This window comes from Candidatus Eisenbacteria bacterium, from assembly GCA_016867495.1.
Classification (GTDB): domain Bacteria; phylum Eisenbacteria; class RBG-16-71-46; order CAIMUX01; family VGJL01; genus VGJL01.
The window spans coordinates 1-43,993 of record VGJL01000009.1 but is presented as its reverse complement, the minus strand read 5'-3'; the positions used below and the strand labels follow the sequence as shown (position 1 = coordinate 43,993).

Annotated in this window: 37 protein-coding genes and 1 pseudogene; 24 read left to right on the top strand and 14 right to left on the bottom strand. The window is 66.9% G+C overall.

The genetic code is table 11. The features are described 5' to 3' along the window. Positions 1–739 (top strand): amidohydrolase (locus tag FJY88_02800; GenBank protein MBM3286268.1); only part of this gene is annotated, 739 nt, incomplete at its 5' end. Between the two features lie 22 nt (positions 740–761). Beyond that, positions 762–1,187, top strand: coding sequence for a hypothetical protein (locus FJY88_02795; protein ID MBM3286267.1), 426 nt, complete (start codon positions 762–764; stop codon positions 1,185–1,187). Here the strand turns inward: FJY88_02795 and FJY88_02790 are convergent. Genes FJY88_02790 through FJY88_02780 form a run of 3 tightly spaced genes read right to left on the bottom strand, consistent with a single transcriptional unit; the run spans position 1,158 to position 4,661 of the window. After that, the gene (locus FJY88_02790) at positions 1,158–2,333 is read right to left on the bottom strand and encodes a glycosyltransferase family 4 protein (GenBank protein ID MBM3286266.1); all 1,176 of its coding nucleotides are present in this window, start codon (positions 2,331–2,333) and stop codon (positions 1,158–1,160) included. The two genes, FJY88_02795 and FJY88_02790, sit on opposite strands and share 30 nt — an antisense overlap. Continuing rightward, positions 2,303–3,610, bottom strand: coding sequence for a flippase (locus tag FJY88_02785; protein MBM3286265.1), 1,308 nt, complete (start codon positions 3,608–3,610; stop codon positions 2,303–2,305). The genes FJY88_02790 and FJY88_02785 overlap by 31 nt, the downstream gene beginning before the upstream one ends. Positions 3,611–3,614: 4 nt before the next feature. Continuing rightward, a complete protein-coding gene (locus FJY88_02780; protein MBM3286264.1) occupies positions 3,615–4,661 on the bottom strand; it encodes a hypothetical protein in 1,047 nt (348 codons plus the stop codon). A gap of 342 nt (positions 4,662–5,003) precedes the next feature. Here FJY88_02780 and FJY88_02775 point away from each other — a divergent pair, with 342 nt between their 5' ends. Further along, positions 5,004–6,545: a hypothetical protein gene (locus FJY88_02775; GenBank protein ID MBM3286263.1), complete on the top strand. Its 1,542-nt coding sequence runs from the start codon at positions 5,004–5,006 to the stop codon at positions 6,543–6,545. Positions 6,546–6,635: 90 nt separating this feature from the next. Here FJY88_02775 and FJY88_02770 read toward each other — a convergent pair whose 3' ends face one another. Together FJY88_02770 and FJY88_02765 are read right to left on the bottom strand one after the other, a co-directional pair. Further along, a complete protein-coding gene (locus FJY88_02770; protein MBM3286262.1) occupies positions 6,636–8,249 on the bottom strand; it encodes a WD40 repeat domain-containing protein in 1,614 nt (537 codons plus the stop codon). A gap of 13 nt (positions 8,250–8,262) precedes the next feature. Beyond that, complete coding sequence (locus FJY88_02765; protein MBM3286261.1) at positions 8,263–11,517, bottom strand: hypothetical protein; 3,255 nt, start codon at positions 11,515–11,517, stop codon at positions 8,263–8,265. A 304-nt stretch (positions 11,518–11,821) separates the two neighbouring features. Between FJY88_02765 and FJY88_02760 the strand changes: the two genes are divergently transcribed. The 8 genes from FJY88_02760 (at position 11,822) to FJY88_02725 (ending at position 22,946) form a co-directional block, all read left to right on the top strand. Next, complete coding sequence (locus tag FJY88_02760; protein MBM3286260.1) at positions 11,822–14,116, top strand: hypothetical protein; 2,295 nt, start codon at positions 11,822–11,824, stop codon at positions 14,114–14,116. A 219-nt stretch (positions 14,117–14,335) separates the two neighbouring features. After that, a complete protein-coding gene (locus FJY88_02755) occupies positions 14,336–16,102 on the top strand; it encodes a hypothetical protein (GenBank protein MBM3286259.1) in 1,767 nt (588 codons plus the stop codon). Between the two features lie 10 nt (positions 16,103–16,112). Next, positions 16,113–16,763: a hypothetical protein gene (locus FJY88_02750; GenBank protein ID MBM3286258.1), complete on the top strand. Its 651-nt coding sequence runs from the start codon at positions 16,113–16,115 to the stop codon at positions 16,761–16,763. 119 nt (positions 16,764–16,882) lie between these two features. Then, entirely contained in the window at positions 16,883–17,758 is an 876-nt protein-coding gene (locus FJY88_02745) for a DMT family transporter (GenBank protein MBM3286257.1), read from the top strand. A gap of 190 nt (positions 17,759–17,948) precedes the next feature. Beyond that, positions 17,949–19,070 carry a DUF362 domain-containing protein gene (locus FJY88_02740; GenBank protein MBM3286256.1) on the top strand — a complete coding sequence of 374 codons (1,122 nt, stop codon included), beginning with the start codon at positions 17,949–17,951 and terminating at the stop codon, positions 19,068–19,070. A 30-nt stretch (positions 19,071–19,100) separates the two neighbouring features. After that, positions 19,101–20,648 (top strand): hypothetical protein, encoded by a 1,548-nt coding sequence (locus FJY88_02735; GenBank protein MBM3286255.1) that lies wholly within the window; start codon positions 19,101–19,103, stop codon positions 20,646–20,648. A 112-nt stretch (positions 20,649–20,760) separates the two neighbouring features. Further along, positions 20,761–21,792 (top strand): LD-carboxypeptidase, encoded by a 1,032-nt coding sequence (locus FJY88_02730; protein ID MBM3286254.1) that lies wholly within the window; start codon positions 20,761–20,763, stop codon positions 21,790–21,792. Further along, positions 21,789–22,946 (top strand): ATP-dependent 6-phosphofructokinase, encoded by a 1,158-nt coding sequence (locus tag FJY88_02725; protein MBM3286253.1) that lies wholly within the window; start codon positions 21,789–21,791, stop codon positions 22,944–22,946. The genes FJY88_02730 and FJY88_02725 overlap by 4 nt, the downstream gene beginning before the upstream one ends. Before the next feature lie 5 nt (positions 22,947–22,951). Here the strand turns inward: FJY88_02725 and FJY88_02720 are convergent, their stop codons facing one another. After that, complete coding sequence (locus tag FJY88_02720; protein ID MBM3286252.1) at positions 22,952–23,533, bottom strand: hypothetical protein; 582 nt, start codon at positions 23,531–23,533, stop codon at positions 22,952–22,954. Between the two features lie 128 nt (positions 23,534–23,661). On the opposite strand from FJY88_02720, the gene FJY88_02715 reads away from it, so the two are divergent. Next, positions 23,662–26,013 (top strand): T9SS type A sorting domain-containing protein, encoded by a 2,352-nt coding sequence (locus FJY88_02715; protein ID MBM3286251.1) that lies wholly within the window; start codon positions 23,662–23,664, stop codon positions 26,011–26,013. A gap of 57 nt (positions 26,014–26,070) precedes the next feature. On the opposite strand, the gene FJY88_02710 is transcribed toward FJY88_02715, so the two are convergent. Together FJY88_02710 and FJY88_02705 are read right to left on the bottom strand one after the other, a co-directional pair. Next, entirely contained in the window at positions 26,071–26,928 is an 858-nt protein-coding gene (locus FJY88_02710) for a deoxyribonuclease IV (GenBank protein ID MBM3286250.1), read from the bottom strand. 68 nt (positions 26,929–26,996) lie between these two features. Then, complete coding sequence (locus tag FJY88_02705; GenBank protein MBM3286249.1) at positions 26,997–27,659, bottom strand: 3'-5' exonuclease; 663 nt, start codon at positions 27,657–27,659, stop codon at positions 26,997–26,999. A gap of 102 nt (positions 27,660–27,761) precedes the next feature. Here FJY88_02705 and FJY88_02700 point away from each other — a divergent pair, with 102 nt between their 5' ends. Next, a complete protein-coding gene (locus tag FJY88_02700) occupies positions 27,762–28,211 on the top strand; it encodes a hypothetical protein (GenBank protein MBM3286248.1) in 450 nt (149 codons plus the stop codon). A 19-nt stretch (positions 28,212–28,230) separates the two neighbouring features. Here FJY88_02700 and FJY88_02695 read toward each other — a convergent pair whose 3' ends face one another. The 3 genes and pseudogenes from FJY88_02695 to FJY88_02685 form a co-directional block, all read right to left on the bottom strand. Continuing rightward, on the bottom strand, positions 28,231–29,628 hold the full coding sequence (locus FJY88_02695; GenBank protein ID MBM3286247.1) for an AI-2E family transporter: 1,398 nt from the start codon (positions 29,626–29,628) through the stop codon (positions 28,231–28,233). Then, positions 29,540–30,460, bottom strand: a pseudogene (locus FJY88_02690) (radical SAM protein). Before FJY88_02690 ends, FJY88_02695 begins: the two are co-directional and overlap by 89 nt. After that, entirely contained in the window at positions 30,457–31,476 is a 1,020-nt protein-coding gene (locus FJY88_02685) for an NAD(P)/FAD-dependent oxidoreductase (protein ID MBM3286246.1), read from the bottom strand. Before FJY88_02685 ends, FJY88_02690 begins: the two are co-directional and overlap by 4 nt. 62 nt (positions 31,477–31,538) lie before the next feature. Between FJY88_02685 and FJY88_02680 the strand changes: the two genes are divergently transcribed. Further along, positions 31,539–32,879, top strand: coding sequence for an MFS transporter (locus FJY88_02680; GenBank protein MBM3286245.1), 1,341 nt, complete (start codon positions 31,539–31,541; stop codon positions 32,877–32,879). Here the strand turns inward: FJY88_02680 and FJY88_02675 are convergent. Beyond that, positions 32,864–33,268 (bottom strand): 6-carboxytetrahydropterin synthase, encoded by a 405-nt coding sequence (locus FJY88_02675; protein ID MBM3286244.1) that lies wholly within the window; start codon positions 33,266–33,268, stop codon positions 32,864–32,866. The genes FJY88_02680 and FJY88_02675 overlap by 16 nt on opposite strands. A gap of 272 nt (positions 33,269–33,540) precedes the next feature. Here FJY88_02675 and FJY88_02670 point away from each other — a divergent pair, with 272 nt between their 5' ends. From FJY88_02670 to FJY88_02640, 7 genes are all read left to right on the top strand, one after another. Beyond that, positions 33,541–33,960 (top strand): hypothetical protein, encoded by a 420-nt coding sequence (locus FJY88_02670; protein ID MBM3286243.1) that lies wholly within the window; start codon positions 33,541–33,543, stop codon positions 33,958–33,960. Between the two features lie 873 nt (positions 33,961–34,833). After that, positions 34,834–35,049 (top strand): redoxin domain-containing protein, encoded by a 216-nt coding sequence (locus FJY88_02665; protein ID MBM3286242.1) that lies wholly within the window; start codon positions 34,834–34,836, stop codon positions 35,047–35,049. Positions 35,050–35,061: 12 nt separating this feature from the next. Continuing rightward, the gene (locus tag FJY88_02660) at positions 35,062–35,394 is read left to right on the top strand and encodes a TlpA family protein disulfide reductase (protein ID MBM3286241.1); all 333 of its coding nucleotides are present in this window, start codon (positions 35,062–35,064) and stop codon (positions 35,392–35,394) included. Further along, positions 35,294–36,157, top strand: a complete 864-nt coding sequence (locus FJY88_02655) for a class I SAM-dependent methyltransferase (protein MBM3286240.1) — start codon at positions 35,294–35,296, stop codon at positions 36,155–36,157. Before FJY88_02660 ends, FJY88_02655 begins: the two co-directional genes overlap by 101 nt. 45 nt (positions 36,158–36,202) lie before the next feature. Further along, entirely contained in the window at positions 36,203–36,826 is a 624-nt protein-coding gene (locus tag FJY88_02650) for a GNAT family N-acetyltransferase (protein ID MBM3286239.1), read from the top strand. A gap of 170 nt (positions 36,827–36,996) precedes the next feature. Next, positions 36,997–37,944, top strand: coding sequence for a branched-chain amino acid transaminase (locus tag FJY88_02645; protein ID MBM3286238.1), 948 nt, complete (start codon positions 36,997–36,999; stop codon positions 37,942–37,944). 4 nt (positions 37,945–37,948) lie between these two features. Continuing rightward, positions 37,949–38,788: a 5'-methylthioadenosine/adenosylhomocysteine nucleosidase gene (locus tag FJY88_02640; GenBank protein MBM3286237.1), complete on the top strand. Its 840-nt coding sequence runs from the start codon at positions 37,949–37,951 to the stop codon at positions 38,786–38,788. A 21-nt stretch (positions 38,789–38,809) separates the two neighbouring features. Here FJY88_02640 and FJY88_02635 read toward each other — a convergent pair whose 3' ends face one another. Beyond that, complete coding sequence (locus FJY88_02635) at positions 38,810–39,514, bottom strand: HAD family hydrolase (protein ID MBM3286236.1); 705 nt, start codon at positions 39,512–39,514, stop codon at positions 38,810–38,812. After that, the gene (locus FJY88_02630; GenBank protein ID MBM3286235.1) at positions 39,511–40,155 is read right to left on the bottom strand and encodes a DNA-3-methyladenine glycosylase I; all 645 of its coding nucleotides are present in this window, start codon (positions 40,153–40,155) and stop codon (positions 39,511–39,513) included. Before FJY88_02630 ends, FJY88_02635 begins: the two co-directional genes overlap by 4 nt. Before the next feature lie 68 nt (positions 40,156–40,223). On the opposite strand from FJY88_02630, the gene FJY88_02625 reads away from it, so the two are divergent. The 3 genes from FJY88_02625 (at position 40,224) to FJY88_02615 (ending at position 43,894) form a co-directional block, all read left to right on the top strand. Then, positions 40,224–40,478, top strand: a complete 255-nt coding sequence (locus FJY88_02625) for a TonB family protein (GenBank protein ID MBM3286234.1) — start codon at positions 40,224–40,226, stop codon at positions 40,476–40,478. A gap of 537 nt (positions 40,479–41,015) precedes the next feature. Next, positions 41,016–42,410 (top strand): sigma-54-dependent Fis family transcriptional regulator, encoded by a 1,395-nt coding sequence (locus tag FJY88_02620; GenBank protein MBM3286233.1) that lies wholly within the window; start codon positions 41,016–41,018, stop codon positions 42,408–42,410. Next, positions 42,293–43,894, top strand: a complete 1,602-nt coding sequence (locus tag FJY88_02615; GenBank protein ID MBM3286232.1) for a HAMP domain-containing protein — start codon at positions 42,293–42,295, stop codon at positions 43,892–43,894. Before FJY88_02620 ends, FJY88_02615 begins: the two co-directional genes overlap by 118 nt. The last annotated feature ends 99 nt before the right edge of the window (positions 43,895–43,993 follow it).

Here is a 43,993-nt window from a genome sequence, read left to right as displayed (position 1 = left end):
CGGGATCTTCGACGGCGACCGCCGGCCCGACGCGATCTTCGCCCTTCACGACCAGCCCGCCGTCCTCTGCGGCCAGGTCGGCTACCGGCCGGGCCGCTCCTCGGCGAACGTTGACGACTTCAAGATCCGGGTCCTCGGGAGAGGGGGCCACGGCGCCTACCCGCACCGGGCGATCGATCCCGTCGTGATCGCCGCCGAGATCATCCTCGCCCTGCAGACCGTCGTGAGCCGCGAGATCGATGCCGCCCGGCAGGCGGTCGTCACCGTCGCGGCCGTTCATGGGGGGACATCGAGCAACGTGATCCCGGAGGAGGTCGAGCTGCGCGGCACTGCGCGAAGCCTCGAGCCGGATGTGCGCGAGCAGATCAAGACGGCCGTGATCAGGACCGTCAGGGGGATCGCCGCGGCGCACGGGGCCCCGGAGCCAGAGGTCCTCTACTCGTTCGGCACGCCCTCGGGATACAACGATCCCGCGCTGGTGGACGAGACGCTTCCGACGATCATCCGCGTCATGGGGCAGGAGAACGTCATCCTGGCCGAGTCGGGAATGGGAGGGGAGGATTTCGCCTACTTCCAGGCGGAGATCCCGGGATTCATGTTCCGCCTGGGAGTGGGCCGTCCCGACAGGACGATGGCCGTCCACAACCCGGCATTCGATCCGGATGAAAGCGCGATACCGATCGGGATCCGGCTAGTGTCCGAGATCCTCTGGGACTACATGGCGCGGCATGCAGAGTAGGCGATCCGATCAGCCATCTTTCATGACCCGCGTCCGCTCGCTGCAGATCCTATGGTCGATCTTGCCCGCCTGCGTCTGGAGCCTCGACTATGCCCCGGGGTGGATCCTTGACGATGGGAGCCGCGGTGATGTCGGAATCGCCGTCCTGTGCTTGATTCTCGCGTGGGCGGTCGCGACGGCGATCTCGCTCCTCCGGCGGGGAACCGTTGCGGCGGCCGGAGAGCCATCCGCTCTCCTCTTCACCACGGCCGCAGTCTATCTGCTGGCTGGAGCGGCCTTCCTGGCGGCACTCGGGCCGGGAATCGCGGGAAGCGCCCGAGGGTTCGCGAGGGCGGCCCTCGGTGCCTTGATGATCACGCCCGCCTGGCTCGGCCTGACGATCCTGCATCCCGCCGCCCGAACCGCGGCCGTCGGAATCCTACGAGCGATCGGCCGACGTCGTTCCTGACCCCCCGCACCCGAGGACCGATCGATAGGCGTCGAGCGCGAGCCTCGCGGCGCGATCCCACGTGTAGAGAGCGGCTCGCTCGAGTCCGCGCCGGCGAAGATCGGAAGCGACGCCGGAGTCGCTCAAGATCTGGAGCATCCCCTCGGCAATCGCTTCGTCCGACGCCGGGTCGACATAGCGGGATGCGTCGCCCAGGACCTCGCGGGTAACCGGGAGATCCGAGACGAGCGTGGGCGTCGCGCAACGCATCGCCTCGACCGGCGGCACGCCGAACCCCTCATAGAAGGAAGGGAAGACGAGAAGATCGGCCGCAGAGTAGATGGCCGGAAGCTCCGCGAGAGGCACGTAGTCGAGGAACAGAACTTCGCTCTTGTTCCGCATCGCATCGACCGTCTCGAAGATCGGCGAGTACTTCCATCCCCTGCCGCCGACGACCGCGAGTCTGTGGGGAATTCGTCCCTCCTGCTTCAGGAGGTCGAAGGCGCGCAGCAGGCCCGCCAGGTTCTTGCGCGGCTCGAGCGTTCCGACGAAGAGGATGTAAGGACCGGCGAGGTTGCGTCCCCGGAGGATGGCGCTGCGCTCCGGAGAGTCCTCGACCGGCGCATAGAGGTCGGCGGGGGCCGGCGGAACGACGAAGATCCGCTCCCTCTCGAATCCGAGAAGCGCCACGATCTCCTCGCGCACCGTCTCGCTCACCGTCAGGATCGCGCGCGCCCTTCGCCCCACGACCGGCATCAGAGGTCTCGTCAGGAGCCTCTTCTTCCAGGTGAAGTACTCGGGGTGGAGGAAGACCGACATGTCGTGAAAGGTGACGACGAACGGATGGGAAGAGAAGACAGGCGCGTTGAAGTTCACGTAATGGACGAGGTCGGGTTTCTCCTCGCGGATCAGCGAGGGAAGCAGAAACTGAAGCCACGGAGCCCGCATCGGGAAGAGGCGCCTGTCCACCCAGCGGGCGCGGGCGGGTCGATCCCCGTCGAAGACCGGCTCGCGGTTGCTGAAGAGGATGATCTCCTCGATCCCTCCCGTCTTCGCAAGCGCCCGCACGAGGAACTCGACGTGATAGCCGATCCCGCTCTTCGCGCGGGCCAGGGGCGTCGCGTCGATGCCGAGCCTCACGCCATCCCCCCGGCCGCGGCGCTCCATCCCTCCTCGTGGCGCGCCAGGCGCTTCCGGACCGTGGCGAAACAGAGCGCGAAGAGGATTCCCTCCGTCGCGACGGTCGCGATGGCCGCGCCGATCCCCCCCAGGGACGGAATCAGTGCTAGGTTCAGGCAGACATTGACGAGAACGCACGCGCCCGCGAAGATCGCGTTCCACTTCTGCCCGCCCAGGGCCACGAGGAAATGTGTAAGTGCATAGTTGAGGAAGATGAAGAGGATGGCCGGTGAGAGGGTCCGCAGGACCGGCACCGCGCCGGCGTAGGCCGATCCATAGAGCAGCCGCAGGCCCGGCTGAGCCAGCAGGAGCGAACCGGCGACGATCCCAGTCGCGAGGAGGAGCATCCAGCGCAGGCTGTTGCGATAGACTCGGCGCATCTGATCAAGGTTCCTGCGAGTCGCTTCCGCGAAGGCCGGAAAGAGGGCCGCCAGGAAGACCGCCGGCAAGAACATGAAGCTCTCGAGGATCTTGTAGGCGGCGCTGTAGGCTCCGACCACTTCATCCCCCTTCATCCTCTCCAGGAAGAGAACGTTGATCCTGAAGTAGAGGATCGAGAGGAGGATCGCGATGCCGATCGGCGCCGCCTCCCTGATCGCCTTCCCTGCCGGCGCCTCGATCGCGCGCTCCGCGAAACCGGCGTGGCGCCTGAGAAGTCCGAGCGCAACCATGCAGGTGAGGGCCTCGGCGGCGAGCAGTCCGATGCCGAGCCCCGTGATCCCCTTCCCGCCGACGAGCAGGAGAATTCCCAGGCCGGTTCCGACGACCATGTTGAGGATGTTGAGCCAGGCCTCCTCCCGCAGGGACTGGATCCCCCTGAAGAAGTAGTTCCACAGCTCGTTCCAGGAGTGGAGCAGCGCGACGAGCGTCAAGAGGACGACGAACGCCCGATCCTCGATCGGACGCGGGTAGAAGAAGAACGCCGCCGCGAGGAGAAGCAGGACGCAGCCGGTGAGGCCGAGCTTCGCGCGAATCGCCTGTCCGAGGACCGCGGCGCGCGGCGACTCGGCCCTGGCCACCTCGCGGGACAGGAACATCTGCAGGCCGAAGTCCGACGCGTTGGCGAGGATGCTCCCGAAGGCGAAGGCGAAGGCGTAGAGCCCGAATCCCTCGGGGCCGAGGACGCGCGCGGCGACGATCACGAGGAGGACGCGCCCCGCCTTGACGATCAGCTCGGAGACCGCCTTGACGCGTATGTTCGTCGCGACCAAGCGGCTGAATCCGAAGGTCTCGAGGAAGCGCTCGCGCAACGTCGGGCGGAGCATCCCGTCACGCGCCCGTCCGCCCCTGCCCCGATTGCGCCGCCAGCCGCCTTTGGGCAAGCACCCCGGGAAGGCTGAGGAAGAGGATCGCGAGTATGACGAGCGCCGCCCCGGCGAGCTGATGCGCGCTCGGCACGCGCATCCTGAAGAGCAGGGCGAGCGTGAAGGAGGCGAAGACCCCCGCGAGGACGCTCGAGGAGCGGTTCACCGGGATGCAGAATGTGTTCTCGCGGCGATCGAGGAAGATCAGCGTGCCGAAGATGCCGGTGCCCTGCGAGAAGATGCCCGCCAGCACGATGTAGAAGATCGCCGCCCCTCCAGGCAGCCCGACGAAGCCGGCACGCACCAGCTCGGCCATCTCCCCGCGGCCCAGCAACGCAAAGAGCGCCAGCACGGCCATGAGGAAGGGCGTCGCCACCATCTGCTCCTCGACGAAGTAGCGGACGTTGCGCGTCGCGTCGGCGGACTTCGCGATCCGGCTCATGAACTGGAAGCGGACGAAGTAGGCGAGCAGATAGGCCGCCACGTCGATCGCGCAGATGACCGAGATCGCATACCCCCCCTTCTCGGCGAAGGCGACGATCAGCGCGGCGAGGCTCAAGAACATCCCGGTCGCCGAGAACCAGCGCACCTTCCGGCGATTCAGGGCATCGACGATCGGCCCGAGGATGAGCACGCCGCCGCGCATGAGGAGCATCACGAAGACGATCGAAACGCCGGTGAAGGTGTAGGCGAGATTCGTCGTCACGATGACGAGCGCCGTGCAGACGCCCGAGAGCGCGGTCCAGAGGGACGGGAAGGGGATCTGGGCCCCGAGCACGCGCCGGCGCCCCGGGTACTTCCACCACCCGATGAAGGTGATGAAGAGGAACATGGAGACGAGGGACGAGGCGACCTGGAGCGGTTGCATCGTCATGCCGTCGAGCTTGCCCGTAAGCCCCGGGAGGATCCCGTCGGCGGTTGCGCGCACGAGTCCACTGTAGGGCCAGTAGCAGGCGAAGTATCCGAAGGCCATCCACCAGATTGGGATACGGGGCGCGGGGTCGCGGTCCATGTCTCCTCCCGTGCGGGTCGCTTCGTGCCGTCCGACGGAAGGGCGAGCCTACACGATCGAGATGTGGGGCGAAAGCGGATCCGATCGCGCATCCAGGAGCAGATCCTTGGGATCCCGCCCGGGGATCGGCATACGCTGCCCGGCGCTCGGTTCGCGGGGCCCGGGGGCGCGACCACCACGCGACCACAAGCGACTTGAGCGTCGCTTCGGGGATCCTTAGGATCAACCGCGCGGGACCCGAAGCGAGGCCATCGGGCGATGAAGCCGCCTCCCTGCTGATCGCGCGGATCCTTGAACCGGTGCGGCCGCGGAGAGAGGCCGCCCATTGACAGCGAGGAACAGATGACCGAGACCGAGACCGCCGCGCCCCGCCGGGGGTTTCTCGCGTGGGTCGAACGGGCCGGGAACGCGCTCCCGGACCCTGTCTTCCTCTTCTTCGCCCTGACTGCCATCCTGGCCGTGCTGAGCGAGATCGCCGCGCGGGCCGGGCTGTCATCGAGGCACCCCGCGAACGGAGAGGCCGTGGCGGCGGTGAGCGTCTTCTCGGCCGCCAACCTCCAGCGGCTGCTCGTCGACATGCCGACGACCTTCACGCACTTCCACCCTCTCGGGTACGTCCTCGTTGTGATGCTCGGGGCGGGCGTCGCCGAGCGCTCCGGCCTCTTCGGAGCGGCGATGCGGGCCGCGGTGCGCCGGGCGCCATCGGCGCTGCTCACCCCTGCAGTCGCCGCGGCGGGGATGATGGGGAATCTCGCCGCGGACGCCGCCTACGTGGTCTTGATCCCGCTCGCCGGGCTCATCTACGCGGCGGCGGGGCGACACCCGCTGGCCGGCATCGTCGCCGCCTTTGCGGGAGTCTCCGGCGGCTTCTCCGCAAACCTGCTCGTCGGACAGCTCGACGCGCTCCTCTTCGGCATCACCGAGACGGCGGCCGAGCTCTTGAATCCGGCCTGGGACGCGAACATCGCGGGGAACTGGTGGTTCATCGCCGCTATGTTCGCGTTATTCCTCCCGGTGATCTGGATCGTCACCGACCGCGTGGTGGAGCCTCGACTGGGCGCTTGGACCGGAGGCGCGACGCCCGACGGGCACGAAGGGCAGTCCGGCCCCTTGACCCGCGAGGAGCGCCGGGGGCTTTGGCGGGCCGGCGCGGCGGCCCTCGCCGTGACCGCCCTCTGGGTCCTTCTGCTCGTGGGCCCTGGAACGCCTCTCGTGGACGAGGACGCGGCGGTGGCCCAGGGGCGCCTCTCTCCGCTTTACCGTTCCCTCGTCGCCGGGTTCTTCCTCCTCTTCCTGGTGTGCGGCTGGGCCTACGGCGCGGCTGTCGGCGCGATCCGCGGACATCGGGACGTCGTCAAGATGATGGCCTCGTCGATGTCTCTGCTTGGCTACTACCTGGTGCTCGCGTTCGCCGCCGCGCACTTCATCGCCTTGTTCAACTGGACGAATCTCGGCTTGATCCTCGCGATCGAAGGCGCGGAGGCGCTGCGGTCGACCGGCGCGCCGGCCCCGGTGCTGCTGGCCGGGATCGTGCTCCTCTCCGCGACGGTGAACCTGCTCATCGGTTCGGCGTCGGCCAAGTGGGCGCTCCTCGCTCCGATTCTGGTCCCGATGCTCATGCTGCTCAACGTGAGCCCGGAGATGACGACGGCCGCCTACAGGATGGGTGACTCCACGACGAACATCGCCACGCCTCTCATGGTCTACTTCCCGCTCATCCTGAGCTTCTGCCAGCGCTGGCAGCCGGGATACGGGCTCGGCTCATTGCTCGCGAACATGCTTCCCTACTCGCTTTGGCTCCTGATCGTGGGCCTGGCAATGACCGTCGCCTGGGTGGCGCTCGGCATTCCACTCGGCCCGGGCGCGGGGATCGCGTATCCCTGATCCACTGAGGAGATCGCCGGCCACTCGAGCAGGCGACGCGGCCTGCGGCGGACTGGCGCAGGGCGGCTCTGCCCCGGACGAGACTAACGCCTACCGAATCCGGGCGACACGAATCGGGGCGGCGCCCGAGGCCGCGCCCCAAATGAAGTAGACTCCCGCGGGCGCTTCCCGTCCCGCTTCGTCGCGACCGTCCCAGAGCGCGGGCGCGCTCCATCCCCCGTCGGCGCGCTCGCCGCGTCTGGGTCCGCGAACCGTGCGGATCAGGCGCCCATCCGCGCTCCAGATGGACACGAGCGATCCCGCTCCCGCGATCCGCAGGGACTCTCGGAACGGATTCGGCGCCGCCCGGAAGCTCTGCGTTCCGCCGAGATCGTCGACCGCCGCGGGACTCGAGACATCGATCGCCATGACGAATCCGCCGCCCCCAAATTCGCGGGCGTGGACCTCCTTCCCCCCCGCCAGAAGGAAGCACCCGTTCTCGCTCAGATCGACGCTCATGCATGAGCCGACACCGGCGATCGCGTCATCCCCGATGGTCCAGAGGGGAATCGAGGAGCCGCGCTCGTACACGCTGACCACGTTCCCGACCGTCCCGCCCGAACGACCCCACGAGGCCGCGGCGATCTTCGCGCCGTCCGGCGTCACGGCCACCGAATGGACCTCGTCGCCGAAGGAAGCGTCCGTCCAGAGAGGGGTCGAGCTGGATCTGTCGTAGACGACCACGCGGCCGCCGGTCGGGTTCGTCCATGTCCCGGCGACGATCGTCGTCCCATCGCGCGAGATCGTGAGGGCGGTCACCCAGGTCGTGCTGGGAATCGAGTGGGACCAGTCCTGCACGTAGTCCGCTCCGTTCCAGCGATAGAGGCGGACCGTCCTGCTGAAGCCTCCGGTGACGAGATAGAAGCCGTTATCCGAAAGCGCCGCCGAGGTCTGGGTTCCCCCCGGGATCGCGACGGAGTCGCGCAGGGCGCCCGTCGCGGCGACCCAGACCTTTGCGAATCCGCGGATGTTGGCCGCGACGAGGAGTCCGTCGCCCGAGACAGAGACGCCCTCGGGCGGAGCGGGCAGCGGCCGCGCGAAGCGCAGCGCGCCGGTCGCGCCGTCAAGGACGCGGATCTCCCCCCCAAGGCCGGATGGATCTCCCCCGCCGAAAGCGAGGGTCGCATCATCGTCCGAGACGGCGCACTTCATCCCGACGTAGGGCGGCGCGAACCAATCCGTGAAGATCGGATCGGAGGAGCCGGCGCCGAACACGAGCAGCGACTCGTTCCTCGCGGCGGTGGCGAGTCGATCCCCCGAGAAGTCGGCGTCGCACGCGATCTGGAACTCCGCGAAGGGCAGAGGATGCTCCCACTCGGGATCGCCGGCGCCGCCGGGCACGCGGTAGGCCGAGACCCTCATGCCGTTGAGCCACCATCCCGCGATCCCGTGCGCGCCCAGGCCCGTGATCGCGACATGTTCGGCGATCGCGCTCCGGTGATTCCGGTCGATCCAGATGTACTGATTCACGCCGCGCGTGCCCGCGGCCGCGGGCGGGATGTCCGCATCCGCTGGGGGGATATCGCACAGGGTGATCGTCCGCGCCCATCGAGCGCCGTCCGGACCGACAAGCGTCTCCTGCCGGATCTCGGGGGCCGCCGGCGCCGCGGCCACGAGGACGAGATGCAGAAGGCAGAAGGTCGATGCGATTGTCGTGCCGTCCACAGGCTCCTCCAGATCAGTGAAGCAGGACGATCCGGAAGACGCGGCTCGTGCCGCCGTGCCGGAGCCGAAGCAGGTAGATGCCTGATCCCACCTGCGTGCCGAAGTCGTTCCGCCCGTCCCAAAGGATTCCGTGCGAGCCCCGCCTCACGGGCTCATCAAGCAATCTCCTGACCAGCCGGCCCTGGACATCGAAGATGTCGAGCCTCACGGGGCCGGCCATCGGCAGATGACAGAGGATCATGGCCTCGCGCCGGATCGGGTTGGTGACCGTGATCTCGGGAGCGGCGGGGGGTGGACGGTGATACCCCGGCAGGCCGTGGGCCTGCAGCCACGCGTAATCGTCCCAGGTGATCAGGTCATCCCGGTTGAGATCGCCGATGTAGAGGGGCTCCTCGAGCTCGAAGGCCTCGTTCCAGATCAGGAAGTCATTCTCGTCCACATCCCCGTCGGCGTCCTCATCGGGGCTCGTAACCGAGTCGTAGGCGCGCAGTCGCCCCACGCCATCGGCTCCGTAGTCGAGGTTCAGGACCACGACCTCTCCCCCGGCGACGCGGTGCGATCCGCCCACGTTCAGTCCGTCCGTCCAGAACAGATTCCCCTGCTCGTCGCTGGGCCCCTCGGGAGCGAGGCCAAGACGCGGATTCGGGCAGTTCCGGATATCCATGGAGATCCTCTCGGCAGGCCAGCCGGCCACCGGGTCCCCTTCCGCCGTCCGCAGGCTCACCTCCACCGTGTATCGCCAGTCGGGCGGAGCGGTCTCGTTGTTGGGGCTCCTGCACACGCGGACGGGGAACGCGCATCGCAGGGGATGCGGCAAGTCGATCATGTCGGTCGCCTGCTCCACTCCGCCGACATACGCGCGGGATGGGATGACCGGTCCGACGTAGTACTCGGGAGAGGCCGACCCCCCGCTGTCGAAGCCGACGGACACCTCGTCGGCGTCGAATGTCAGGTCTCCCGGAACGGAGTCGTTGTAGATCCCCATGACGAGTTGGCCGTCGTACCAGACCCGCGTGCCGCCCGCCATCAGTCCCGCGCCGATGTCGGACCAGGATCGCGCGCTCGAGCCGAAGCGCAGGACGGTGTGCGTCGCGTCGGTCGAAAGCGTCGTTCCGTCGACGCTCAGCGTCGCCACGCCGACGGCGTCGGCTTGACGGAGGACGACGATGTAGGAGTCCGTGCCGTCATCGATCGCGTAGGCATAGGTCCCCGGATTGGCATGGGAAATCGAGGCAACCTCGAGCGTCGGCCCGTCCGACACGAGGTAGGGATCGAGGATCGCGATGACATTCGGGTTGAGCGCGGCGGCGAAGTTGACCGAGAGCCGGGGATGGGGCGGCCAGCTCTCGTGCACGGGATCGATCGACTCGACCGTGAGGGGCGAGGCGGGGACCGGCCGAAGGAAAGTCATGTCGGCGGCCGTCTCGGCCATGACGCTCCTCGCGCGATCGCGACTGACGACCGACATCGTCGCCTCCTCCGCGCCGTGCCAGTAGAAACGGGACTCCCAAGCGTTGCTCCCCGCGAAGTCCAGGTCGTCGTAGATCAGGACGAACGGCGGCCGCCCTTCGGTGCGCGGGATCACGAGGAACGACCTCCGCGCCCGGTCCACCAGGGGAGAGGACCAGTTCCAGCCCGCCACATCGTCTCCGATCACGAAGCTCGGCGCGCTCGCCGCGCCGACCAGATGCCGGATCAGCGCTCCGCGGGCCTCGAGGGTCGGCTCCCGCCACGCTTGCCCGGGCGCGCGGATCATGCGGGCGTTGTGGTATCCCGCGCCGAAGGAGCGGAACCCGCTCTCGTAGGCGATCGCGTGCTTGTTCCAGTAGTAGAGGTAGTGATTGGTGTCGTTCTGCCGGTGCCCCTGATGGCCGCCAATCGTCCATCCCGGCGGAAGCTGGCACTCGAAGGTCAAAAGCCAGCCGTTCGGGTCGCTCACCAGCCTCCCGTCCTCGATCGTGAGCGCCTCCTCGCGGAAGTAGACGATCCCCCGTCCGGTGAAAGCGCGGCTCGGGCGCAGGGACTCGTAGAAGGCGCCGGGCGGGATCGAATCCTCTGGCCATCCGAGCAGCGCGTCCACCGCGCTGCGATTGACGTCGATCGTCCAGTCTCCCGTCGGACGGAGGACCTTCGAGAAGAGGCACGCGTTCCCGTTCGGAGAGTCGGGATCGAACGGCTGAGCCAGGTAGCTTCCCCACTCCACGGGAGGATACTGCGTCAGGAAGAGGAGCTTCGCGCCGCTGGGGCGATCCGGAGTCCCGAAGGCCATGAGCCAGGGATAGGGCCTGAACGGCGTGTTGTTAAGGTCCCACCCGGGACGGTCGGTGTCGTTGATCGGTGTGCCGGCCGCCGGGTCGAAGGGAAGCTGCTCATAGCAGAGCCAGGTCCCCGCCTGCTGGACATTGCGCTGCCGGACGTTGACCCGCTGGTTCGCGGGAAGGTGGACGAGGCGGTCGGTCGCGAGGCCGAACGGAAGCGAGGTGTTGAGCCCGTACATGCTGTAGAAGACCCCCTCGAACCCCGCGCCGCAGTCGCCGAACCCCCAGTCGAAGTAGTCGATGACGCGACCCGTCGCCTGCGTCAGCCAGCTTCGGCGGTACGATTCCTGCTGCGGCTGGCAGTGCGTTTCGAGGGCGAGGCAGGCCAGTCCCCTGCCTCCGAAGCAGACGGCTATGTGATTGTTGTCCTTCAAGCCCGTCGCGATGTGGTCGTAACTCTGACTGTCCAGGAGATAGAGAAGATCCTGGATGCTGCCGGATCTCTGGGCGGCGGTCATGTCCTGGTAGAGCCAGTCGAAGGCGAGGGCCCAGCCGGCGAGCAGCTCGCCGGTGTTGAGGTCGGTGTTGTATGGATCGACGGAAGTGAACCACATCGGATAGCCGGTGGCCCGCAGGTGATCGAGGGTCTTGCATGCATGATCGAGGTAGGCGTTGTCGTACGGCTCCGCCCTGCGGAGGAGATGGGCCATCGCGAGCGTCTTGATGTTGTGGTAGAAGGCCGTCTGATGATCGACGAAGCGCAGTCTCCAATCGTAGCTGCCGATCGGGAATCGGCAGAGACGCTCCGCGGCGACGACGATGGAGCGATAGGCCAGGACGGACGCGCGCTCGCGCTCGGACCATGTCTCCCAGGATCCGGAAGGATGGGTCAGAGCGTGCAGGTCCTGATTCAGAACGATCAGGCGGGGATGGTCCGGCACCTGGGCATGGCAGGCGAGCGGACGGATCGCGGCGAGGAGCCCGATGAGCAGAATGGCATGCGTTGTCACCGCTCGGACCTCATCTTGAGCGCCCCGGGACCCAGTCGGACCGGGGGCTCGATCGGCCAGGTGCATGTCGGTCTCGGCGAGGCCGACCACCTTTGATTTTACCACCGGACGGCGAAGGTCGGCTACGGGACGCCTCCCCGCCTCGTGACGGCCGTTTCGCCCCTGCGCTATGGATGCGCGTTTACTTCCTGTAGAATTGTGATCGGCTGGCCCCATCGGGGTCAGTGGTCGGGGCCACGGGTCAGAGGCCGGACACCAGCGGTCAGAAACCGGGAACCACCGGTCGGCCGATCGGAGATGCGTCATGATCAGCACTCCTGCCTCGCATCGCGCAGGCTCCACTCCCGTGGTCTTCTTGTGGTGCGCGCCGCTTGCCTGGCTCGTTTGCTTCGCGGCCGCCGCGCCCGCAGGGGCCGTGCCTCAGTGCGTAGACTATGAGGACACGTTCCGATTCCTCGGCGCTGTGGACCTTCCGGACTACGGCAAGGACGTGACGGTCGCCGGCGATCTGGCCTATGTGATCTCCAGCGTCCCCTGCGAGAGCTGCGTGGGAAGGCTCGATCTCTTCGACGTGTCGACGGCGGGCCAGCCGGGTGCCGGGCCGAGGATCCAGGGCGGAATCGAGATCCCGGGTGGACCGGTCGCTGTCGCAGTCGTCGGGGAGAGAGCCTATGTCGGGTCTTCGGGCGGCCAGATCCACGTCATCGATGTCTCGGATCCCCTCGCTCCCAGCCTCCTGACCTCCCTGCCGGCCGGGAAGGTCCGCGACCTCGCGGCGACATCGGATCTCTTGCTCGGGGCGTTGGAGTCGGGGCTCCAGATCTATGACCTCGCCGATCCCGATTCCGCCGCCGGCGTGGGAAGCCTGGCGTTCGCGGGCGGCGCCAGATCCGTCGCGGTCTCCGGGACGCTGGCCTTCGTCGTGTGGGGGGGATTCGGCAGCGGCGGATCGGGTCTCTCAATTGTAGATGTCGCGGAGCCTGCCCAACCTCGATTGCTGAGTTCGATATGGTCCAGCGGAGTCGCGTCTGTTGTCGCGGTCTCGGATGGACGGGCCTATCTCGGCGGGGGCTTTCGCTATGGGAGCCTGGACGGATTCCTCGATGTGATCGATGCGCGCGATCCGGCGCATCCGGCGCTCGAGGCTTCGCTCGACGGCCTGACTCTTCCGATCAGCGGCATCGCGGTCGCAGGGGACGCGGTCTATGCCACCGCGGCGGACCCGTGGTACTTCACCGGCAGCTTCTACGTCGTCGACATGAGCGACTCCTCCGGGCCGATCCTCGTCCATGACAGGCCCCTCGAGTTCCCGTCGTTCGCTCCGTTTGTCGCGGATGGGATCGTCTTCTTCTGCGAACATCGATTGACGGGCGGCCTGCGATTCGCGGCCGCGCCTGGCGATGTCAGTCCAAGGGCGCTCAGCATCGTCCCTTGGTCCGTTCCGATCTACTCGGTCGACGCGCAGGCGAACCTGGCCTATCTGACCGACTCATCCCCCGCCCTCAAGGTCATGAACCTCTCCAACCCGGCCAATCCGTTGCAGATCGGTACGCTGGCGACGCCCGCGCGGGGCGAAGTCGTCGAAGTCCATGGGAGCTACGCATACGTCGGCTATCTGATGCGCGCCATGAGCGTGATCGACGTGTCGGTCCCGCAGCTTCCTCGCATTGTCGCGACAGTGTCGGCCGCAAGCGGCGTCATGGACATGGCGGCCGGCGGATCGTGGCTCTACACCGTGGGCTGGAACGGCACGCGGACAATCGACATCGCGAATCCCCTCGCTCCCGTGGCCCGCGGCTACCTGCCGATCGCCGGCCACAAGATCGCCGTGGATGGGAGTCACGCCTACGTGCTGGACGGCTACAGCATGAGCGTCGTGGATGTGGCCAACCCGGCCGCTCCGACGCTTGTGGGCGCTCTTCAGACGGACGCCGCGAGATCGCTGGCGATCGCGGGCACGCACGCCCTTGTTGTCGATTGGCGCGGAGTTCAGATCATCGACGTGGCCGACGCCGCTAATCCGGTCGAAGTGGGACGGATCGATGGGATCGAGGATCTGGATGCCGTGGAGATCTGCGTCCGCGACGACCATGTCTATCTCGCTCGCGACAGGCTGGCGGTCGTTGACATCGTCGATCCGCTCCAGCCGGCGCTCCTCGGCGAGAGCGAGACGCAGGTCAACGCCTGGCCGCGCGATGTCGCCGTGGGCGACCAGTTTGTCCTGATCGCTGGGGAGAATCTCAGGGTCTTCCCGCTGCAGTGCTCGACCCGTGAAGGGAAGGGACATCCCTCACGCGACTGGTCCCCCATTGCGCGGGTGGCCCCGAATCCGATGCGGGACGAAGCGGGGCTCGAGCTGCGCCTCGATCGGGCGGGCTCGGGTGCCGCCCCCGCCTCGATCCACGCCCGAGTGCTCGATGTGGCCGGCCGTCAGGTGGCCCGCCTGGCCGATGGACAGATCGAGGCCGGCGCCCATCTGCTGCGCTGGGACGGCAGGCGGGATTGCGATGGCCGGCCCGCGCCGGCCGGCGTCTACTGGATCAGGGTCGATGCGGCCGGGATGCCGCCCACGACCGCACGGGTTGTGAAGCTGCCGTAGAGACGAGCGGGCGCGGCCCCGTCCTGCCCGGCGAGCTGCTCTTGGCTGACTTCCGGCACAGTACGAGATGCCCTAGTGCGTCGCTCTCTCCTGGCTGCTATGCTGACAAGCGTTGGGGCCAAGACCGACATGTAGGGACCCTGAAAAGGAGATGCTCGATGGGAGACAAGGGCGGGAAGAAGGACAAGGAGAAGGGCCAGAAGCAGAAGACACGCAAGCATGACGAAGAGGCGAAGAGGAAGTTGGACAAGCAATCGAAGCGTGTCAAAGCATAGAGCGAGAGGGATTGCGCACATACTGTATGAGAGGTCGCTGGCACTGATCAAGATTGCACAGTCATCAGCGAGGGGCAGAATCCCACGCGCTCCAGCGCTCGTCTCATTCGATCCTGTGGTTCCTGCAGAATCCGTCCGTGTTGCCATGGATGCAGCCACAAGGAGGCTGCCCGCCATGACACTGCGCCGCCCTTCGGCTCAAACACCCCGGCCAGCCGCGGCTCTCCGTTTGACTCTGCTCGCCGTGGCCATGGGGACGTTCCTTATCGCCTCCACGGGCCGCGCGCAGGAGCCGGTGCAGGGGAGAATCCTGGACCAGGATCTTGCTCAGGGTCAGGGAATCAGCGTGCTTCACGTATGGGGCTCGCACTACGACATGGGCTACGCCCACGGCTATCTGCTGGCCGACTGGATCGAACTGGCCGGCACGGAGATGAAAACGACCTTCAGCGCCTATTGGCCCTCCATTCGCGGGCGGGTGTCGGGTTGGACCTTCCTGCCCGTTGAGGCCGAGGAGGAATTCCAAGGGATCCTCGACGGCCTCCGCGCGCTTCATCCGTCGACGACCCTGGATCTCCTGGACCTGAAGGCTTGCTGCACTTTCGGCGATTGGTCGTACAGCTTCGCCTGTCGCTCGACCGCCTGCTGGGGCGGCTATGTCGAGCCGCCCTACACGACGCTGTCGGCCCGCAAGCTGCAGTTCTACACCCTGCCCAGCGGGATCACCCAGCAGTGGCATCATGTGATCTGCGCCTGGGAGCCTGACGACGGGACGCCCGCCTGGGTCAACTTCGGATTCCCCGGCTACGCCAGTAGCGTGACCGCGGTCAACGAGTACGGGACGGTGGCCTCGCTACACGACTGGAACTCCTCCTCGGGGACGAACTGGGCCAATGCGCTTCCCCGGACCATGGCCTGCCGCTGGGTTCTGACGATGGACCTGGGGAGCGACCCGATGACGCATCTGCAGACGGCCTTCGCATCCCTTCAGCCTTTCCGCGCGGCCACCGGAGGGTTCCTCAACTATTACGTGCCCGAGGGAGGCGCGGGGGTCATCAAGACCTCGAAGAACCAGGGGTTCTACGCCGTGCGCCTGCCCATGCCCGAGTACATGAACGGCCAGTCGATCAGCACGAACAACAGCGACATCTCAGGCGCCTTCGGCATCGAGCCCTGGGACGCCTATTACCAGACGCTGGATCCAGGCGTGGGGATACGCGCGACCATGGAGGGACTCTGGGCGACCGCCTGGCAGAGCACCGACATGCACATTGTCGAGATCGGTTTCCGCGAGCGAGGGGACATGACCATCTGGTTCACGGGGCGACTGCAATCCTCGAACCTGGACAAGGTGATCTGGGAGTGGAGCGACCTGTTCCGAGATCCTGCGACCGCTGACGAGAGGCCGGACGCGGAGCGGTCACAGATCCGGCGCCACCCGTTTCCGAATCCCGCGGGCCACGCCGAGGTCACGATGGCCTTCGAGGCCCCGAGCATCGATCTAGGGAAGATCCCGACTCTGGAGATCTTCGACTCCTCGGGCAGGCGCGTCCGTGCCCTGAGTCGCTGCGCGCGAGGAGAGGAGCCCGGCGTGGTCGTCTTCCGCTGGGACGGGCGCGATGACCACGGGCGACAGGTCGCCGCCGGCGTCTATTCCTGCCGCGTGCTCGGGTCGGACGAACCGGCGCGCGTCATCTGGATCGAGAGGTGATCCTCGAAGCTTGGAGTCTTTGAATCACTCCGCTCGGCGATGCCTGACTCACGGCGTCGGTGCGCTCCTCGTCTTCCTCTACGTCGGCGCCGCGCAGGCTCAGACCACGGGATCGAGTCCGTCGCGGCTGCGGATCCGCCCGTTCTTCGAGAGCGGCGGTTTCGTTGGAGCTGAGACCTCGGTGAAGTACTACCAAGAGTCGACCTACCGGCTCCACGGGGAGATCGGAGTGGACGTGACAAGGAAGACCGCCGCGGGTGCCACCGGTCCCACTGTCGGCTTCGGAGTCACCGCGACCTTGGGCAGGGACGACGGACGACTGGGATTGGGTCCGAGGTTGACCTGGCCCGTACATCCGCGCTGGGCTCTTCAGGCCACGGCGGGGCCCGCCTGGAGCAGCAAGGAGGAGTCATCGGGGAGCACGGACCTGGGGTGGCAGATCCGAACCGGTCTCCTCTACAAGAACACGGTCTCTCTCTCCGTTCTTGGGCAGACGTTTCCGTACAGGGAGCCGTTCTCCGGCGACACGTCGAAGCGCTTGTCCTCCATCTACGCAGGCGCCATGCTCCACGGCCGCGTCGGGGCGACCACATCGGTCGTCGTCTGGGGAGCGCTGGCGGCGCTGATAGTCGTGATTCTGACAAGCGGAGCCGCCTACTGACCCGGACCCGCCGATCCAGGTAGCGCCCGCAGAACCGACGCGCCCTCGGCCTTCCCTCCACCTATCGTCACGGCCGCCATGCCTCTATGATCCCTTGACGGGAACGGGGAGGGATCGCGGTGGGGGAAGCCTTCGCTCTGGGGTGCGCGGTATTCTGGGCCTTCGCGGTGATTCTGCTGAAGCGCTCGGGCGAGACGGTCTCCCCCGTTGCCCTGAACCTCTTCCGCGTGACTTTCAGCCTGCCCCTGCTCCTGGCCACGACTCTGATCGTGCGGGGGCCCGACCTGCCGCCGGTTCCCCCCCGCGACTACCTGGTTCTCGTGGCGAGCGGCATTCTGGGGATCGTGATCGCCGACACGCTCTTTCACAAGAGTCTGAACATGGTCGGCGCCGGAGTCACCGCGATCATCGATACCTTCTATTCGCCGATCACGGTTCTCCTGGCATTCCTGACGCTCGGCGAGCGGATCGGCGCGCGCGACCTTGTCGGGATGTGCCTGATCATGGGCGCGGTCCTCTTATCGGCCACTCTCACACCCCCGCCGGATCGCTCGCGCAAGCATCTGATCGAGGGAGTCGCGCTGGGCATCCTCGGTCTCTGCTTTCTCGCCCTGGGAATCGTGGTCGCCAAACCGGTGCTCGGGCGCTGGCCGGTTCTCTGGGTCGCGACCGTGAGACAGGCGGGCAGCGCCGCCGTCCTCCTCGCGTTCGCGATCGCCTCCGCGCGCAGAAGGGAGTACCTGGGGGTGTGGCGGCCGACGCATGTCTGGCGGCGCATGGTCCCGGCGACCGTCCTCGGCTCGTATCTGTCGCTGATGCTATGGATCGGGGGCATGAAGTACACGCTGGCGAGCATCGCGGCCATCCTGAACCAGTCCTCGACAGTCTTCATCCTGATCCTGTCGGTCATCTTGCTCCACGAGCGGCTCACGAAGCGGAAGATCGCCGCGACCCTTCTGGCCCTTGTCGGAGTGCTCCTTGTCAGCCTCCGCTAGATCCGTTTGATCGCATCTGAGACGCTCGCCTTGCGCCTCCGCTCTTCGGGTTGCAATCGCGCGGCCCACAGGCCGATAATCAATCAACAGTGGCGCGCCGGGCAGGATCCCGCACCGCCCCCCGCCCGGCGTGTGGGAGCGGGCAACACGCGGAATCGTCACAACGAGAGAGGAGATCGCAGAGATCGCAATGGCCAAGCCCATCGTCGCCGCGTTGAAAGCGCGCCCCGAGACGATCCTCGACGACATCCGGCGTCTGATGGACCTCGCGCGCGTGCGTGAGGTTCTGGACCCATCGAAGACCACCATCCTGAAGGACAACATCTCCTGGCACTTCCCCTTTCCGGGCGCCAACACGACCCCGTGGCAGCTCGAGGGGACGATCCTCGCGCTCCGCGCGGCGGGATTCGAGGATCAGGTCTGCGTCCAGAACAAGACGGTCGTCACCAACGCGTTCAAGGGAGAGGATCTCAACCACTACGTTCCCCTCTTCCACGAGTACAAGGTCCCCGTCCTCTACAACTTCAAGCCCGAGGACATGAAGTGGGTCGTCTATAGGCCGAAGGCGCCGATGCTCGTCCTGGACCGCATCTATCCCGAGGGGATCACGGTTCCGGACTACTTCTTCGGCAAGAACATCGTTCATCTGCCGACGGTAAAGTGCCACATCTACACGACGACGACAGGCGCAATGAAGAACGCCTTCGGCGGACTCCTCAACACCAAGCGCCACTACACCCACTCCTGGATCCATCAGACTCTCGTCGATCTTCTCGCCATCCAGAAAGAGATCCACTCGGGCATCTTCGCCGTCATGGATGGAACCACGGCGGGAAACGGGCCGGGGCCGCGCACCATGTTCCCGGAGATCAAGAATTGGATGCTCGCTTCCGCGGATCAGGTCGCGATCGACGCTCTCGCCGCGCGGATGATGGGGTTCGATCCGATGTCGATCGACTACATCCGGATCGCGCACGAGAAGGGGCTCGGCTGCGGCGACCTGCGGGACGTCGAGATTGTCGGCGACGGCGCCTTGGCCGAGTCGTGGGGATTCCAGGTCGGAGACAACGGCGCGAGCCGCGTGGGCGACCTGCTCTGGTTCGGGCCGCTGAAGCGTTTCCAGAACTTCTTCTTCCGCACGCCCTTGGTGAATGCCTTCATCCTGGGCAGCGAAGTCTATCACGACTACTACCGCTGGCCGGCGCGCGATCGGAAGGTCTTCGAGCGGTGGCGCGAGACCACCCCGTGGGGACGCCTGTTCGACGAGTACGCGCGGCGCGGCTCTCCCGCGGTGGGCCAGGGCGCGCGCTAGGCGGAGCCCCAGGGCGCATCCGTCGATCGCATGAAGGAGCAGCCGGCCGACTCTCCCACCCGCCTGCTGGGCGCGGTTGCCGTCGCGCTTGGGCTGGCCTATATCGGCGCCTACATCGCGATCGCGCTCTCGCGCATCGGCTATCCGTTCGAGCTGGAGTGGATGGAAGGGGGCGCGGTCGATCACGTCGGGTGGATCCTCGCGGGGAGACCGCTCTACGGAGCGCCCTCGCTCGCCTTCATCCCCTACATCTACACCCCCTTCTACTTCTACCTGGCCGCCCTGATCTCCCTTGTGACGGGAGTCGGATTCCTGCCGCTGCGGCTCCTGTCCTTCCTCTCCTCGCTCGCGATCCTGGCCCTGATCGCCCTCCTAGTCCGGCGGGAGACGCGCGGGTGGAGATTCCCCCTGATCAGCGCCGGCCTCTTCGCGGCGACGTTCCGGATCTCGGGGGCCTGGCTCGACATCGCGCGGGTCGACAGCCTCGCCATCGCCCTCCTCCTGCTCGGCAGCTACCTCTCGCTGGGCGAGCGTTCGCCTCGATGGCTTCTTCTCGCCGGCCTTTCCCTCGGTCTGTCCTTCCTGACGAAGCAATCGACCCTCCCCGCCATCGGTGCGGTCGTCCTGGCGATTCTCGTCGCCGATCCGCGGCGCGGCCTGATCCTCTTGCTCTCCCAGGCCGTGCTGATCGGGGGAAGCACGCTGCTACTGAACGCGGTCCATCACGGCTGGTACAGCTACTATGTCTTCGAGCTGCCCCGCCGCCATCCGATCCTGCCCGAGGTCTATGTCCAGTTCTGGATCAAGGATCTGCTCCCGCATCTTCCGCTCGCGATCGCCCTCTCCGTTCCCTGGTTCGTTCTCTCGCGCGGCGCGGCTATCCGGGGGCGCCTCTTCTATCCCCTCTTCGCGCTCGCGATGATCGGGACCTCCTACGTGTCCCGCCTCCACGAAGGCGGGTATGACAATGTCCTGATCCCTGCCTGCGCCGCCCTGGCCATCCTCGCCGGGCTCGGTTCCCACGCGCTGATCGAATGGGGCAGGCGTACGGCCCCGCGCGCGGGGGCGATCGCGCCGAGCCTGCGCGGGAGGGCGGTCCCGTCTCTCTGCTTCCTGGCGTGGATCGTCCAGCTCGCGATCCTCGTCTACTCCCCGGGGAAGCAGATACCGACGAAGGAGGATGAAGCTCAGGGACGGCGCTTGATCGAGATGATCGCCCGGGTCGATGGAGAGGTCCTCATGCCGAGCCACGGCTATCTCGCGGCGCTGGCCGGCAAGGAGACGCACGCGCAGGGAATGGCCGTGCTCGACGTCCTTCGGGCGGAGAAGGGGCAGATCCGGCAGCGGCTCCTGGAGGAAATGCACGACGCGATCCGGTCGCGCCGATTCGGCGCGGTGATCATCAACCTGGTCAGGCTTCGGGGATCGCATCTGGACTATGGCGGGCTCCCACGCATCGCGGACCACTACGAGAGCCAGCGGCGCGTGTTCAACGACGAGACCAGCTTCTGGCCCGTGACGGGGATGCCGACCCGGCCGGAGTTGTTCCTCGTCCCGAAGAGAACCGGCGAGCGCTGAGCACGAGCGGTTTGACGACGGTCGACCGCTCGCCGTCCGAGGATGTTGGGGAGCATCCTTGCGCCTCTCCCCTCTGCTGCGCGACGCTCAAAGACGGTGGTAATCTCCCGCCATGCGGAGAGTCGATCCACCCTTGCTAGGACCCGGCGCCCGTGTCGCGGTCACGGCGCCCGCAAGCCCCGCCCCGAGGGAGGCGCTCGAGGCCGGGATCGAGCGTCTTCGCCGGTTGGGATTCGAGGTCGTGGTCGGGACGAGCTGCGGCATCCATGACGGGGTCTGGGCCGGACCGGACGCGAGTCGCGCGCGCGAGCTGAGGGAGTTCCTTCTCGATCCGTCCATCGGGGCGGTCTTCGCTGCGCGGGGCGGCGTGGGCTGTACGAGGTTGCTGGAACTCCTCGAGGATCTCCCCCAGGGCACGCCCCCCTGCTGGATCGTGGGGCGAAGCGACCTGACGGCGCTTCACCTCTTCTTCTGGGGACGCTTCGGCTGGACAGGGCTCTCGGGTCCGATGATCGCGACCGACCTCGGCGGAGGGGCTCCGGAGCCGCTCGTGACGAGGATGTTGCGGATTCTCCGCGATCCCCGGCCGCTCGGAGCGATCGGCGCGCTCGACCCGCACGGCGCCCTCGACCCGCACGGCGCCCTCGACCCGCACGGCTCGGCCGAGGCGCACCCCTTGGCGGCATGGCGGAGCGGCTCAGCCGAGGGACCGCTCATCCCCGCGAACCTCTCGCTTCTCTGCTCCCTCGTCGGAACCCGCTTCCTCCCCTCGCTGCGCGGCGCAATCCTCGTCCTCGAGGAGATCGATGAACCGCCCCAGCGCGTGGACCGGATGCTGACGCAGATGCGATCCGCGGGCGCCCTCGATGGACTGGCTGGACTTGTGCTCGGGCAGTTCACGAACTGCGTCCCGAGGGACGGCGCTTCCGGAGCGGAGGCGCTCGCCGCCGTCCTTCATGATCACGTCGGTTGCCTGGGAGTCCCGTCGATCGCCGGATTCCCCTACGGACACGAGAAGGTGTTTCAGCCTCTCCCCGTGGGGCTCGAAGCCAGGATCGAGACCGATCCACCATGTCTCACGTTGCTCGAAGGACCGACGGGGACGGCGCATGAAGCGCCGTCGACACAAGGAGGGGACGAATGAGCCGGCTCAAGCGGATAGGCGTTCTGACGGGCGGAGGCGATGTCCCTGGTTTGAACGCCGCGATCAGGGCCCTGACGCTGCGCGCAGCCGATGATGGCTGCGAGGTCCTCGGAATCAAGCGCGGCTGGCTGGGGCTCCTGGAGATCGACACCGCGAGGCCGGACGGGGCATCGGTGATCCCCCTCGATCGCACTCGGGTCCGCACCGTCGACCGCCACGGAGGGACCTTCCTTCACACATCCCGCACCAATCCGGCCAAGGTCAAGCGCTCCGAGCTTCCCGCTCACCTGGAGGGGGCCGTCCCGCCGGATGCGAAGACGGCGGATCTGACCGACCATGTCCTGGCCGTCCTCAAGGCCTTGCGCCTCGACGCGCTCGTCGCCATCGGGGGGGACGACACGCTGAGCTACGCTGTCCACTTGAACAAGATGGGCTTCCCCGTCCTGGGGATTCCCAAGACCATGGACAACGACGTTCCGGGGACCGACTACTGCATAGGCTTCTCCACGGCCGTGACGAGGAGCGTGAATTTCCTCATCGATCTGCGCACGCCCGCCGGCTCCCACGAGAGGATCGCGGTGGTCGAGCTCTTTGGGCGCTACTGCGGTGAGACAGCGCTCTTCACCGGATTCCTCGGCAGCGCCGACCGTACCGCGATCTCCGAGGTTCCCGTCGATCTCGGAAAGCTCTCTCGCTTCCTTTGCGAGGACCAGGACTGCAATCCGAGCCACTACGCGATCCTCGTGATAAGCGAGGGGGCGACGCTGAAGGGTGGATCGAGGATCGAGAGCGGTTCGCCGGATGCGTACGGGCACATGAAACTGGGCGGAATCGGCGATCTTGTCGGCGCGGAGCTGGAGAGGATCACGGGCAGATCGGTGCTCGTGCAGCGGCTCGCCTATCTGATGCGGAGCGGTCCTCCCGATTCGGTCGATCGGATGGTCGCGACGAACTTCGCCCAGCTTGCCTATGCCAGACTCCAAGAGGGGAAGCGCGGCGAGATGGTCGCCCTGCGAGACGGGTGCTACGCCGTCGTTCCGATCGAGACGGCGATCTCCGGAAAGAGGGCCGTGGATGTGGCCGCCTATTACGATGCGGAGAACTACCGGCCGCGGATCAACTCCAAGATCGGCCTGCCGATGTTCCTGACCTAGCGCGCCTAGGAGAGCCGGCGCGCCTCTTCCTGGAGGCGCCTCCGGTATTCCTCGTCCGTGCCCGCAGGCGGGGGCCCCGCGGCCGTCGGCGCCGCCCGCGCCGCTCCCGAGGTCGCTTCCTTCCCGCTGTCGGAAGGCCGTCTCGCCGTCCCCATTCGTCGGCGGAAGACCGTCGCGATCGCCGCGAGCCCGATCGCGATCGCCGCATACGGTACCCAGTAGGCGGCGAGGTTGAATCCCCTCTTCTTGGGCTTGGCGAGGATCCGCTCGCCGTACTCCTGAACGTAGTGGTCCACGATCGCCGCGTGACCCATTCCGCCCGCGATCATCCCTCGCACCTCGGCCTGAATCCTTGGCGCGGCCCCGGAGCCATGCTGCGCGACCGTCGTCGTCCAGCAACATGGAGAGACCAGTTCGTTGAAGATCTGCTGCGCGAGCGCTTCCTGCGCGGGATCGAGGATCGGGTTCTCGGGCGCCGGCTGGGCGCGGCACGGGCTCTGCACGGCCAGGGCAAAGAGACCGAACACCACGATCGCGCGACACGGCCCCGATCTGAGGTCCCAGACCGCCACTGCCCTCCTTCTCATGCCTCCCTCCCTGCCCGGATCCTAGCAGATGGCGCTCGGGATCGTGCTGCCCCAGGAAGCCCCGCCATGGTATAATTGTGTGAGATCGACTCTCAGGAGACGCCACCACCACGCTACGAGGAGGCACCATGCCACGCCGCCCATCCGGACGAACGATCCTGATCGCCCTTCTGCTCATCCCCCTCGCGGGCCATGCCGCCATGGCGGTGCCGATGGGAAACCTCCACTGCAACGACTATCGCGGGATTCCCATAGCGCCCTACACCATCGGGACGGCGGTGAGCGTCACCGGAGTCGTCACGGCGGGCACAGGGACATTCACGTCCTCCTACACCGAGGTCTATGTCCAGGACGCGACTGGCGCCGTGATGATCTACAAGAGCTCCGTCCCCGCCACCTTCGCGATCGGCGACTCCATCACCTTCAATGGGACGATTGCTCACTACCGGGGCCACACCGAGGTCGCTCTCAACACATGGACGGTCCACGCGACGGGCCAGCCTCTCCCCGAGCCCTATACGATGAACTGCAGCCAGGTGGCGAACCAGTTCGGCCAGAACTACTGCGAGCCTCAGGAGAGCATGCTGATCCGGCTGCCCCGCGTGAGCTACACGGGGACCTGGGGTCCGAATCAGCTCGTCACCCTTCATGACGAGTCCGGGACCTGCGACATGTGGATCGACGGCGACACGGGCGTGGGGAGCCTCCCCCCGCCGCAGGCGCACTTCGATGTGATCGGCGTCCTGAAGCAGTTCGGCGGGTTCTCGCCCCCCTACACGTCAGGCTACGAGATCCTCCCGCGCCGGCAAGCCGACATCATCCCTCTTCCGGGCCCCGCCTTCACGGTGCTCCCCCACGAGACCGACATCCAGCCGAACCAGGTCACGATCGAATGGGAGACCGACTATCCTGCGGACTCGCGTCTCGAGTTCGGATACACAACCTCCTACGAACTTGGCTCCGTCTACGATCCGACGCCGGTCACTGCGCACTCGCTGACCGCCACGGGTCTCTCCCCGGCCCTCATCCACATGTATCGCGTGACGAGCGAGAACGAGGACGGCGAGACGAGCCTCCCCGGGCTGCGCTTCTGCTCAGGGAGCCGCTCCTCCGGCGAGACGCGGGTCTACTTCAACAAGAGCGTCGAGACGGCCCTGGCCCTGGGCGAGCCCGCCAACGGCAACACCGATCTTGCCGCAGTGCTGGTCGAGCGGATCGCGGCCGCGGATCACTCGATCGACGTCGCCATCTACAGCTTCGATCTGCAGTCTCCCGCCGACGCGCTGATCGCCGCTCACAATCGGGGCGTGGCGATCCGCTTCGTCACGGAGAACCGCGACCAGATGCAGCAGCAAGTCCTGCGCCTCGTCCAGGCCGGCATCACCGTGATCGACGACTCCTACGGCCCCAACAACTCGGGCGGCGGGCTGATGCACGATAAGTTCTGGGTCTTCGATCATCGCCTGGACACCGATTTCTCCGACGATTGGGTGCTGACGGGATCGTGGAACATCAACTCCGAGGGGACCTACACAGACATACAGAACATCGTCCTCATCCAGGACGAATCCCTCGCGGAGGTCTACACGGCCGAGATCAACGAGATGTGGGGGTCATCGGGCAACTCGCCCGACCCGGACCTCTCCCGCTTCGGCGCCCTCAAGCTGGACGACACGCCGAAGCGATTCAACATCAGCGGGCGGCCGGCGGCCGTCTATTTCGGCCCCTCCGACAACCAGATCGGGGCGCTCTGCGGATGGATCGGCGCCTCGGCCAGCTCGGCCCACTTCGGCATCCTCGCCTTCACGCGCGCCGATGTGAACATCGCCCTCCAGGAGAGGTTCACCTCCGTTCCCGGCTACCCCGTGCGCGGCGTCTTCGACCGCGCGGAGCAGGGCAGCCAGTACAGCCAGTACCACAACATGATCGGCACCGGGTCGTATCCGTGGGATCCCCCGGCGGACGTCTGGCTGGACGCGGAGACCGGATCGCTGCACCACAAGTACATGATCCTCGACGTAAACCAGCACTTGGGCCGCCCCATCACGGTGACCGGAAGCTCCAACTGGTCCAACGCCGCGAACAACGAGAACGACGAGAATCTGCTCATGATCGAGGACTTCCGTGTCTCGAACCTCTTCTTTCAGGAGTTCGCGGCCCGCTACCACGCGGCCGGTGGATCGGCCGATCTGACCGTCGACGCGCCGGAGGGGATCTCGGGCGCGGACTCTCCCGTGGCGGTCTTCCCGAATCCCGCGCAGGACGGGATCCGCATCCAGGTGGCCGGCGCCGCTTCCGGGCGGCTCGGCGCGACCCTGCACGATGTCTCCGGCAGGCGGATCGACCAGATGAGCATCGATGCCGCCGCAGCGGGCTCGGGGATCGAGTGGAGCCTCAGGCGCCTCGACGCGGGGATCTACTTCCTGCGGATCGAGGGAGACGGCATCAGCGAACAGAGACGAATCACGATTCTCAAGTGACGCGGGCCTCCCGCACTCGCGGGAGAGAGACTTTCCTACCCTCGGGCGCGGAGCGGCCTATCCTGGGCCGCTTCCCCGCGCCCGCGGGGAGTCGTCCATCGAGGCGAGTCTCCGCAGAAGAGCCAGGTTCCTCCGATCCATTTCGCCTTCCTTCGGCGTCTCGAGGATCTTCGGGATCCCGGCGAAGCGCTCATCCCTCATCAGAAAGCCGAAGGCGCGGGAACCGATATGCCCCTTGCCGATGTGCTCGTGGCGATCGACGCGGGAGCCCAGCTCCCTCTTCGAGTCGTTCACGTGGAAGCAGCGGAGCATCCGCAGACCGACACGGCGATCGAACTCCCGGATGACCGACGCGTATCCCTCTTCCGTCCGGATGTCGTAGCCGGCCGCGAAGACATGGCATGTGTCGAGGCAGACCCCGAGCCTCTGCGCGGCCCGGCTCCGCTCGAGGATCGCCGCCAGGTGCTCGAAGCGGTATCCGAGGCTCGTCCCCTGGCCCGCGGTCGTCTCGAGGAGCAGGAGGGTCCTCGAAGCCTCTGATCGCTCGCAGACCCAGTCCAGGCTTCGGGCGACCGCGCTCTGTCCCTCGTCCTCTCCTACCCCCATGTGCGCGCCGGGATGGAAGACGAGGAAGGGAATGCCCAAGAGATCGCACCGCCGGACCTCCTCGAGAAAGGCCGCCCGCGACTTCCGCAAGAGCTCTGGATCCGGCGAGGCGAGATTGATCAGGTAGGAGTCATGCGCCACCGTCGCCATCGGGCTCCGCGCCAGGGCGGCAGTCCAGCGGTCGACGTCCTCCTGCGTGATGCGCCGGGCGGCCCACTGGTTCGAGGACTTGCTGAAGAGCTGCACGGCGGCGCAGCGGTGGATCGCCGCCTGCTCGATCGCATGATGCAGCCCGCCCGCGATCGACATGTGTGCGCCGAGAAGCGGGGCCCGTTCTTCCCTGCAGCGCGCGCGGCCCCGGATGCCGGCAGTACGGCTCACCGTTTCCAATCGAGAAGGGCCGCGAGGATCCGGGCCTGGAATCGCGCGTCGTGGAGAGCGTTGTGGGCCTCCTCGGGAGCGATCCCGACCAGTCCCGGGATCCTGGTCAGAAGGAAGTCCTTGTTCGCATCCCACCAGGAGATGCCGAGCACGCCGACGGCCAGCGACTTGGAATCGAGCGCTTTGTACCCGAAGACGTTCTCCATTCCGAAGTGCTGGAAGTAGTAGTTGATGTAGGCCCAGTCGAAGACCGCGTTGTGCCCGACGAAGACCGGGGCTTCGCCCGGTTGAAGACAGGAGCGGGTCCATGCCGCGAACGCCTCCATCGCCTCTCGGGCGTCGGCGCCTTTCGTCTCGAGGTGCTCGCGGGCGATTCCGTGGACCGCCATCGATTCCGCCCGGAAACCGGGGAAGATCGGCTTCAGCTCGACATAGAACTCCCGCCCGAGGCGGTGTTCCCCGCCGGATGAACGCACTTCGACGGCGCCGATCGAGACGAGGTTGAACTCGGGCGGAAAGGGGCCCGACGCTTCCACGTCGACGGAGAAGTAAACGGTGGGTGTCTCGCTCAAAGCTCCCTCCTCTTCCGGGCTCGCGGCCGCCTCGCTCCCTCGGGCGCGTCCTCGCCCGGCCCCGCGTGTCTCGGGCCGCCGCGCGATTCCATCCCGAGAAGCGAGCCCGGCAGACTATCACATCTCGATCGAGGCCGTCACCTAACGAACCATTCCGGTCACGGCCGTGGCAGGTTAATCTACGACGCGATGAGCGCCTTCCGATCGCTGAAGCCCGCGGCCTCGATGCGGACCCATCTCTTGGCCGCCGCCTTGCTCTGGACCCTGGTCGGCGCCGGGCTTGCCGGAGCGGGGGCGTTCTGGATCCTCGGAAGCTCATCGCCCCTGCGCTACGCGGTTCTCCTCTTCTCGGCGGGACTGGCTCTCCTGAAGTCGAGGCTCATCCTTGATCGAGCCGCGCGGGGGCTCGTGCGGAGAGTCGAGGAGCGGGGCGATGGCCGCTGCATCGGCGGGTTCCTATCGCTCAGGAGCTGGGGGCTCGTCGTCGGGATGGCCCTCTTCGGACGGCTCCTCCGGGCCTCCCCCCTCCCGCCGGTCCTCCGAGGAGGGATCTACGCCGCGATCGGATTGGCCCTCGCCCTCGCGGCCCGTCGACTCTGGGTCGCCTGGCGGCGGTCGCGCGGATCCCGCGGGAGCTGATCTCGATCGACCCCGGGCCCTAGGCCGCCGACCTCCTGCCTTCCGTGTAGATCCTGTAGCAGGCGAAGGCGAGGGCGAGCGCCGCGGGGCCCACCACGACTCCGAGGAATCCGAAGAGCCTGAGCGCGCCGAGGATCGAGAGGAAGAGCCAGAGGACGGGGAGCTTCATCTCGCGGCCGATCAGGTAGGGGCGCAGGAAGTTGTCGACGAGGCTGACGACGAGCGTGCCGTAGATCGCAAGGCCGATCCCCGCGCCGGTCTTCCCCGAGATATAGAGAGCCAGCGCCGTGGGAAGCCAGACCGCCACAGGGCCGACGAACGGGATCAGCGCCGCGATGAAGGTCACGAAGGCGAGCAGGATCGGGACCTTGGCTCCGGCGACCCAGAAACCCACGCCGGCGAGGACCGCCTGCGTCGCGGCCGTCAGGATCACGCCGCGAAAGACGGCGTTGATCGTCTGTCCGGCGATCCTGAAGAGCCGGCGAGAGTGGTCGGGTTCCAGCGGAAGAGCCCCCTGGATCGCCTCGATCCAGCCCGGCCCGTGGCGGAGGAAGAAGAAAAAGGCGAGCAGGGTGATTGCGGCCTCGAAGAGAAGGGCCGGCACGCCGAGCGTGACGCTTCTCATCTTGTCGAGGAGGAACCCCTGCATCCACGTGACGCCCTTCTCCAGCTCCGCCTCGATCGCCATCGGTCCCGTATCGGGCCGCGTGCCGACCAGGAAGTGCGTGACGCCCTTGAAGGGGGACTCCTCGAGCCATCGCGAGATCGACTGATAGGCCTCCGGGCCCAGGCTGTCCCTGATGCCGGGCCAGAGATTGCGCACCTCGCTCACCAGATTGAATGTGATGAGAAAGGCGGGGATGAAGAGGATCGCCACCGAGAGGACCGTGCTGATCGACGCGGCCACGATCGCCCTCCTCCGGGCGAGGTGGAGGATCCCTCGGTGCAGGGGATAGAAGAGGACGGCGAGCGTGCTCGCCCAGAGGATCGGTCGGACGATCTGGAGGTAGATCGCGACAAGCAGCGCGAGGATCGAGAGGGCTATGAATCCGAAGCCGAAGGCAAGCGCCCGGCGCCGCAGCTCGAGCACCCCTTGCCCGGGCTGCGCCGGCTCGCGCACCTGTCTCCCGTCGTGGGCCCGGTCTCCCTCCGGGCCCTGGCCCGCTCCGCCGCATTCCTTGTCGAGCACGCCTCGCTCCTCGTTCCTGGAAGGTCGTCGAGTAGAATAGCGACCCTGCCGGCCCGCCTCAGCAGGAGAATTCGATCCCCCGCCGCATGGAATTGCCGGCCGGGGGGGCGTTCCCCTCGGTCCGGAGCGCGCACATCCCGTACCCGTCCGGAATCGGCTCGGCGGCGGCGAGGTGGCGGCGCACGAGCTGCCCGCAGTTGCTTCCGATCTGGCTCTCCATCTCCTCACCGATGCTCACGATCACCTCGTACCCTGCTTCCCGCAGAGAGTCGATGACGCCACGATCGAACGGCTCCCCTCCCGTCCTGACATGCGTCTCCATCCGGTTCTCACGGGCGCGATAGGTCGGATTCAGCGGCGTGATCTTGACGAGGAACCTCTCCGGATCGAAGTGCCTGAACATGACGGCAGGGTCGATCGGAAACCGCGCGGGCAACGCGAAGTTGAGAGTGATCCGCCGGTCTCCGTCCGAGTGGAACCGCTCGCCGTATCGACCGATCTGCCCCAGCGTCCACTTCCTCGCGGGAATGAGCCCGTCCCGCAGAGGCTCGTCGGTCGTGTGAATCGAGAACTGGAGCTGAAAGCGGCCGCGGGAGTAGAGGGCATTCTTGATCGAGAGCAGCCGTTCGAAGAAGGCGTCTGCTCCCGCGGGAGCCATCGTCGAGATCGAAGGCATCAGCCCCCGGGCGCGATAGCGGCCCGGGAGCTCCTCGAGAGCATCCAGGACCGCCGGGTTCAACGCCGGTTCCCCCATGCGCGCGAACTGGATCTTGATCTGACCGGCCGGCAGCAGGCCGTCCGGGAAACGGCGACCGATCAGGTAGTCGATCTGCCCGAGAATCTCATCCTTCGTCATCCGGCCGCGGTAGTGCCCCCCGGCGTCGCACATGAGGCAGCGAATCGGGCACCCGAACATCGTCGAGATCAGAAGGACCCACTTGTCCTCCCGGGGAATGGGCGGCTGGATCGATTCGGCGAACTCGACGTGGCGGCCATCGCGCATCTCGGCAAGGTAGACGACGGCGACACGTTCTTCTCCGCTGCGGGCGATGACCCTCATGCGAGCCCCCCTTCCAGGACGAGGCGGATCCTGGTCGCGGCCCGCACGCCGTCGCCGACCGCGACGGCGGCTTGCCGGCAGTCCCCATTCTTCACGTCCCCGGCGAAGTGGAGCAGACCCCGCTGCTCCAGCTCGGCGGCCTTCTCCATCAGCTCCGGGGCGACGAAGGAGAGCGATGGATCGCGCCCGAGCGCGGCGAGCAGATAGTCGACTTCGATGCGGATCGGACCCGCGGGGCCCGAGCACTCGAGGGCGATCCGTCCGAGCCCGGACCTGGAGGCCCCGATGATCGACGTCTCCGGGCGGTAGCTGATGCTCGGCACGGCCCGGCTTCTCTCCCAAAGCAGCGGAAGGCACCTGCGCCGCGTCCCTCGATTGAGAATCTGGATCTCGTTCTTCATCGAGAGATTCAAGGCGTAGTCGAACGCCGCGTCCCCGGCCCCGACGATCGCGATCCGCTTCCCTTCCGCAGCGAGGAGCGGACGCACGTCATGGACCACCCTGTCCTCCATGCCGGCGAACAGACTCAGCGCCGGCAGCCTGCGGGGATCGGTTCCGCTCGCGATGAGGACGATCTGGGAGGTGTAGACTCCCGCGGCGGTCGCGACCCGGAATCCACGTTCGGTGCGCGCCAGCGATGTCACTTCCGCGGGGATGGGTGTCGCCCCGAAGCGCAACGCCTGCTCCACGAACATCCGCGCAAGAGCCGGGCCGCTGACGCCCGACGGAAAGCCGGGGTAGTTCTCCACGAGGGCCGCGCTAGAGAGAAGCCCTCCCGGCTGCGCGCGCTCCAGCAGCAAGGTCCTCACGCCAAGGCGCGCGAGCTGGATCGCCGCGGCGATCCCGGCCGGTCCGGCCCCGACGATGACGACTTGCTCCGCCTGCGCCGCGGTTTCCATGGTCGAGAGAGTAGCACCTGGGGACAAGGGCCGGCATCCGTTCGCATGCCTCGGCGAGGCGGTCCGCCATGAGCCCCGTCGAGAGCCGTGCCGGGGAATCCGTGTCGAGGAACCCATGTCGAGGAACCCGGCTCGATCCCCGGCCCGATCCCCGGCCCGAGGAGTAGTATGGATGGCCTATGGGAGCCAAGGGGGAGGCCTCCGGCCAGGGCGGGACCGGAGGAGGCGAGGGGAGCGGCCAGAGGACGAGCGCCCTCTCCAACTACTTCCGCGCGCTCCGTCATCGGAACTTCCGTCTGTTCTGGTTTGGCCAGCTCGTGTCGCTGATCGGAACCTGGATGCAGAGTTCCGCCATACTCTGGCTCGTCCACCGATTGACGCGCGAGCCGATCTGGCTGGGCGCGGCCGGGATGGCGACCTTCCTGCCGGTCCTGCTCTTCTCCCTCTTCGCGGGGGTGATTGTCGATCGGGTCCCCAAGCGCAGGCTGATCATCGCCACCCAGGCGGTCTCCTTGTGCCTTGCCTTGGCGCTGGGGACTCTCACCTTCACGGGCGCCGTGACCGTGCATCACATCCTGGTCGTGGCCTTCCTCCTCGGCACCGTGAACGCCTTCGACATGCCGGCGCGCCAGTCGTTCGTGATCGAGATGGTCGGCGCGGAGGACGTTCTGAACGCCGTAGCGCTGAACTCCTCGGTCTTCAATGTCGCCAGGGTGATCGGACCGTCCATCGCGGGGATCCTGATCGCGGGGGCGGGAGAAGCGCCCTGCTTCTTCCTCAACAGCCTCTCCTTCGTGCCGATCATCGTCGGCCTGGCCTCGATGCGCCTGCCCGAGAGGCCCAGGCGTCCCCGGAGGCCGATTCTCCAGGAAGTGAGGGAAGGCCTGCTCTTCACGATCGCAACGCCGCGCATCCGCTCGATCCTTCAAGCGGTGGCGATCTCGAGCGTCTTCGGCATCACCTTCACGATCCTCCTCCCGGTCTTCGCCGACGACGTGCTCGGAAAGGGGCCGCGCGCCTACGGGTTGCTCCTTGGGGCGTTCGGAGCGGGGGCGGTGGTTGGAGCGTTGAGGCTGGCGGGCCGGACGAGCACGAAGGGCTCCGCGCGCCTCGTCGCCCTCGGCATGGCGACCCTGGGGCTCTCCCTCGTCGCCTTCTCCTACTCGAGGAGCTTCGCGCTATCTGAGATCCTTCTGTTCATTGTCGGGGGCGCGATGGTGACCCAGCTCGCCACGACGAACACGCTCCTCCAGCGGCTCGCCCCCGATGAGATGAGGGGAAGGATCCTGAGCGTCTACACGTTCGTCCTGGTCGGCCTCACGCCCGTGGGCTCGGTCCTCCAGGGCGCGGTCGCGCAGAGGCTCGGAGCGCCTTGGTCGGTGAGGATCGGCGCCTTGATCTGCATCCTCGGAGCGGTCTGGTTCGTCACTCGGATCCCGCGATGGCGGGCGGCATTGCTCCTGCAGCCGCTCCAGGACTCGGCGGGCGCGGCTCGACCCGGACCCTATCCGGGCCGGTAGGTCGCCGCGCATTCCTCGGTCTCGTCGAGCGAGACCGCGACGACCGGAAGTCCCAACCGAAGAAGACCCTCGTAGATGTGGCGCGCGAGATTCTCCGCGGTCGGATCGAAGTCGACCACGTAGATCGGCTCCCCGATCGCCCTCAGGGCGGCGACCGCCGGATCCCGCTCCCTGAGCACCAGGCGGTGGTCGAGGGTCTCCGCGAGCCAGTCGCGGACGATGCCCTTGACGGCCCCGAAGTCCACGACCATCCCGGTCGGTCCGAGCCTCTCGGCGGCCAAAGCCACCCTGAGCCGGCCGTTGTGGCCGTGCAGGCGGGCGCACTTGCCCTCGTGGCCGAGGAGGCGGTGCCCGTAGGAAAAGCTGACTTCTCTCGTGATCTCGAACATCCCCTGCCTCCACCATCGCTCGTCCAGCCCCAGGCCTGTAACCCCGAGCCGAATCTGGATCTATTCCCCCATGGACCTTACGCCGCGGGACCACCCTTGCACAATCCCGGTCCCCTGCCGGGGATCTGGCAACGCTCGGGATGACCCCCTCGCTCCCGAATCGACGCCCGCCAAAGAAAATGCTGGAACTTTAGAACGATTCCAGAGATCATATCACGATTCGAGTCCGTCAGCCGGGCGCTTTGGGGGGGCCCAAGACCGGTGAAACGCACATGGGACTAGGGATTTGCCCATTCGGACTCGGAGGAGGAGCAATGGACGCAAGGACCACCATGCGCTACAAGCGCCGGCTTCTCGATGAGCTGGGCCAGAGGGGGCATCTCCTCGGTCAGCTCAAGAAGTCGGTCGCGGAGCAGGGCCAGCGCTACATAGAGGACGGAGGCGCCTTCGCGAACCACATGGCCGACTGCGCCACGGAGGAAGCCGACAGGGAGTCCGCCTTCCTGCTTGCCGACGCCCAAGGTCGGACCATCCACGAAATAGAGGAAGCGATCCAGAGGATCGATGAAGGCGTCTACGGCGCCTGCGAGAGGTGCGGCATGCAGATCGACCGCCGTAGGCTCGAGGTCTTGCCGCAGGCGCGCTTCTGCCTGAAATGTCAGGAGAAACAGGAGCGCCTTCGCAGGAACTAGACCGTCGCGCCAGGGTTAGAGACCACGACAGCCAGCAGCCCGTGGGTCCCCCAGACGGGCGGACCCGGAAGGGACGGGCGTGAGGGCCTCCAGAGTGGGCGCCGGTTCCCCCGTTTGCCGGGGGGGAGCCGGCGCCTCTTCTTCGTTCACACCCGCTGCTGTGCGCCGCCACCCGATCTCCTATACTCGGACATCGATCCGCGCCGACTCACCCCGGCGGACAAGGAGATTTCCATGCGATTCAGCCCCACCGATCGAAGATGGCTCGCTCTCGTTTGCCTCTCCCTGCCGCTCCTCTGGACGGCAGGATGCACGGGGAATCGGAAGTCGAGTCCCGAGGCCGAGGAAGGCGCCGACAGCGCCGCCTATGCCCAGATCGAGATCCTCGAGGACGGCGCGGCCCGCCTGGCCGCCCTGCGCAAGTTCGTGAAGGAGCGCCCTTCTAGCCGGGAGGCCGGCGAGGCGTACGTCGATCTCATCGAGCTTGCGCGAACAGAGGATCCGGCCTCGGTCCCCGGGGCACTGCGGGACTTCCTGAAGACCGATCATGCTTCGCCGGGGCCCTACAACGCGGTCGGCTGGGATCTGGCGGAAGCGGGCGAGCACCTCGATCTGGCCGTGAGGGTCCTGGAGAAGGCGGTCGCGAAGGCCCGCGCCGGCGAGGATGAGCAGATGCTCGCTTCCTGCCTCGACAGCGAGGCATGGGCCCGCCACAAGAACGGGGACCACGCGACCGCGGCGGCCCGCATGGAGGAGGCCTACGCGATTCTCGGACCGGGAAACGATGAGATCGACGAGCACATGGCCCTCATCTACGACGCCGCGGGGATGGATGAGAAGGCGAAGCCGATCTACATGGATCTCCTCTCCCACATGGAGAGTCCGCTCCTGCGCGGGAATCTGGCCCGAATCGTGAGCGATGGCGGCGGTTCGCTGGCGGAGATCGAGGCCGAGATCTCCCGCAGGCGGGCCGAGGGGGCGACCGAGGCTCCCGACTTCACGCTGCCTACTCTCGCTTCCGCGGAACAGGTCTCTCTCAAGGACTTTCGCGGCCGGGTCGTCCTTCTCAACTTCTGGCATCCCACTTGAGGAGCCTGCCGTGTGGAGTATCCACACCTGCAGGAGATCTACGCGAGGCGGGGAGGCGAGGACTTCGTCATTCTCTCGGTCGAGACCACCAATCGTCCGGCGCTGGCAGAGAAGTTCGTGGCCGAGCACGCGGCCACTTTCCCGGTCCTGGTCGACGACCAGAGGCAGATGCGCTCCCTCTTCGGGTTGAAGGGAGTGCCGACCAACCTGCTCATCGACAGACAGGGCAAGATCGTCTTCCGCCATCTTGGCTTCGCGCCGGGCAACGAGAAGATGTTCGAGGCGGAGATCGACTTCCTGCTGGCGAAGCCGGAAGGGTCCGCCAAGGGCGCCTCCCTCTCCTAGGATCGGGGTGGCGCCGCATCGTCCGGGCCCGCGCGGCTACTACGCGGACAAGCTCTCCGCCGAGCGACTCAGAGCCTGCTACGAGTGCGCTCCGCCTCGAACGAAGGCTTACCTCGAGGCCGAGATCGCCTTCGTCCTGACGAAGGCCAAAGCCGGGACGGTCGCCCTCGAGCTCGGCTGCGGCTACGGACGCGTCTTGAAGCGCATGATCCCCGCGGTCCGCCGGGTCATCGGCGTCGACAATTCCCTGTCGAGCCTCCAGATGGCCCGCGGCTACCTCCGCGAGGACGGAAAGCCTCCCGAAAGAGAGCCCTTCCTCCTGGCGTCGGACGCGAGAAGCCTGGCCTTGTCCGACGGATCAGTGGATCTGACCATCTGCATCCAGAACGGCATCTCGGCCCTCAAGGTCGATCCCCGGCTCCTATTTGCCGAGGCGAGGCGGGTCACTCGCGCGGGAGGTTCGATCCTCTTCTCGAGCTACTCCCCATCCTTCTGGGAGCACCGTCTGGCGTGGTTCAGAGCCCAATCCGCGCGAGGCCTGATCGGTGAGTTGGATGAGGGCGCGACGCGAGACGGGGTGATCGTCTGCAAGGACGGGTTTCGGGCGACCACGGCCTCGGCAAGCGACTTCGCGCAGTGGGCCCGCGGCATCGGCATCGAGCCGGAGGTCGTCGAAGTCGAATGTTCGAGCCTGTTCTGCGTGATCCCCGTGCCGCAGACTCCCTCCCGCCGGGCGGAGGAGGCCGAGGGCTCATCGGATTGATTGTGGACCGCCCCATCCGGCAGACGATCGAGGAGAACTGGAGGAATGCCAGTGAGCCCAGAACGAGACTCGCCGAGAACTCGGCGCGCCCGCGCGTCCCTCTGCTTCGCCTCTCTCACGGCGGACAGGTGGTCGGACTTCAAGGAGCTGCTCGGTCGGCATGGCGGCGCCGGGGGCTGCTGGTGCATGTGGTGGCGCCTTTCCAAGGCCGACTTCGACGCCGGCAAGGGGGACGCGAACTGCAGAGCCATGCGAGCGATCGTCCGATCGGGGCGGATGCCCGGGATCCTCGCCTACCATGAGGGGCGGCCCGTCGGGTGGTGCTCCGTGGCCCCTCGCGAAGAGTTCCCGCGGCTCGAGCGGACGAGGCTCTTCAAGAGGCTGGATGACGAGCCGGTCTGGTCTGTGGTCTGCCTCTACGTCGCCGCCCCCCACCGCAGGCTCGGGGTCGCGACGGCCCTTCTGCGCGCCGCGGTCGATTTCGTGCGCGCGCGGGGCGGACGCGTGGTCGAAGGGTACGCGGTGGAACCGAAGAGCGCAGCCATGCCCCCCGTCTTCGCGTACCAGGGGCTCGCCGCGTCCTATCGACGGGCAGGCTTCCGCGAAGTCGCCAGGCCGTCTCCGACCCGGCCGATCATGCGTCGCTCCGTCGGGAAGGTCAGGCGCTAGCCTGGCCGTGGCATCCCTCCGTCCGGTCGCAAGAGGAGGGCGAAGATCGCCCGCATGCTGTAGAGTGGTCCGTGGCGAAGGGAACAGCGCCAAGGGAATCCGCGGCGGCGGAGACGCCCGCCGCGCAAGGTGAGGACCGGCTCGCCGGCCCTCAAGGGAGGTGTGGGGCGATGCCCAGTCAGAATCGTTTCGCCTTCTTCAAGGGCAAGATCGTCGCGATCGAGGACGCGAAGATCGGCATCATGACCTCTGCTTTCAACTACGGCACGGCGGTCTTCGAGGGGATCCGCGCCTACTGGTCGGACAAGGAGAAGCAGCTCCTCGTCTTCCGGTTGAGGGAGCACTACGAGCGCTTCATCCAGAACGCTCGCTTCCTGCGCATGGAGCTTCCCTACACGTGCGACCAGCTCTGCGACACGACGACCGAGCTTCTGCGGCGGGAGGGGTACAAGACCGACACCTATATCCGGCCGGTCGCCTACAAGTCCGGGGAGGCCGTCGGCGTTCGGCTTCACGATCTCCCGTGCGACTGCTCGATGTTCGCCATCCCCTTCGGGGAGTACATCGATCGGCCCGCCGGGGCGCGCTTGACCGTCTCGGCCTGGAAGCGGCTCGATGACAACGCGCTGCCCGCCCGCAAGAAGATCGTCGGCGCGTACGTGAACTCGGCGCTGGCGAAGACCGACGCCGCCCTGAGCGGGTTCGACGACGCCTTGATGCTCTCGGGCGACGGCCACGTCTCGGAGGCCAGCGCGGCCAACATGTTCATCGTACGCAACGGAGTCCTCATCACTCCCCCGGTCACGGCGGACATCCTCGAGGGGATCACGCGCGCGACCGTGATCGAGCTTGCTCGCGATCTCGGAATGGAGACCCAGGAACGCTTGATCGATCGCTCGGAGCTCCATGTCGCCGAGGAGATGCTCCTCTGCGGAACGGGGGTCGGGGTCATGCCGGTGATCGAAGTCGACCACCACGCCATCGGCGCCGGGAAGATCGGGCCGATCGCCAGGAAGCTGCGCACCCTCTACCTGGCGGTCGCCCGCGGGCAAGAGGCCCGCTATCGGTCCTGGTGCACCGAAGTCTACGCGCCGGAGGGGGCGCAGACCGGGCGCTAGAGACATGCGAGGGGCGGTCGTCTGGGCTGCAGTCTGCCTGGTTCTCCTCTCGGCCGCGGTCGCTTCTTCCCGAGAAGGGGCGACCGCGATCCTGGGCGCCTTCCCGCCGGAGCTTGAGCTGATCCGCGGCTCGCTCAGCGAGAAGAGGGACTCGACCGCGTTCGGGCTCGCCTTCACCTTGGGCGTGCTCGAGGGCAGGGATGTCGTCGTCGCGGAGTCGGGAGTCGGAAAGGTGAACGCCGCGATGACAACGACAGTCCTGCTGGGGGCCTTTCGTCCGCGAGAGGTCCTCTTCTCGGGAATCGCAGGAGCGCTGAATCCGGACCTTCGACCTGGCGAGATCGTGATCGGGACAGCGACAGCCCAACACGACTTCCTCTACCTCGGGGCCGACACCACGATGCACACCTCAACGAGGAACCCGGCCACCGGCGAGCGGAATCCGTTCTTCATCCCGGGAGACGCCGATCTTCTCGCCCTCGCTGCTCAGGCGGCCGAGAGCGCCCGGCTCAGGCCGATTCCAGGAACCGAGGGAGATCGGCCGCCTCGAGTCATCCAGGGCGTGATCCTGACGGGAGACGCCTTCGTCGCGTCGAACCCGGTGAAGGAAGCGCTGCGGGACCGCCTGGGCGGGGACGCTGTGGAGATGGAAGGGGCGGCGGTCGCCCAGGTCTGCCATGAGATGGGCGTGCCCTGTCTCGTCGTGCGCAGCATCAGCGACAGCGCCGACTCGACGGCGAGCCGGGATATCGAGGCCTTCTATCAGATCGCCGCCGACAACTCCGCCTCGCTCGTGAGGAGCCTGGTCGCGCTCCTGGCCCGCAAGGCCAACGGCGACGACTAGAGCGGCTCTCCGGCAGCGCTGCTACTCCGCTGTGCGGACCATCCCCCGCAGGACTTCGACCAGCTCGGGATAGGACCGAACGACCCAGTCCGTGTTCCTCTCGCGGCCCGCCGCGATCTCCGGAAGAGACTCCTCGAGCATCGCGAGAATCAGGACCGTGGCCATCCCGGCGCTGCGGGCCCCCTCGTGCTCGCGGCTGCCGCCGTCCCCCACGAAGACGCAAGAGGAAGGGTCGACCTGAAGCGCGGCCGCGGCCCGCAGATAGATCTCGACATCCGGCTTCGCGACCTTCTCGATGCAGGAGAAGAGCGCCGCGTCGATCAGCGGGGCGAGAGGAGACTCGTCCCACGCCTCGATCTCGTCAAGCCCGGCATTGCTGACGACGGCGGTCCTCAAACCCATGCCCCGGATCGCCCCCAGCGCTTCCAGCACCGCGGGTCGCACGTGAATGAGCGCGTGCCGGAACCTCTTCCCCCGCCCCTCCATCGCCCGGGCGATCCGCTCCTCGGGAATGCTCGGATCCACGGCGTGCGCGATCCGCCGCAGCGACTCGAACGGATCGGGCTCCTCTCCGAGCGCGTGGTGGCGCGCATGCTCCACGATCGCGCGGTTCCAGGCGATCGGATCGATCATGAGGACGCTCGCCGCCGAGCGCCCGGGAGCCTCGTTCACGTCGACGAGCGTGTGGAACAGGTCGAGGAGGACGGCCTTCGGTTCGGGTCTCATCCGATCCTCCTGACGGCAGCAGTCGATGCGCGACTGCGATTCGCCTCCCCGACATCCCCAGGCCCCCTGAGGCGCGTCCTTCGTCCCACCGCCCTGTATCGGCTGCAGTCGACAACGTGGTCGTTCACCAGCCCTGCGGCCTGCATGTAGGCATAGCAGATCGTCGGTCCGACGAAGCGGAATCCCCGTCTCATCAGGTCCTTGCTCATCGCCTCCGATTCCGCGGTCTTCGTGGGAATCTCGGACAGGCTGCGCCATGCGTTCCGCTTCGACCTGCCTGCCACGAAACCCCAGATGTAGGCGTCGAAGGACCCGAACTCCTTCTGGACCTTCAGGAACGCCTTCGCGCCGGCGATCGCGGCCTCGATCTTCAGCCTGTTCCTCACGATTCCGGGATCCGCGAGGAGGGAACGCCGCTTGCGCGCGCCGTATCTCGCCACCTTCCGGGGATCGAATCCGTCGAAGGCCTTGCGGTAGTTCTCTCTCTTGCGGAGGATCGTGATCCAGCTGAGGCCCGCCTGCGCGCCATCGAGGACGAGGAACTCGAAGTGCTTGCGATCATCATGCACGGGCACGCCCCACTCGCTGTCGTGGTAGGCGATCGCGAGCGGGTCGGCACCGGGCCAAGGACAGCGCTTCATGCGATCAGAGCGTAGACGGATCCGCCCGAGACCGGAAGGGCAAGACGGCGCGCGAGGAGAGGAAGCCGATCGACCCGCGCTTCGCCTGCGGGGGCGAAGGATCCGTTCTTCTGTCTCTCCTGATCGATTCGAAGGGCGGGGTGGCAAGAGCGGAGATCGTCGAGGGTGTCGAGGGACATCCCGCGTTCGGCGACGCGGCGCTCGCCGCGGCCCGGACGTGGACGTTCAAGCCGGGCGAGAAGGACGGGGAGCCGGTCGAGATGGCTGTTCATGTGCCCGTGAAGTTCCGCCTGGACGAGAAGAAGCCGCCGCAGGAGAAGTAGAGAGCCGCAGCCTTGCGAAGAGGGCCATCGAGGCCCGCGTCGATCGCGGCGCGCCTGCTCGCGCATCGAGTCCGATCAAGCCCGCCTAGCTCCTGAGCCGATCCTTGGGCCTCGAGCGCGTTTGCATCCACCGGAGAAAAAGGGGAGAGACGGACTCCACCTCGGAGGAGATGGTGAGGGGCAGGCAGTTGACCTCACCCTGGAGGAGTCCGTCTCTTTGAAACCGATACGACAGCCCGCTGACTGTCGCCCGATGCCGCACTTCACTATCAAGAGCCGTGCCAAATCGACTCGTCAAAGATGCTCAATATAATCGCAATATTCCAAACAAGTTATGTGATCGACGCTCAATCTGAACCGCCCCCGGATTCCCCGGATCGGTCGCCGAACAGTGTAGAAAGGTCTGACCGTTACCTTTTTACCCGGCAGGCAGGATCCTGTGATAGGTTCACCTCCGGACTCACAATGACTTGGACACGGGGCCGCCCGGCAGGTTCCATCATGAAGTCTGCCGGGGCCCGCACACGCGGGGGATCCATGACCGAGCAGTACAAGATCCTGGTCGTCGACGATGAGGAGCCGATCCGCAGAGGAATCGCCTACATCATCTCCGGCATGGGTCACGACGTGGATGTCGCCGCCGATGCCGAAGAGGCCCTCGCGAAGGCGATCGATTCCCCGCCCGATCTCGTCATCACCGATCTGCAGCTTCCGGGGCGCGACGGACTCCAACTCGTCGGCGACCTCAAGGATCGCGGCATCGAGTCCACCTTGATCATCCTGACGGCCCACGGCACGATCGACAGCGCGGTGGAAGCGACCCGCCGCGGGGTCTACGACTATCTCGTCAAGCCGGTCGAACCCGACCGGCTCGCGACGGTGATCCGCAAGGGGCTCGAGAGATCCGCGATGCGCCAGGAGGTCCTCCTCCTGAGGCGCGAGATGATCCGCAGCGGCCGCTTCCAGAGACTGGTCGGCAAGTCGGCTCCCATGCTGGCCCTCTACCGCCTCATCGATCAGATCGCCCCGTCGAACGCGTCCGTCCTGATCACGGGCGAGAGCGGGACGGGGAAGGAGGTCGTGGCGCGCGCGATCCACAGTCTCAGCCCTCGATCCGCCGCCCGATTCATCGCGCTGAGCTGCGCGGCCATCCCGGAGACGCTCCTCGAGAGCGAGATCCTCGGTCATGAGAAGGGAGCCTTCACGGGCGCGAGCGCGTCGAGACCCGGCTGCTTCGAGCTGGCGGACGGAGGCACGATCTTCCTCGACGAGATCGCCGAGATGCCCGCCTCTCTCCAGAGCAAGCTCCTGAGGGTCCTGGAAGACCGCAAGGTCCGCCGGGTGGGCGGGACGCGCGAGATCCCGATCGACGTGCGCGTCCTCGCCGCGACGAACGCGGCGATCGAAGAGCGCCTCGCCTCGGGTCTCTTCCGCGAGGACCTCTACTTCAGGCTGAACGTGATCACGCTGGACGTACCGGCCCTGCGCGAGAGGATGGAGGACCTTCCGCTGCTGGCGCACGATTTCCTCAGGGAGTATGCGCTGGAGAACGGAAAGGCCGTCGTCGGCTTCTCGGAGGACGCGCTCGCCTTGATGCGCCAGTATGACTGGCCGGGGAACGTCCGCGAGCTGCGCAACGCGGTGCAGAGGGCGGTCATTCTCAGCAAGTCGGACGAGATCCTCCCCACCGACCTGCCCCCGGCCGTTCGCCCGAGCGTGCGACGCGACGCTTCCTCCTCGGGCACCCTGCAGGTGACGATCGGCGCGCCCCTGGACGACGTGGAGAGGGCCGTCATTCTGGAGACCCTCCGGACATGCGGCGGGAACAAGACGCGAGCGGCGGCCGTGCTCGGCGTGAGCCCGAAGACGCTGCACTTGAAGCTCAGGCGCTACAGGGGACGCGAGACCGATTCCATCGAGGCGACCGGATGAGATTCGCCCTGCGCGGCCGGCAGCCGCTCGCCCTCCTGCTGCTCGGGATCGTGATCGTCTCGATCTCGATCCTCGTGCAGCTCACCCATGTCCTGCGCCTCGCGACCGACGCGGCGGCCGAGGAATCCGGGCTCGTGGTCCAGACTCTCCTCCTCCAGATCGGTCACGTCGCGCAACGAGAGCCGTCCTCCCCCATGCGGGCTCTCCAGGAGGATCCCCGGATCGACTTGATCTTGCAGGCCGCCACGGCGCAGGCCCCGGCGGTGCTCTTTGTGGCGATCGCCGACCCATCCCGGAACGCGGTGGCCCACACGATCCCGGAGATGGTCGGCTCGCGGCTCGACCCGTTGCCCCCGCTCCCCCGCGTCCGCACTCTGGCCGAGAGCGCGGCCCTGCTGGTCAGTCTCCTGCGATCGCCTCAGGTCTACGGGATCGACGCCCCTCTTCAGCTCGGCGATCGTCCTTTCGCGTCGATCAGGGTGGGCATCGCCGGGGTTCTCCTCAGGGACCAGGTGCAGGAGGCCTTCCGGCGGGGAATCCCCGGGGCGGGAATCCAGATCGCTCTGGCAGTCGCTCTGGGATTCGTCCTGGCTGGACTCGCGTCGAAGCGGCTGCGCCAGATCGAGGCGGGCGTGGCGGCCCTACGCGAGGGCCGATTCGAGAGCAGGATTCCCGAGAGCGGCGTCGACGAGTTCAGCAGGCTCGTCCGCGACCTGAACCTCCTTTCCGAGAAGTTCGAGCGCGAGAGGCTGGACCGCATCCCGGCAGCCCTTCAGGAAGCCGATCCCATGATGAGCCAGTCGCGGATCCTCACGCGTCTCGGCCAGATGGCCGCCGGAGTCGCGCACGAGATCCGCAACCCGCTTCAAGCGATCAATCTTGAACTCGGCATCCTCGGGGGATCGCGGAGCCTTCCGCCGGAGGAAGTGGAGCGCCATGTCCGCATAGCGCAGGAGGAGATCCAGAGACTGCAAAGGGCGGTCAGCGGATTCCTCAAGATCGCCAGGATGCGTCCCGTGGCTCCCGCCCCGCTGCGACTCAACGAGTTGCTCGAAGAAGTCCAGCAATCGATGAAGGCGGAGGCGGGCCTGAGCGGTCTCGACCTGGACCTGGATCTCTTCGCGGAGCTTCCGGAGACATATGCGGATCGCGAGGTCATGAGACAAGCGGTCGAGAACCTCGTGAAGAACGCCCTTCAGGCGCTTCCCTCAAGGGATGGACGGGTGATCCTGCAGAGCCGCGCCGTCGATTCGGAGATCCGTGTCTCGGTCGCGGACACGGGCCCCGGGATTCCGCCTGAGCACATCGAGAAGGTCTTCGATCTGTACTTCACGACCAAGGAAGGCGGAACGGGCGTCGGGCTCCCCCTCGTGCGTCAGGCTCTGGAGATGCATGCCGGGGACGTCGAAGTCGATTCCGATCAAGAGAAAGGGACCGTCGTGACGTTGCGCCTGCCTATACGCGTCAAGGCGGCTCGGGCTTGACATGAGAACGAGAACCAGGACACGGATCGGACCGAAGAGCCGCCTCGGACGGGGAGGGAATCTCGCGTCGCGCGCGATCCCGAACGGCCGCGCGCTCGG

What these genes read in the sequence shown, in the direction of transcription:
- FJY88_02795 (MBM3286267.1), top strand. Translation starts at nt 762, where the DNA reads ATGACCCGCGTCCGCTCGCTGCAGATCCTATGGTCGATCTTGCCCGCC.
- FJY88_02630 (MBM3286235.1), bottom strand. Translation starts at nt 40,155, where the DNA reads ATGAAGCGCTGTCCTTGGCCCGGTGCCGACCCGCTCGCGATCGCCTAC.
- FJY88_02740 (MBM3286256.1), top strand. Translation starts at nt 17,949, where the DNA reads ATGGCCAAGCCCATCGTCGCCGCGTTGAAAGCGCGCCCCGAGACGATC.
- FJY88_02790 (MBM3286266.1), bottom strand. Translation starts at nt 2,333, where the DNA reads ATGGAGCGCCGCGGCCGGGGGGATGGCGTGAGGCTCGGCATCGACGCG.
- FJY88_02755 (MBM3286259.1), top strand. Translation starts at nt 14,336, where the DNA reads ATGACGAAGAGGCGAAGAGGAAGTTGGACAAGCAATCGAAGCGTGTCA.
- FJY88_02635 (MBM3286236.1), bottom strand. Translation starts at nt 39,514, where the DNA reads ATGAGACCCGAACCGAAGGCCGTCCTCCTCGACCTGTTCCACACGCTC.
- FJY88_02700 (MBM3286248.1), top strand. Translation starts at nt 27,762, where the DNA reads ATGAGCGCCTTCCGATCGCTGAAGCCCGCGGCCTCGATGCGGACCCAT.
- FJY88_02720 (MBM3286252.1), bottom strand. Translation starts at nt 23,533, where the DNA reads ATGAGAAGGAGGGCAGTGGCGGTCTGGGACCTCAGATCGGGGCCGTGT.
- FJY88_02675 (MBM3286244.1), bottom strand. Translation starts at nt 33,268, where the DNA reads ATGTTCGAGATCACGAGAGAAGTCAGCTTTTCCTACGGGCACCGCCTC.
- FJY88_02680 (MBM3286245.1), top strand. Translation starts at nt 31,539, where the DNA reads ATGGGAGCCAAGGGGGAGGCCTCCGGCCAGGGCGGGACCGGAGGAGGC.
- FJY88_02760 (MBM3286260.1), top strand. Translation starts at nt 11,822, where the DNA reads ATGATCAGCACTCCTGCCTCGCATCGCGCAGGCTCCACTCCCGTGGTC.
- FJY88_02640 (MBM3286237.1), top strand. Translation starts at nt 37,949, where the DNA reads ATGCGAGGGGCGGTCGTCTGGGCTGCAGTCTGCCTGGTTCTCCTCTCG.
- FJY88_02615 (MBM3286232.1), top strand. Translation starts at nt 42,293, where the DNA reads ATGCGGCGGGAACAAGACGCGAGCGGCGGCCGTGCTCGGCGTGAGCCC.
- FJY88_02735 (MBM3286255.1), top strand. Translation starts at nt 19,101, where the DNA reads ATGAAGGAGCAGCCGGCCGACTCTCCCACCCGCCTGCTGGGCGCGGTT.
- FJY88_02775 (MBM3286263.1), top strand. Translation starts at nt 5,004, where the DNA reads ATGACCGAGACCGAGACCGCCGCGCCCCGCCGGGGGTTTCTCGCGTGG.
- FJY88_02715 (MBM3286251.1), top strand. Translation starts at nt 23,662, where the DNA reads ATGCCACGCCGCCCATCCGGACGAACGATCCTGATCGCCCTTCTGCTC.
- FJY88_02710 (MBM3286250.1), bottom strand. Translation starts at nt 26,928, where the DNA reads ATGTCGATCGCGGGCGGGCTGCATCATGCGATCGAGCAGGCGGCGATC.
- FJY88_02665 (MBM3286242.1), top strand. Translation starts at nt 34,834, where the DNA reads ATGGAGAGTCCGCTCCTGCGCGGGAATCTGGCCCGAATCGTGAGCGAT.
- FJY88_02780 (MBM3286264.1), bottom strand. Translation starts at nt 4,661, where the DNA reads ATGGACCGCGACCCCGCGCCCCGTATCCCAATCTGGTGGATGGCCTTC.
- FJY88_02730 (MBM3286254.1), top strand. Translation starts at nt 20,761, where the DNA reads ATGCGGAGAGTCGATCCACCCTTGCTAGGACCCGGCGCCCGTGTCGCG.
- FJY88_02785 (MBM3286265.1), bottom strand. Translation starts at nt 3,610, where the DNA reads ATGCTCCGCCCGACGTTGCGCGAGCGCTTCCTCGAGACCTTCGGATTC.
- FJY88_02645 (MBM3286238.1), top strand. Translation starts at nt 36,997, where the DNA reads ATGCCCAGTCAGAATCGTTTCGCCTTCTTCAAGGGCAAGATCGTCGCG.
- FJY88_02670 (MBM3286243.1), top strand. Translation starts at nt 33,541, where the DNA reads ATGGGACTAGGGATTTGCCCATTCGGACTCGGAGGAGGAGCAATGGAC.
- FJY88_02650 (MBM3286239.1), top strand. Translation starts at nt 36,203, where the DNA reads ATGCCAGTGAGCCCAGAACGAGACTCGCCGAGAACTCGGCGCGCCCGC.
- FJY88_02725 (MBM3286253.1), top strand. Translation starts at nt 21,789, where the DNA reads ATGAGCCGGCTCAAGCGGATAGGCGTTCTGACGGGCGGAGGCGATGTC.
- FJY88_02620 (MBM3286233.1), top strand. Translation starts at nt 41,016, where the DNA reads ATGACCGAGCAGTACAAGATCCTGGTCGTCGACGATGAGGAGCCGATC.
- FJY88_02685 (MBM3286246.1), bottom strand. Translation starts at nt 31,476, where the DNA reads ATGGGTTCCTCGACACGGATTCCCCGGCACGGCTCTCGACGGGGCTCA.